40 protein-coding genes, 1 tRNA gene and 2 pseudogenes (1 of these 43 running past the window's edge) are annotated in these 56,832 nt (G+C 72.5%); 18 read left to right on the forward strand and 25 right to left on the reverse strand.

Annotation, left to right across the window (positions count from 1 at the left end; genetic code table 11):
* The 4 genes from ACGFN2_RS24360 to ACGFN2_RS24375 form a co-directional block, all read right to left on the reverse strand.
* Positions 1-159 carry the beginning of an NAD(P)-binding domain-containing protein gene (locus ACGFN2_RS24360; RefSeq protein ID WP_362605179.1) on the reverse strand. It extends 1,095 nt beyond the left edge of the window, so the window shows 159 of its 1,254 coding nt (coding positions 1-159); the start codon lies at positions 157-159; the stop codon falls past the left edge of the window.
* 71 nt (positions 160-230) lie between these two features.
* Positions 231-1,490 (reverse strand): glycosyltransferase, encoded by a 1,260-nt coding sequence (locus ACGFN2_RS24365; RefSeq protein ID WP_393363774.1) that lies wholly within the window; start codon positions 1,488-1,490, stop codon positions 231-233.
* A 190-nt stretch (positions 1,491-1,680) separates the two neighbouring features.
* Positions 1,681-3,177, reverse strand: a complete 1,497-nt coding sequence (locus tag ACGFN2_RS24370) for an exopolysaccharide biosynthesis polyprenyl glycosylphosphotransferase (RefSeq protein WP_393363777.1) — start codon at positions 3,175-3,177, stop codon at positions 1,681-1,683.
* A gap of 52 nt (positions 3,178-3,229) precedes the next feature.
* Positions 3,230-4,276, reverse strand: coding sequence for a hypothetical protein (locus ACGFN2_RS24375; protein ID WP_393363780.1), 1,047 nt, complete (start codon positions 4,274-4,276; stop codon positions 3,230-3,232).
* Positions 4,277-4,575: 299 nt separating this feature from the next.
* On the opposite strand from ACGFN2_RS24375, the gene ACGFN2_RS24380 reads away from it, so the two are divergent.
* Entirely contained in the window at positions 4,576-4,887 is a 312-nt protein-coding gene (locus tag ACGFN2_RS24380) for a chaplin (RefSeq protein WP_362605187.1), read from the forward strand.
* Positions 4,888-5,070: 183 nt separating this feature from the next.
* Positions 5,071-5,931 carry a spermidine synthase gene (locus tag ACGFN2_RS24385; RefSeq protein ID WP_393363783.1) on the forward strand — a complete coding sequence of 287 codons (861 nt, stop codon included), beginning with the start codon at positions 5,071-5,073 and terminating at the stop codon, positions 5,929-5,931.
* Between the two features lie 45 nt (positions 5,932-5,976).
* Here the strand turns inward: ACGFN2_RS24385 and ACGFN2_RS24390 are convergent, their stop codons facing one another.
* Positions 5,977-6,546: a hypothetical protein gene (locus ACGFN2_RS24390; RefSeq protein WP_393363786.1), complete on the reverse strand. Its 570-nt coding sequence runs from the start codon at positions 6,544-6,546 to the stop codon at positions 5,977-5,979.
* A 120-nt stretch (positions 6,547-6,666) separates the two neighbouring features.
* Here ACGFN2_RS24390 and ACGFN2_RS24395 point away from each other — a divergent pair, with 120 nt between their 5' ends.
* From ACGFN2_RS24395 to ACGFN2_RS24405, 3 genes and pseudogenes are all read left to right on the forward strand, one after another.
* Complete coding sequence (locus ACGFN2_RS24395) at positions 6,667-7,359, forward strand: response regulator transcription factor (protein WP_362605193.1); 693 nt, start codon at positions 6,667-6,669, stop codon at positions 7,357-7,359.
* On the forward strand, positions 7,356-8,762 hold the full coding sequence (locus tag ACGFN2_RS24400) for an ATP-binding protein (protein WP_393363789.1): 1,407 nt from the start codon (positions 7,356-7,358) through the stop codon (positions 8,760-8,762). The genes ACGFN2_RS24395 and ACGFN2_RS24400 overlap by 4 nt, the downstream gene beginning before the upstream one ends.
* A gap of 326 nt (positions 8,763-9,088) precedes the next feature.
* Positions 9,089-9,982: pseudogene (locus tag ACGFN2_RS24405) on the forward strand (chitinase); the annotation flags it as partial.
* Between the two features lie 379 nt (positions 9,983-10,361).
* Here the strand turns inward: ACGFN2_RS24405 and ACGFN2_RS24410 are convergent.
* From ACGFN2_RS24410 to ACGFN2_RS24420, 3 genes and pseudogenes are all read right to left on the reverse strand, one after another.
* Positions 10,362-10,437 (reverse strand) — tRNA-His (locus ACGFN2_RS24410).
* Between the two features lie 159 nt (positions 10,438-10,596).
* Positions 10,597-11,217, reverse strand: a complete 621-nt coding sequence (gene orn, locus ACGFN2_RS24415) for an oligoribonuclease (protein ID WP_393363792.1) — start codon at positions 11,215-11,217, stop codon at positions 10,597-10,599.
* A 5-nt stretch (positions 11,218-11,222) separates the two neighbouring features.
* Positions 11,223-12,523, reverse strand: a pseudogene (locus tag ACGFN2_RS24420) (GlxA family transcriptional regulator).
* A gap of 1,021 nt (positions 12,524-13,544) precedes the next feature.
* On the opposite strand from ACGFN2_RS24420, the gene ACGFN2_RS24425 reads away from it, so the two are divergent.
* Entirely contained in the window at positions 13,545-14,066 is a 522-nt protein-coding gene (locus tag ACGFN2_RS24425) for a universal stress protein (protein WP_018093093.1), read from the forward strand.
* A 458-nt stretch (positions 14,067-14,524) separates the two neighbouring features.
* On the opposite strand, the gene glmS is transcribed toward ACGFN2_RS24425, so the two are convergent.
* Entirely contained in the window at positions 14,525-16,354 is a 1,830-nt protein-coding gene (glmS, locus tag ACGFN2_RS24430) for a glutamine--fructose-6-phosphate transaminase (isomerizing) (protein WP_362605199.1), read from the reverse strand.
* Between the two features lie 70 nt (positions 16,355-16,424).
* Positions 16,425-16,715, reverse strand: a complete 291-nt coding sequence (locus ACGFN2_RS24435) for a hypothetical protein (protein WP_362605201.1) — start codon at positions 16,713-16,715, stop codon at positions 16,425-16,427.
* A gap of 189 nt (positions 16,716-16,904) precedes the next feature.
* On the opposite strand from ACGFN2_RS24435, the gene ACGFN2_RS24440 reads away from it, so the two are divergent.
* Positions 16,905-18,509: a beta-N-acetylhexosaminidase gene (locus ACGFN2_RS24440; protein WP_393363797.1), complete on the forward strand. Its 1,605-nt coding sequence runs from the start codon at positions 16,905-16,907 to the stop codon at positions 18,507-18,509.
* A gap of 48 nt (positions 18,510-18,557) precedes the next feature.
* Here ACGFN2_RS24440 and ACGFN2_RS24445 read toward each other — a convergent pair whose 3' ends face one another.
* The 7 genes from ACGFN2_RS24445 to ACGFN2_RS24475 all read right to left on the reverse strand — a co-directional run bounded on the left by ACGFN2_RS24445 (position 18,558) and on the right by ACGFN2_RS24475 (position 28,071).
* A complete protein-coding gene (locus ACGFN2_RS24445; RefSeq protein ID WP_393363800.1) occupies positions 18,558-19,433 on the reverse strand; it encodes a geranyl diphosphate 2-C-methyltransferase in 876 nt (291 codons plus the stop codon).
* A gap of 32 nt (positions 19,434-19,465) precedes the next feature.
* Complete coding sequence (locus ACGFN2_RS24450; RefSeq protein ID WP_393363803.1) at positions 19,466-20,527, reverse strand: family 2 encapsulin nanocompartment cargo protein terpene cyclase; 1,062 nt, start codon at positions 20,525-20,527, stop codon at positions 19,466-19,468.
* Positions 20,528-20,546: 19 nt separating this feature from the next.
* On the reverse strand, positions 20,547-21,983 hold the full coding sequence (locus tag ACGFN2_RS24455; protein ID WP_362611524.1) for a family 2B encapsulin nanocompartment shell protein: 1,437 nt from the start codon (positions 21,981-21,983) through the stop codon (positions 20,547-20,549).
* 325 nt (positions 21,984-22,308) lie between these two features.
* Complete coding sequence (locus tag ACGFN2_RS24460) at positions 22,309-23,466, reverse strand: acyl-CoA dehydrogenase family protein (RefSeq protein WP_393363806.1); 1,158 nt, start codon at positions 23,464-23,466, stop codon at positions 22,309-22,311.
* Between the two features lie 5 nt (positions 23,467-23,471).
* The gene (locus ACGFN2_RS24465; protein WP_362611472.1) at positions 23,472-24,413 is read right to left on the reverse strand and encodes a hydroxymethylglutaryl-CoA lyase; all 942 of its coding nucleotides are present in this window, start codon (positions 24,411-24,413) and stop codon (positions 23,472-23,474) included.
* A complete protein-coding gene (locus ACGFN2_RS24470) occupies positions 24,410-26,422 on the reverse strand; it encodes an acetyl-CoA carboxylase biotin carboxylase subunit (protein ID WP_393363858.1) in 2,013 nt (670 codons plus the stop codon). The genes ACGFN2_RS24465 and ACGFN2_RS24470 overlap by 4 nt, the downstream gene beginning before the upstream one ends.
* Before the next feature lie 17 nt (positions 26,423-26,439).
* Entirely contained in the window at positions 26,440-28,071 is a 1,632-nt protein-coding gene (locus ACGFN2_RS24475; protein WP_362611478.1) for a carboxyl transferase domain-containing protein, read from the reverse strand.
* Positions 28,072-28,214: 143 nt separating this feature from the next.
* Here ACGFN2_RS24475 and ACGFN2_RS24480 point away from each other — a divergent pair, with 143 nt between their 5' ends.
* The 4 genes from ACGFN2_RS24480 to ACGFN2_RS24495 all read left to right on the forward strand — a co-directional run bounded on the left by ACGFN2_RS24480 (position 28,215) and on the right by ACGFN2_RS24495 (position 32,515).
* Entirely contained in the window at positions 28,215-29,429 is a 1,215-nt protein-coding gene (locus ACGFN2_RS24480) for an RNA-guided endonuclease InsQ/TnpB family protein (protein WP_393363810.1), read from the forward strand.
* Between the two features lie 180 nt (positions 29,430-29,609).
* The gene (locus ACGFN2_RS24485; RefSeq protein ID WP_362611481.1) at positions 29,610-30,266 is read left to right on the forward strand and encodes a TetR/AcrR family transcriptional regulator; all 657 of its coding nucleotides are present in this window, start codon (positions 29,610-29,612) and stop codon (positions 30,264-30,266) included.
* 180 nt (positions 30,267-30,446) lie between these two features.
* Positions 30,447-31,604, forward strand: a complete 1,158-nt coding sequence (locus tag ACGFN2_RS24490) for an acyl-CoA dehydrogenase family protein (protein ID WP_362611484.1) — start codon at positions 30,447-30,449, stop codon at positions 31,602-31,604.
* A gap of 20 nt (positions 31,605-31,624) precedes the next feature.
* Entirely contained in the window at positions 31,625-32,515 is an 891-nt protein-coding gene (locus tag ACGFN2_RS24495) for an acyl-CoA thioesterase II (RefSeq protein WP_362611486.1), read from the forward strand.
* A gap of 245 nt (positions 32,516-32,760) precedes the next feature.
* On the opposite strand, the gene ACGFN2_RS24500 is transcribed toward ACGFN2_RS24495, so the two are convergent.
* On the reverse strand, positions 32,761-33,540 hold the full coding sequence (locus tag ACGFN2_RS24500; RefSeq protein WP_362611489.1) for a GntR family transcriptional regulator: 780 nt from the start codon (positions 33,538-33,540) through the stop codon (positions 32,761-32,763).
* Entirely contained in the window at positions 33,537-34,076 is a 540-nt protein-coding gene (locus ACGFN2_RS24505; RefSeq protein WP_393363815.1) for a UTRA domain-containing protein, read from the reverse strand. Before ACGFN2_RS24505 ends, ACGFN2_RS24500 begins: the two co-directional genes overlap by 4 nt.
* A gap of 221 nt (positions 34,077-34,297) precedes the next feature.
* Here ACGFN2_RS24505 and ACGFN2_RS24510 point away from each other — a divergent pair, with 221 nt between their 5' ends.
* Positions 34,298-34,720, forward strand: a complete 423-nt coding sequence (locus tag ACGFN2_RS24510) for a hypothetical protein (RefSeq protein ID WP_393363818.1) — start codon at positions 34,298-34,300, stop codon at positions 34,718-34,720.
* A 210-nt stretch (positions 34,721-34,930) separates the two neighbouring features.
* On the opposite strand, the gene ACGFN2_RS24515 is transcribed toward ACGFN2_RS24510, so the two are convergent.
* Positions 34,931-35,722 carry a phosphatase gene (locus tag ACGFN2_RS24515; protein ID WP_393363821.1) on the reverse strand — a complete coding sequence of 264 codons (792 nt, stop codon included), beginning with the start codon at positions 35,720-35,722 and terminating at the stop codon, positions 34,931-34,933.
* 237 nt (positions 35,723-35,959) lie between these two features.
* Between ACGFN2_RS24515 and speB the strand changes: the two genes are divergently transcribed.
* Positions 35,960-36,946, forward strand: coding sequence for an agmatinase (speB, locus tag ACGFN2_RS24520; RefSeq protein WP_362611499.1), 987 nt, complete (start codon positions 35,960-35,962; stop codon positions 36,944-36,946).
* Between the two features lie 143 nt (positions 36,947-37,089).
* Here the strand turns inward: speB and ACGFN2_RS24525 are convergent, their stop codons facing one another.
* Positions 37,090-38,688: a PucR family transcriptional regulator ligand-binding domain-containing protein gene (locus ACGFN2_RS24525; RefSeq protein WP_393363824.1), complete on the reverse strand. Its 1,599-nt coding sequence runs from the start codon at positions 38,686-38,688 to the stop codon at positions 37,090-37,092.
* A gap of 222 nt (positions 38,689-38,910) precedes the next feature.
* Here ACGFN2_RS24525 and ACGFN2_RS24530 point away from each other — a divergent pair, with 222 nt between their 5' ends.
* Positions 38,911-40,509 carry a sodium:solute symporter gene (locus ACGFN2_RS24530; protein ID WP_393363827.1) on the forward strand — a complete coding sequence of 533 codons (1,599 nt, stop codon included), beginning with the start codon at positions 38,911-38,913 and terminating at the stop codon, positions 40,507-40,509.
* Between the two features lie 87 nt (positions 40,510-40,596).
* The gene (locus ACGFN2_RS24535) at positions 40,597-42,321 is read left to right on the forward strand and encodes a thiamine pyrophosphate-binding protein (RefSeq protein WP_393363830.1); all 1,725 of its coding nucleotides are present in this window, start codon (positions 40,597-40,599) and stop codon (positions 42,319-42,321) included.
* Between the two features lie 15 nt (positions 42,322-42,336).
* On the opposite strand, the gene ACGFN2_RS24540 is transcribed toward ACGFN2_RS24535, so the two are convergent.
* The 3 genes from ACGFN2_RS24540 to ACGFN2_RS24550 are packed head-to-tail and all read right to left on the reverse strand — an operon-like array spanning position 42,337 to position 45,849.
* Positions 42,337-43,014 (reverse strand): TetR/AcrR family transcriptional regulator, encoded by a 678-nt coding sequence (locus ACGFN2_RS24540; protein WP_362611509.1) that lies wholly within the window; start codon positions 43,012-43,014, stop codon positions 42,337-42,339.
* Entirely contained in the window at positions 43,011-45,089 is a 2,079-nt protein-coding gene (locus ACGFN2_RS24545) for a YhgE/Pip family protein (RefSeq protein ID WP_393363834.1), read from the reverse strand. The genes ACGFN2_RS24540 and ACGFN2_RS24545 overlap by 4 nt, the downstream gene beginning before the upstream one ends.
* Positions 45,061-45,849, reverse strand: a complete 789-nt coding sequence (locus ACGFN2_RS24550) for an ATP-binding cassette domain-containing protein (protein ID WP_393363837.1) — start codon at positions 45,847-45,849, stop codon at positions 45,061-45,063. The genes ACGFN2_RS24545 and ACGFN2_RS24550 overlap by 29 nt, the downstream gene beginning before the upstream one ends.
* A 237-nt stretch (positions 45,850-46,086) precedes the next feature.
* Here ACGFN2_RS24550 and ACGFN2_RS24555 point away from each other — a divergent pair, with 237 nt between their 5' ends.
* The 3 genes from ACGFN2_RS24555 (at position 46,087) to ACGFN2_RS24565 (ending at position 54,572) form a co-directional block, all read left to right on the forward strand.
* A complete protein-coding gene (locus tag ACGFN2_RS24555; protein WP_393363840.1) occupies positions 46,087-48,987 on the forward strand; it encodes a discoidin domain-containing protein in 2,901 nt (966 codons plus the stop codon).
* A 189-nt stretch (positions 48,988-49,176) separates the two neighbouring features.
* On the forward strand, positions 49,177-53,049 hold the full coding sequence (locus ACGFN2_RS24560; protein WP_393363843.1) for an ABC transporter ATP-binding protein: 3,873 nt from the start codon (positions 49,177-49,179) through the stop codon (positions 53,047-53,049).
* A gap of 104 nt (positions 53,050-53,153) precedes the next feature.
* Positions 53,154-54,572, forward strand: coding sequence for a S28 family serine protease (locus tag ACGFN2_RS24565; protein ID WP_393363846.1), 1,419 nt, complete (start codon positions 53,154-53,156; stop codon positions 54,570-54,572).
* A 102-nt stretch (positions 54,573-54,674) separates the two neighbouring features.
* On the opposite strand, the gene ACGFN2_RS24570 is transcribed toward ACGFN2_RS24565, so the two are convergent.
* Positions 54,675-56,525, reverse strand: coding sequence for a glycoside hydrolase family 3 protein (locus ACGFN2_RS24570; protein WP_393363849.1), 1,851 nt, complete (start codon positions 56,523-56,525; stop codon positions 54,675-54,677).
* Positions 56,526-56,832 lie beyond the last annotated feature (307 nt).

Consider the following 56,832-nt stretch of genomic DNA (forward strand, 5'->3'; position numbering starts at 1 on the left):
GGCCCAGGGCTCGGACGTGAGGAGCATGCCGTCGGGCATGTGGTCGCGCCACGAGGCCATCGGCCGGCCCAGGACCCGCAGCCGCAGGCCGGCCGCCGCCGCGTGCGCGGCGATCGAGAGTCCGTAGGGGCCGGCGCCCACCACGACGAGGTCGTACATGGAATTTCCCTGCGCTTTCTGTGGGTGCGGTGCGGGGCGTGGGGCCCGTCCCCGGTCGGCCGGACCGCCGGCTACCGGTTCGAGAGCGGGGACGGGTCCGGTGACCGGGCCGGGTCCGGCAGTGACACGCTCGCCGGGGGGAGCGCGGACGCCCGGCCCTGCGGGGGCGGGACCGCCGCCGGGCTCCCGTGCCGGGCCGGGGCGCCGGCCATGGCCTGCTCGTACACGGACAGCAGGGCCTCGGCGCTGCGGCTGATGTCGTAGCGCCGCACCACCGGCGGGACCGGCAGCCGGTCCGGCCCCCGGCGCCGCAGCTCCCGCAGGGCGGTGGCCAGTTCATGGACGTTCAGGCCGAAGTGGCGGGCGCCGGGGGCCTGGTCGGCGGGCAGCTCGTCGACGGCCGGGCAGCTGCCGTAGAGCACGTGCAGCCCGGACGCGAGTGCCTCCAGGACGGCCAGGCCGAACGCCTCGTCCGGGGAGGGCGAGACGAAGACGTCGATGGCCGAGAGCAGACCGGGGATGTCGGGCCCGGGGGCGCCCCGGCCGTCGGCGGCCCCGTCGACCGCGCCGTCGCGCTCGCCCAGCAGATGGATACGGTCGCCCGAGCCGAACTGCTGCGCCATCCGCCGCAGCATCTCCCGCTCCGGCCCCGCACCCGCCAACAGCAGGTGCACTCCGGGGAGTTGGGTCACGGCGCGGACCAGGACGTCGAACCGTTTGCCGGGTACCAGCCGCCCGGCGCCGCCGACCACGAAGGCGTCCAGCGGCAGCCCCAGCCGGGTCCGCACCAGCGCCCGCGCCGCCGGATCGAAGCCGAAGCGGTGCGCCTCGATGCCGTTGGGCACCACATGAATCCGCTCCTCCGGCACGCCCCAGCGGCGCAGCCGGGCGGCGACGGTGTCCGAGACGGCGACCGTGGACGTCCCCAGCCGTTCGGTGGCCCGGTAGAGCGTGCGGACGCCGCGGGTCAGCCGGCGGCCCTCGATGACCGCGTCGCCCAGGGAGTGCTCGGTGGCGACCACGGCCCGTACACCGGCCAGCCGGGCGGCGACCCGGCCGTAGACGCAGGCCCGGTAGAGGTGGGTGTGCACCAGGTCGTAGCCGCCGTCGCGGATCAGCCGGGTGAGGCGGGGGAGCGCGGTCAGGTCCCGGTTGCCGGTCATGCCGAGGTGGCCGACGGGGGTGCCGTCGGCCGCGATGCCCTCGGCGACCGGGCCCTGACCGGTCAGGCTGAGGACCTCGCAGGGCACGGGGAGCCGGCGCAGCAGCAGCCGCAGCTGCTGTTCGGCGCCGCCCACGTCGAGGTCTGTGATCACGTGCAGAACCTTCACCGGATGCCTCCAGAGGTAGCGGCCGGGGTCGTGGTCCGGTCGGGGGGCAGGGCACGGCGCCGCAGCGGGTGCCGGGCGCGGTCGGGCGGGCCCGGTGGCCTCCGGGCGTGGTCGCCGCCGGGACCGCCCGGCGGTACGGGCACCGCGGCGGTGCGGCCGTGGCGGCGGCCCGGCGGCGGCGCGCCGGTGCTCACCGGCCCTCCAGCCGCACCACGGAGACCACGGTGCGCAGCAGGATCAGCAGGTCCTGCCGCAGCGACCAGCTGTCGATGTAGAGGTTGTCGAAGCGGGCCCGGTCCTCGACGGAGGTGTCGCCGCGCAGCCGGTGCACCTGGGCCAGGCCGGTCATGCCGGGCCGCATGCGGTACCGGGCGCCGTACTCCGGGCAGGTCCGCAGGAACCGCTCGACGAAGAAGGGGCGTTCCGGCCGCGGCCCGACCAGGCTCATCTCCCCGCGCAGCACGTTCCACAGCTGCGGCAGCTCATCCAGCGAGCTGCGCCGCAGCAGCCGCCCGACCCGGCTCATCCGGGGCTCGTCCGCCAGGCTCCACCGCGTCGCCGCCTCGTGTGTGTCCCGCGGCTGCCAGGTGCGGAACTTCAGCAGGGTGAAGCCGCGGCCCCCCTGCCCGAGGCGTTCCTGACGGAAGAGCACGCCGGGCCCGACGGCGAGCCGCACCGCGAGGGCGCAGCCCAGCAGCACCGGGGCCAGGACCACCAGCGCCGAAGCGGCCAGCGTGAGGTCCAGCAGCCGCTTGCCGCCCCCGCCGTGCCGGGGCGGGGCGGTGTCCAGGCGCCGGAAGGCGAAGCCCCACAGATGGTCGGTGCCCGCCTGCGGTGACCGGCCCTCGCGGGCGGCCGCCGGGCCGGCCAGCCAGACGGCCGAGCCCTGGTCGACGAAGCGGCGCAGCAGCGCGGCGGTGTGCGGATCGCCGTACGGCGGCAGGGTGAACACCACGTCCCGCACGGTGTTGCGGATGACGGCCCGGGTGACGTCCTGCGCGGAGCGCAGCCGCGGCAGCGGCGGTCCGGCGGGGGCGGCGGTGGCACCGGGCCCGTCCGGGAGCGACGCCGGGACGACCACGCCGACCGGGCGCATCCCGAACCCGGGGCGGGCGTGCAGGACGGCGGCGAGCTGCCCGGCCACCGGGTCGCTGCCGACGATCAGCGTGGCGCGCGGGCGGCGCCGGGCGGCCAGCCGGCGGGCCCGGTGGACCGCGGCCCGGCCGCCGCAGAGCAGCGCGGTGTGCACCGCCACCGCACCCGCCGGCAGGCCCGGCGGCAGGGCCTGCCCCGGGTGGACGGCGGCGAGCACCCCGGCCGCCGCGCACCAGCAGACGGCGGACCGGGCCAGCAGCGTCGGCAGGACGGTCAGCACGCTGGGAGCGGGACCGGGACGGTAGAGACCGGCGTGCGCGTGCAGCAGCAGCGCTCCCGCGAGGAGCAGGCCGAGCACGGCCGGCGGCGTCGCGGTGCCGAGGACGAGCAGCGCGGTGGCCAGGGTGGCCAGCGCGTCGGCGGCCGGCAGCGGGGCGACGGCCCGCTGCCGTACGCCGCGGCCGGGCCGGGGCGGGGGAAGGGTGTCCCGCCCCGGCGCGCGGGGCGGCCGGACCGCGGCCGCCGGGCGGGGGACCGCCGGCGGGGAGGGGACCGGGGCGGGGCGGTGCGCGTCCGCGCTCTCCGTCGTCATCGGCTGATCCGCTCTCCGTCTCCGGGTACGGCGGGAATTCCGGGTGCGCCGCTCAGCGCCCGGTATCGGTCTGGACGAAGAGCGCGCCGAGCAGATATCCGGGTTTGCCGGTGGTGAAGCGGAAAGCGAGCCGGTCGCCGCCGGAGTGCAGCGCGGGCGTGATGTCGAATACGTCGGAATCGAATCCGAGGGTGTTCCGGTAAGCGGGCCACCGAAGCGTCGCCCGGCCGAAATCGGTGACCGTAGAGTTCATCACGTCGTTCGCCGGATTGGCCGCATCGCGCACCGTGTGCGCGCGGTGGAGACCGGCCCGGACGGAGAGCGTGTCCTTTCCGCTGCCCCGGTCCCCGTCGTATGCCACCACGCCCGCGCGGCCCCGGGAATTCACCGGAATGCCGTGCCCGGACAGCCGTACCGAAAGTTCTCTGCGGTCCGCGTCCAGCGACTGGAAGCCGTCCCAGAGCGCGATTCTGCGCAGCGGCTGTTTTGCGGTCTCGTACGCGGCCACCAATGTCCAGCCGCCCCAGAGACCGGCCGCCGAACGGCCCGTCGCCTGCTGTGTCCGCGCCACCGTGTAGGCGCCGCCGCCGCTGCTCCGCACCAGTTCGGTGACCTCGGCGGACGCCTGGAATCCGGCGGCGGCGGAGTGCGGGCGGTGCCCGGTCATGGTGTCGGCGCGCACCTCCCGATACCGGCCGCCCGGCCCGGCGATCAGCACCTTGCCGTGCTCCCCGGTGGTCCGCTGCCCGTTGCCCCGCAGACTGCCGCCCCAGTACAGCCGGGCGTAGCGCACCCGGGAACCGGCCGGGAGGTGCAGGGTGGCGCTGCTGGAGCTGTCGGTGCGGGCGTCGGAGTCGACGTCGATGGCGGCCATCCGGTACTGGCCGTTGCTGCCGGCGGCGCCCTGCTGGGCCGCCGCGCACGGAGTGGTGGTGCGGCCGGCCGCCGCTTTGCAGGTGACCGAGGAGTTGGCGGCGCGGGTGATACCGCCGTGCAGAGTGGCGTGATAGCGCTCGGCGAAGGGAATTCGTGCGGATTCGGCGGATTCAGTGGTCGCCGGTGCGGCCACCGCCGAAGACAGTGCGGCCGACAATGCCAAGGAGGCCAGTGTGCATACGACGCCGCGCCCGGTGCGGTCCAGCGACTTCCGCATGTCTTCCTCTCCGACTTCAATCAGTCAAACAGGAGAGCACTCTGACAGAAATCATCCCGGAAACCGCGACAGGCACGCCGGACCCCGGCCGGGGGCGGCCATTCGGTGGAATGCGGGAGTTTGTATTGCCCGGTGATTGCTGCCATAAGGGCTAAGGATTTCCCGGAAGAGGGAACGCCCGCATCCCTGCCTCATTTCGCTCGTTGTGACCGGTTGCCCCATTCGCGAACTGAAAGGAGAATGGGATGAAGCGGTTTGTTACGACCGCCGCGATGACTGCGGCCAGCTGTGCCATGGTTCTGGGTGGCGCAGGCATCGCATCTGCTGGGGACCACGGCCGTCACGATCGTGGCGACCACTACCGCCACGACCACCGCGGTTTGTACAACCACCGCAGTGGTGCCAACGCGGCGGGCTTTGCCGCGGGTTCCCCGGGCATCCTCAGCGGCAACAATGTCCAGGTTCCGATCAACATCCCGATCAACGTCTGCGGCAACAGCCTCAACGTCGCCGCGCTGCTGAACCCGGCGTTCGGGAACGTCTGCCTCAACCGGTGACCCGCCCGCCGGTCCGGAAGGCATCGGGCCGGCACGGGTCATGATGTGCAGTTGGCGGATCGCCCTGACCTCGGTCGGGTGGTCCGCCACTCTGCTCCGTACCCCCACCTCCCCGGCTCTCCGGGGCCCGCTATCGCGCTGACCAGCGGATACGGCATCCCGGGCACCGGCCATACTGGGGGCATGGCGAAGAGCAGACGCGGGCGCGGCGGTGCGGAGTCCGTCACCGGACCGGTGGACGGCGGGGTTGCCGAGCTACGGCCCGACCGGGACCGGCCGCGCGGCTGGACGCTGCTGATCGACGGTGCCCCGCAGTCCCATGTGGACCTCGACGACCCGGCGTTCCTGGACTTCCCCTATCAGCGGCGGCTCGGGCACGTCGCCGACCTGGCCGGACCGCCCGGCAAACCGCTGCGCGTCGTCCATCTCGGCGGCGGCGCCCTGACCCTGGCCCGCTATGTCGCGGCGACCCGCCCGCGGTCCACCCAGCAGGCCGTCGAGATCGACGCGGCCCTCGTCCAGCTCGTCCGCCGGCAGCTGCCGTGGGACAGCGGCTGGCGGATACGGGTGCGCGGCGGCGACGCCCGCGCCGGTCTGGCGAAGATCCCGGACGGCTGGGCGGACCTGGTCATCGCCGATGTCTTCGCCGGCGCCCGCACGCCCGCGCATCTGACCAGCACCGAGTTCGTGACGGAGATCCACCGGGCGCTGCGGCCCGGCGGGTTCTACGCGGCGAACCTCGCCGACGGGCCGCCGCTGCGGTTCCTGCGCGGCCAGATCGCCACCGTCGGCACGGTCTTCCCCGAGCTGTGTCTGACCGCCGACCCGGCGGTGCTGCGCGGCAGGCGCTTCGGCAACGCCGTGCTGCTGGCCGCCGACGGGGAGCTGCCGGTGGCCGAGCTGACCCGGCGGGCGGCGACCGATCCGCAGTCCGGCCGGGTCGAACACGGCCGCGCACTGCTGGACTTCACCGGCGGCGCGGCCCCGGTGACCGACGCCACGGCCACCGCCTCACCCGCCCCGCCGTCCGGCGCCTTCGACTGACGCCGTACGCCCGCCCGTTCGTGACCGGGCCCCGCGCGAGCGGCCTCAGGTCGCCTGGTTGCTGGTCTGCACGGTCGGCGGATGGCCGTTCCAGGTGCAGATCACGGACGTGTGGGCGCCGCCGCCGGTGAAGTCCACCCGCAGCCACCCGACCTGCTTCCACACCTGCATCTCCCAGCCGGGGTTCGGCGTCGCCGACACCAGCTGGGCGGACCGCTCGTCCATGTCGATGACCACCCGGCCGCCCGCCGTGGAGTAGCTCTTGACATGGCCGTCGGTGGGCGGGCCGGTGCCGTCCGGACGGTCGGTGGACGGGTTCCGGGGGTGGGCGGAGCCGGTGTGCGACGGCGTGGCCGGGGACGACGGTTCCCGGTCGGGGGGCGTGCCGCGGCCGGGGGAGGAGGACGGCTTGGGGCGGTGGGTGGAGGAGACGCGCGGGGTGGCGCGGTCGTCCGACTGCCGTTCCGAGGCGGCCACTTGCTCGGTCAGCGGCAGGGCGCGCGGCGCGTCGTACATCGTGCCGGACAGCACGGTGTGCACCCCGAACCACGACAGGGCGACCGCGGCGCCGGTCGCCAGCGTCCAGGCCGCCGCGTGAACCAGTCCTCGTTGCATTGGGCTCATACTGCACCACCGGGCCGCCCGCACGCAGCCCGGGCCGGAAGCCGCGGACCCCACCGCACCGCTGTCAACCCCGGGCCGGTCAGGTCGCTCGAATGGCGTACGGTGCCGCCCATGGCAAGTGTGCTCGTGGTCGAGGACGACCAGTTCGTACGCTCGGCCCTCATCCGGCATCTGACCGAGGCCTCCCATACGGTACGCAGCGTCGGTACCGCCCTGGAGGCGCTGCGCGAGGTGGCACACGTCGGCTTCGACGTCGTCATTCTCGACCTCGGGCTGCCCGATCTGGACGGGGGCGAGGCGCTCAAGATGCTTCGCGGAATCACCGATGTCCCAGTGATCATCGCCACAGCCCGGGACGACGAAGCGGACATCGTACGGCTGTTGAACGACGGCGCCGACGACTACCTCACCAAGCCGTTCTCCGTCGAGCACCTCTCGGCCCGGATGGCGGCCGTCCTGCGCCGCTCCCGGGCCGCCGCGGCCGGCGCGGAACCGCCCTCCCGGGTGATCCGGGTCGGCGGCCTGTCCATCGACCCGCTGCGCCGGCAGGCCGAACTCGACGGCGCCGCACTCGACTTGACCCGCCGCGAGTTCGACCTGCTGGCGTTCCTCGCCGGGCGGCCGGGCGTGGTCGTCCCCCGCAGGGAACTCCTCGCCGAGGTCTGGCAGCAGTCCTACGGCGACGACCAGACCATCGACGTCCATCTGTCCTGGCTGCGCCGCAAACTGGGCGAAACCGCGGCGAAGCCGCGTTATCTGCACACCCTGCGGGGCGTCGGGGTGAAGCTGGAGCCGCCACGGTGAGATGGGCACTGGTCAAGGTGGCGCTGGCGGTCACCACCATGGTCGTGGTCGCGTTCGCCGTCCCCCTCGGACTGGTCGTCAAGGAGCTGGCCCGCGACCGCGCCTACACCAACGCCGAGCGGCAGGCCGCCACCATCGGCCCGGTCCTCGCCATCACCACCGACCGCGGCCAGCTCGAACGCGCGGTGGCCAGCGCCGAGACCGGCTCCGGCGGCCGGATCGGCGTCCATGTCCCGGCGAACGGCAAGCACGACACCGCCGCCGAGATCGGCTCCCGGCGCGCCCCGCAGGCCGATGTCGCGGCCGCCGTCAAGCTGGGCCGGGCCTCCATCTCCCCGGTCCCGGGCGGCACCTCGCTGCTCCAGCCGACGGCGGTCGCCTCCGGTATCGCCGTCGTCGAGGTGTTCGTCCCCGACGAGGCGCTCACCCGCGGCGTCGACACCTCCTGGCTGGTGCTGGCCGGGGTCGGCCTGGCGCTGGTCATCGGCTCGGTCGCGGTCGCCGACCGGCTCGGCACCCGCATGGTGCGGCCCGCCGAACGGCTGGCGGGCGCCGCCCACGACCTCGGCAAGGGCAGGCTCGGCGTACGCGTCCCGGAGGACGGCCCCACGGAACTGCGCGACGCGGCCGCCGCGTTCAACTCCATGGCCGACCAGGTCGTCCAGCTGCTCGCCAACGAACGGGAGCTGGCCGCCGACCTCTCGCACCGGCTGCGCACCCCGCTGACCGTCCTCCGCCTCAACGCCGCCTCGCTCGGCGATACCCCGGCCGCCGAGCAGACCCGGTCCGCCGTCGAGCAGCTGGAGCGCGAGGTCGACCAGATCATCCGCACCGCCCGGGAGCAGAAGGCCCAGACCCAGCAGGCGGCCGCCGCGGCCGGCTGTGACGCCGCCGAGGTGATCCGCGAGCGGATGGAGTTCTGGTCGGCGCTCGCCGAGGACGAGGGCCGCACGGTACGCATCGCCGGCGCGGACCAGCCCGTCCGCATCCCCGTCGCCCGCCCCGACCTCGCCGCCGCCCTGGACGCGATGCTCGGCAACGTCTTCCGGCACACCCCCGAGGGCACCGCCTTCGCGGTCGACGTCCACAACGCCGAGGAGGCGGTGATCGTGCTGGTCTCGGACGCCGGGCCGGGCATCGCCGACCCGGACGCCGCGCTGCGCCGTGGCCACGGCGGGGGCGGGGCCGGCTCGACCGGACTCGGGCTGGACATCGTGCGCCGGCTGGCCGAGTCCACCGGCGGCGACGTACGCCTGGGCCGCTCGGTGCTCGGCGGCACCGAGGTACGCGTCTGGCTGGCGCTGGACGGCGGGGGCGCCCCGCGCGGCGGCCGGCGCGGCCACCGGCTGCGCCGCACCCTCCGTCCCCGGTGCGGGCGGCGCGCCACCCGCACCGGGGCCTGAACGGGGCACATGCCAGGGGCCCTTAACCGCTCCCTTTCGCCGCCTTAAGGCGGACATAATTCCGCCAACTGCCGCTCCGTTCCCGGCTTTTGTCCGTTTCGCTGTCGCTAGCGTGCGGGACGCACCACGGTGCAGCCCCCTCCCCCCTCATGACGACAGGCAGGCACGCGATGACTCCCTCGGTACACCGCCGGCGCAAGAGCCGCACCACCCAGCTGATCGTGACCGGCGCGGCCGCCGCGGTCGCGGCCGGCGGCGCCTTCGCCCTCGGCGGCTCCGCCCTGGCCGCCAAGGCGCCGCGGGCCGGGGGCACCCCCGCGAAGGCGGCGGCCGGCTTCGCCCCGTACGTCGACACCTCGCTCAGCCCGGCCTACGACCTGGCCGGCACCGCCAGGAAGACCGGGGTGAAGGAGTTCCACCTCGCCTTCGTCACCTCGGGCGGCGGCTGTGAGCCCAAGTGGGGCGGCGCGGGCGAACTGGGTGACAACCCGGTGGCCCGGCAGATCCCCGCGCTGCGCAAGGCCGGCGGCGACGTCCGGGTCTCCTTCGGCGGCGCCAACGGCTCCGAACTCGGTCTGGCCTGCGGTTCCGCGGACGAGCTGGCCGCCGCGTACGGCAAGGTCATCGACCGGTTCAAGCTCACCAAGGCCGACTTCGACATCGAGGGCGGCGCCCTGCCCGACACCGCCGCCAACACCCGCCGCGCCCAGGCCATCGCCCAGCTCCAGAAGAAGCACCCCAACCTGGACGTCTCCTTCACCCTGCCGGTCATGCCCGAGGGTCTGACCCAGGACGGGGTGAACCTGGTCGCCGACGCCAGGAAGAACGGCGTCAAGATCTCCGCCGTCAACATCATGGCGATGGACTACGGCACCTCCTACAGCGGCGACATGGGCACCTACGCCACCCAGGCCGCCACGGCCACCCAGGGCCAGCTGAAGAAGGCCCTCCGCCTGAGCGACGCGGCCGCCTGGAAGACCGTGGCCGTGACCCCGATGATCGGCGTCAACGACGTCCAGGGCGAGGTCTTCAAGGCCGCCGACGCGACCCAGCTGGTGAAGTTCGCCAAGGACAAGCACCTGGCCTGGCTGTCGATGTGGTCCTCGACCCGTGACCAGGCCTGCCCGGGCGGCGCCGCCACCTCCGCACAGCCGACCTGCAGCTCCGTCGAGCAGAAGCCGCTGGACTTCACCAAGGCCTTCGCCGCCTACAAGGGCTGACCCCCACCGGACGGTCCGGTCCCCCCTGCCCGGACCGTCCGCCCCCGGGCGGGGCACAGCGGGTTCCCCCCACCCGCCGTGCCCCGCCTTCCCGCGTGCACGGCTGGCCCGTGAGCGCGCTCACCCGAAGATCGCCGGCCCCCCCCGGGCCCGCCGGCCGCCGCTCACCACCGCACCCTCGCCTGACGGAAATGCCCCCTTGGTTCCCTTTGGTGTCCCCATTGGTTCCCCTGGCGTAAGGACATCTGCACATCGGCTGACGGGAAGCCGCGCTCCGCGAGCCGACGGCCGTCCCCGGCCCCTCGCGCCGACCTTCTCCGCGCCGGCCCTCACCCCGGCAAACGCCAAGGCCCCCGACCTGAGGTCGGGGGCCTTGAAGTGGGGTGAGTAACGGGACTTGAACCCGCGACATCCTGGACCACAACCAGGTGCTCTACCAGCTGAGCTATACCCACCATGACCGGTGCTGTGTGGTTCTTTTTCCCCACCGGCTGAGAAAAAGTGTACAGGGTCCGGAGGGGTGCTCGCGCCCAGGTTTTGTGTCCCGGGCCCGAGGGCGTGTCGTGCGGGTCACGGTCGGCCCGTGGGGGCCCGCACGACACACGCCCCGCGGGTCACTGCGGTGCGGACTGCGGTTCAGCAGGAAGGACGTGCTTGGCGGCGATGGCCTTCGCGGTGTCCGAGTCGGGGCCGGGCTGCGGCACGAAGACCGCCTCCCGGTAGTAGCGAAGCTCCGCGATGGACTCACGGATGTCCGCCAGCGCCCGGTGGTTGCCGTTCTTGTCCGGACTGTTGAAGTAGGCCCGCGGGAACCAGCGGCGGGCCAGTTCCTTCACGGACGAGACATCGACGATCCGGTAGTGGAGATAGCTCTCCAGGGTCGGCATGTCACGCAGCAGGAAGCCACGATCGGTGCCGACGGAGTTGCCGCACAGCGGCGCCTTCCCCGGCTCGGGCACATGCTCCTTGATGTAGGCGAGCACCTGCGCCTCGGCCGCCTCCAGCGTGGTGCCGCCGTCCAGCTCCGTCAGCAGCCCGGAGGCGGTGTGCATCTGCCGCACCACCTCCGGCATGGTGCCGAGTGCGTCGGCCGGGGGGCGGATCACCACATCCACCCCGTCGCCCAGCACATTCAGCTCCGAGTCGGTGACCAGGGCGGCCACCTCGATGAGCGCGTCATTCGCCAGCGAGAGACCGGTCATCTCGCAGTCGATCCACACCATGCGATCGTTCATACATCTCACCCTACGGGGCGCTCCCGCTGTCCGGGCAGCACGGGGCGGCCCGGACCCCGGCCGACCGGGGATTCCGGCATCCGGGAGGCGTACGCGTCCGACTGCGGTTTGCCCGCTTCGGCCGCTTCCGCGGTCGCGAGGCCGTGGCCGGCCAGCGCGGCGGCGTACCGCTCCCCGTTGCCGGCGCCCAGCATGGCCCGCTCGCGCTCCGGCCGCTCGGCACGCTCCGGTCTGAGCGCGGGCTCGGCCCCGTTCTGCGGCCGGCGCGCACGGTAGGCCGCCCGGTAGGCGGCGGGCGAGGCGCCCAGCTGCCGCCGGAAGTGGCCGCGCAGGGCGACCGGCGAACGGAACCCGCAGCGTCCGGCGACCTCGTCCACCGAATAGTCGGAGGTCTCCAGCAGCCGCTGGGCCTGCAGCACCCGCTGGGTGATCAGCCACTGCAGCGGAGCGCTCCCCGTCAGGGACCGGAAGCGCCGGTCGAAGGTGCGCCGGCTCATATAGGCGCGCGCGGCCAGCGTCTCCACTAGGCGCGCGCGGCCAGCGTCTCCACGTCGAACTGCTCGTGGAGGTGCTCCAGCGCCCAGGCGACGACCTCGGCGAGCGGGTCGGCGCCGATCTCTTCAGGTAATGACCTGTCCAGGTAGCGCTGGTGTCCCATGTCGGACGCGGTGCGGCGGGGCGGCACGACGAGCCGGCGGGCCAGCGCGTTCGCGGCGTCCGCGCCGTGGTCGGTGCGCACGATGTGCAGACACAGGTCGATACCGGCCGCCGTCCCCGCGGAGGTGAGCACGTCGCCGTCGTCGACGAAGAGCTCACGGGGGTCCACATGGACGGACGGGTAACGCTTGGCGAGCGTCGGTGCGTACATCCAATGGGTGGTGGCCGGGCGGCCGTCGAGCAGTCCGGCCGCGGCGAGGACGAACGCCCCCGTGCACAACCCGACGATTCTGGCGCCCTCTTCGTGCGCCCGGCGCAGCGCGTCGAGCGCGGCGGGCGGTGGGGCCTGGGTGATGGATCGCCAGGCCGGCACGACGACCGTCCCGGCACGGGAGATCGCCTCCAGCCCGTAGGGGGCCGACAGTTCGAGCCCCCCGGTCGTGCGCAAAGGTGCATCTTCGCCCGCGCACACAAGCAGCCGGTACCGCGGAACGCCGGCGTCCTGTCGGTCGATGCCGAAGACCGAGAGCGGAATGGAGCTCTCGAAAATGGGGCCGCCGCTGAAGAGGAGCACCGCGACTATTTCGCGGCGTCGTCGGGCGGCGAGCTTGCGTGCGGCATCTGGTACGGCAGCGGAGTCCTGGCTCATGGCACTTAAGCCCCCCTCGGTCGTCTCGCCCTCTCGGTCCTGCACAGTTCCCCCGCCATTGCTACCAAGATCGAATCTACTGTGTTCCGTGAGGATGGAGTGCCAAGTTCACCACCCGCTGGTATGTCGATATGGCAACTTGGCGCGAAGCATTCGATCACGAAGCGTTCCACTCGTCGGGCCTACATGGGAAGTACGCGTCTCGGCTCTGCCCGTTCGCAGTAGGGCACAACCATGCCCAGCGGTCCTTTCCTCCCTGCTCACACCAGGGTTGGGTGGTGCCGCGGGCAAGGTGGGGACCTCGGCCGGAAGTTGGCTGAAAACGGTCGCGCGCAGGGTTGCCGGTGCCTCAATCGACCGGCGTACGCCCTCCGGAATGCCTCCCGCCCCCATGCGCCGCCGCCCCTGAACGTCCGTTTCTGTCCCGGTGTCTCCCGACCTCACGCACCCGGACCCGCGCGGCGGTCCGTTCGGAGTGCCGCAACAGGGCGCGACAGGCGCAGGTCACCGTGGCCAGACCGGCGGCGGCCCCGGCGGCACCGGTCCAGGAGGCGCCGCTGAAGATCAGTACGAGCGGCACCAGGGCACAGCTGAACGTTCCCCAGCGCACCACATCGCTCACCGGGTCGGGTGATCTGTCGGACGGCAACGGCACCGCGCACTCCCCTCGGACGGGCTGCTACTACAACGGCGCCGGCGATCATGGGTCACCGGGAAGGGTACGTACGGGGGCAGGCCGGGGCATTGCCATCCGGGCCACGCTCCGGCATGCTCCGGGGAACGTTCGAGGCCCCACCCCACCTCGCGCGGGCGCCCCGCGTCCGTGGCGGGCTCTGGGCAGCGGGGGAGTGGCGCCGTACTCTTGGGGTATCGGGTTGGGAAGATGATTCCCAGTCGTATCGTTCCTCTTTGAACTATGGCTCCCGCACTTCGGACGAGCCAGCCCAGTCAACTGCCGGATCAAGTCAATCGCCGTCCCCCGTTCGCCCCTCCGCAAGAGGACGCCCTCGCCGAGACACCAATGGCCGGTCACGAAATCCCCGAACCCGCGGACCGCAAGCAGGTCGCCGATCCCATGGCGGACCTCGAAGCGGCGGAAAAGACACGCCATTCCTGCGACCCCGCCTTCCGGCACGGCGTCGTGGTCGGCTTCGACGGCTCCATGTCGAGCGAACGCGCATTGGCGTATGCAATCGGTATGGCCCGGCGCCTCGGCTCCGGTTTGATCATCGTCCATGTGGCCAACCGGCTGCCGACGACCGTCTGGGCCGGCTGTGAGCCCCCGGTCTTCGTGGACGTACCCGATCACCGCACCGAGGTGCTCGGCCTGGAGCTGGCCTGCGCCGACCACCTCACCGAGGTGCCCTGGATTCTCGTCGAGCGCGGCGGCGACATCTGCCACGAGCTGGAGGAGGTCGGCCGGGAGTACGAGGCCGACGCGATCGTGGTCGGCTCCACGCACGGCATCGTCGGCCGGATCTTCGGCTCGGTGGCCGGCCGGCTCGCCCGCCGGGCCCAGCGCCCGGTGATCGTGATTCCCTGACACGCCCACGGAAAGCGCGCGGGGCGCTCAACTGCCGTGCCGCGCCGCCTCCTTCACGCGATCTTTCTCCCCGTCACGTCCACAGTTGCGGGGGCGTCATGAGGATTGTGCGCAGGCGCACTTCCGCTCACCCGGCAAGGTGAAAGCGGCCCCCGCGGCGGGTAGAAAACAGGCACGTGGGCGCGCCGCGACACGGGCCCGGCGGCCGCGCACACGGCAACTGCGTGCTGCCGGCCGGGAAGTGACGGTTTCCGGGGCGGCGGCATCCCGCCGGCGTATGGGCGACGCCGGTACAGGGGAGGCGGCGGCTCCGCGTGCGTATGGTGGCACGCCGCGGAGTCGCCGCCTCCCCTTTGCGCCTAAACCGGCGCCGCTTTCGCGGAGGTGGCTGGGCGCCGTGGGGGGTGCTCAATTGTCGCTTCGGTGAGGGGGACCGGTTTGTATTTCCCCCGGAGGTGCTACTCGACCGTGACGGACTTGGCCAGGTTGCGGGGCTTGTCGATGTCGCGGCCGAGGGCCAGGGCCGTGTGGTAGGCGAGCAGTTGGAGCGGGATGCCCATGAGGATCGGGTCCAGCTCCGGCTCGTTCTTCGGGACGAGGATGGTGTGGTCGGCCTTCTCCTGCTCCTGGTGGGCGACGGCCAGGATGCGGCCGCTGCGGGCCTTGATCTCCTCCAGGGCGGCGCGGTTCTTCTCCAGCAGGTCGTCGTCGGGGACGATCGCGACGGTCGGCATGGCGGGCTCGATGAGGGCCAGCGGGCCGTGCTTCAGCTCCGAGGCGGGGTAGGCCTCGGCGTGGATGTAGGAGACCTCCTTGAGCTTCAGGGAGGCCTCGCGCGCCACCGGGTAGCCGCGCACCCGGCCGATGAACATCATCGACTTGGCGTCCGCGTACTGCGCCGACAGCGTCTTGATCTGCTCCTCGCCCTTGAGGATCTCGTCGATCTGGCCGGGCAGCTTGCGCAGGCCCTCGATGATCCGCTTGCCGTCCGCGACCGACAGGTCACGGATGCGGCCCAGGTGCAGGGCGAGCAGCGCGAAGGAGACCACCATGTTGGTGAAGCACTTGGTGGAGACCACACAGACCTCGGGTCCTGCGTGCACGTAGATGCCGCCGTCGGTCTCCCGGGCGATCGCCGAACCGACCACGTTCACCAGGCCCAGGACCCGGGCGCCCTTGCGCTTGAGCTCCTGGACGGCCGCCAGCACGTCGTAGGTCTCACCGGACTGGGAGACCGCCACGTACAGCGTGTCGGGGTCCACGACCGGGTTGCGGTAGCGGAACTCGGAGGCCGGCTCGGCGTCCGAGGGAATACGGGCCAGCTCCTCGATCATCTGCGCGCCGATCTGGCCCGCGTGGTACGAGGTGCCGCAGCCCAGGATCTTCACCCGGCGCACCCCGCGCGCCTCGCGGGCGTCGAGGTTCAGGCCGCCGAGGTGCACGGTGGAGAAGCGGTCGTCGATCCGGCCGCGCAGGGCGCGGTCCACCGCGTCCGCCTGCTCGGAGATCTCCTTGTGCATGTATGTGTCGTGGCCGCCCAGGTCGTAGGACTCGGCCGCGTACTCGACGGTCTCCGGGGCGGACGTGGTGCGCGAGCCCTCGGTGGTGTACGTGCGGTAGTCGTCGGCCTTGAGGGTGGCCATCTCGCCGTCGTCGAGGGTGACGACCTGGCGGGTGTGCGAGACCAGCGCGGCGACGTCGGAGGAGACGAACATCTCGTGCTCGCCGATGCCCAGGACGACCGGGGAGCCGTTGCGGGCCACCACGATGCGGTCGGGGAAGTCGGCGTGCAGCACGGCGATGCCGTAGGTGCCCTCGATGTGCCGCAGCGCCTCGCGGACCCGCTCCTCCAGCTTCTCGGCGCCGGAGCGCGCGATCAGGTGGGCCAGCACCTCGGTGTCGGTCTCCGAGGCGAAGGTGATGCCGTCGGCGGTGAGCCTGGCGCGCAGCTCGGCGGCGTTGTCGATGATGCCGTTGTGGACGACCGCGACCTTGCCCTCGGTGTCCAGGTGCGGGTGGGCGTTCTCGTCGGTCGGCGCGCCGTGGGTGGCCCAGCGGGTGTGCGCGATGCCCGTGGTGCCCGCGAAGCGCTTCGGCACGCGCGACTCCAGCTCACGGACCCGGCCCTTGGCCTTGGCCGTCTTCAGGCCGCCCGCGGCCTTGCCGGTGCCCTTGGCGTGGATGGCGATGCCCGCCGAGTCGTAGCCGCGGTACTCCAGGCGCTGCAGGCCCTCGAGGAGCAGCGGGGCGACATCACGTTTGCCGATGTACCCAACGATCCCGCACATACAGTGACCCTCCCAGAAAGCGTGGTGACGATGGTTCGTGCCCGGCCGCCCGGTGTGCCGGGTGTGGCCGTCAGCCGTAGATGAGGCGGCGCAGCTGGCGGGCCGAGAGATCGGGCGGGGCCACGGCGCGGTGCGGCAGCTCGTGGCGGAGCCGTTCGAAGATCTCCTCGTTGCGCAGTCCCTGGGACTGCAGCTCCCGATGGCGCCGGCGGACGAATTCCTCGATGGTCTCGTCGAAGTACGCCAGCACGTCGAGCACCACCCGGGCGGCCTCACCGCGCTGAAGCGGTGTGCTGCGCACCAGGTGGTCCACCAGGTCTTCGTGCGGCGCCTCAGCGCTGCGGTGACGGCGATCGAGCACCCGTCGATATTGCGGGGCGGCGCGCGGAATGGCAAGAAATCTGCCCGCTATCGGGCACGTCCCCGGTTTGGCGGCCTGAAACTGGTCCGAACCTTGACCGGAATCGAGGCTCGCGGTACGCATGGTCACCGTTCGGTCGCTCCATGCCATGTACCACGCCCTGCACGAGGTTCGCCGAAGGGACCGTCCATGAGACGACGCAGACTGCTGTTCTCGCTGCTGCTGGTCGCGGCCGCGGGGCTGGGGACCGCCGCCCTGCCACCGCAGGGCGCCGCCGGAGCCGCTCCCCGGGCCGCCACCCCGCTGGACCGGGTGATCCCCGCTCCGGCGTCCGTACGCGGCGGCGGGGAGGCGTACACGCTCGGGGCCGGCACTCGCATCCGGGTGCCCGGCGGCTCCGGTGAGGCCAAGCGGATCGCCGGCTATCTGGCGGGGCTGCTGCGGCCCGCCACCGGGCTCGCCCTCCCCGTGACGACCAAGGACGGCCGGGACGGCATCGTGCTGCGGCTCGGCGGCAGCGGCACCGGCGGCATGGGCGCCGAGGGCTACCGGCTGACCTCCGACGGCCGTGCCGTCACCCTCAGCGCCGCCCGTCCCGCCGGTCTCTTCCACGCCGTGCAGACCCTGCGCCAGCTGCTGCCCGCCGGCGCGGAGCGGGACCGGGCCGGACGCGGGCCCTGGCGGATCGCCGGGGGCACCATCGCCGACTCCCCGCGCTACGGCCACCGCGGCGCGATGCTCGACGTCTCCCGGCACTTCTTCACCGTCGCGCAGGTCAAGCGCTATATCGACCAGCTCGCGATGTACAAGATCAACCGGCTGCATCTGCATCTGTCCGACGACCAGGGCTGGCGGATCGCCCTCACGTCCTGGCCGCGGCTGGCGACCTACGGCGGCTCCACCCAGGTCGGCGGCGGCCCCGGCGGCTACTACACCAAGGACGACTACCGCGAGATCGTCCGCTACGCCGCGGCCCGCTATCTGACCGTCGTGCCCGAGATCGACATGCCGGGCCACACCAACGCCGCGCTGGCCTCCTACGCCGAGCTCAACTGCAACGGCCAGGCGCCGCCCCTCTACACCGGCACGAACGTCGGCTTCAGCTCCCTGTGCGTGCCGAAGAAGGTGACGTACGACTTCGTCGACGACGTGATCCGGGAGATCGCCGCGCTCACCCCGGGCCGCTACCTCCACATCGGCGGTGACGAGGCGCACTCCACCAGCCACGCGGACTATGTGGCCTTCATGGACAAGGTGCAGCCGGTGGTCGCCAAATACGGCAAGACCGTGGTCGGCTGGCACCAGCTGACCGGGGCGCACCCGGCCAGGGGCGCCGTCGCGCAGTACTGGGGCTACGACAAGACGGGCGCGGCGGAGCGCCGGCAGGTCGCCGACGCCGCCCGCAACGGCACCCGGCTGATCCTCTCGCCCGCCGACCGCGCCTACCTCGACATGAAGTACGACAAGGACACGCCGCTGGGCCTGTCCTGGGCGGGCTATGTCGACACCCGGCGCTCCTACGACTGGGACCCGGGCAGCTATCTGAAGGACGCGCCCGCGGACTCCGTCCTCGGCGTCGAGGCGCCCCTGTGGACCGAGACGCTGTCGACCTCGGCGCACCTCGAATACATGGCCTTCCCGCGGCTGCCCGGCATCGCGGAGCTGGGCTGGTCCCCGGCGAGCACCCACGACTGGGACGACTACAAGGTGCGGCTGGCCGCCCAGGCGCCCCGCTGGGACGCGCTGGGCATCAACTACCACCGCGCGCCGGAAGTGCCCTGGCCGGCGAAGTGAGCCCGCCGTGCCGGGCGTCGTCGGACGCCCGGCACGGCCACGTGGTCCTCAGACCCGCTCGGCGGCGATCAGCAGGTACTGGAAGCTGCCGTTGCGGTACGCGGTCAGGAAGGTGTCCTCGATCCCCGTCACCAGGTGGTCGGCCTCCCGGCGCAGCTCCCAGTACGGCAGCGCGGCCTCCGTCAGGTCCTCGACGTGCACGGGGACGAGCCGGTTGCGGGCCATCGCGCGGAAGTACTCCGACCGCGGGTGGATGTCGCAGATGTAGTGGGCGTTGATGAGGGACACCTCGCGGGAGGCGCGCCCGTAGGCGTCGTTGTAGCAGCCGGTGATCGTGACGTACCGTCCCCCGCGCCGCAGCAGCCTGGCGTGCTCCGCGAAGAGCAGGTCCAGCTCGACGTACATGGTCGACTCGTTGTTCCAGGACGCCGCGTAGGCGCCGGAGGTGAAGCCGGTGTCGAGCATGTTGCGGTGGTGGTAGCGCACCCGGTCGTCGATACCGCGCTGAAGGGCCTGGCCGTTGGCGAAGTCGGCCTGCTTGGCGGAGATCGTGGCCCCGTCGGCGTGGCAGCCGTAGCGCAGATGCGCGACCACGCTGCCGCCGCCGCGGCCGCACCCGGCGTCGAAGACGCGGTCGGCGGGAGAGAGGTCACCGAGGTGGGAGGCGAGGAGTTCGGCCTGGGCGTGCTCCAGCCGGTGCAGTTCGCCGGTGACCCGTTCGCGGCGCCGGGCGGGGTCCGGCTCCTTCAGCACCGACCGGTCGGCGTCCCCGATGCCGTAGTGGTGGTGGTAGAGGTCGTCGATCTTCCCCAGTTCGAGGTTGACCGGGTTCTCCTCGGCGTTCCAGTAGTCCGCGACCCGGGACTGGTACGTGGACTGGGTCGGCACCGGTGTGCGGTCGGTGTCGGCGTGAGCGGTGGTCAACGGTGACTCCTTGCTGTGGTGCGCGGATCGGTCTACCAGTAGTTGGGCAGCTGGTAGCGGTCGGTGTTGGTGGCGTGCCACTCGTGGTTGCCGGACACCCAGTCGGCCAGGCCGCGGACGTACCGTTCGAGGAGGGGCGAGGTGGCGGACAGCGGAGCCGACTCCGTCTCGAACGCCTCCATGATCTGGTTGTGGATCTCGACGCTCTTCAAGTAGGCCGCTTTCAGACCGCGTCGGTCGTTGGCGGCCACCACCTGGGGCAGGTTCAGATGGTCCGGGTCGCTCGCCAGCTCCCTGGTGAAGGAGTACAGGTCGTTGACGATGGTGGTGGCGTTGCAGGCCAGCGCGGTGACCCGCTGGACCTCGGGGCGGGCGTAGAGCGCCTCGGGGAGTTCGTAGCCGTCCACGGCGTCGACGATGGACAGACAGGGGCGGAAGTTGTTGAACTGCCGCATGACCAGGTACTCCCAGACCCGCGGCGCGTGCCGGGTCTCCGCCCAGGCGGCCTCCGCGAGATAGCCGAGGTGCAGCCGGGCGATGTCCTGGACGAACCGGTCGGTCTGGCTGGGGGTGGCGAGGGCCGCGTAGTCCTTCAGGGCCCAGTGGTAGGAGCGCAGCGGCCCGTCGGCCTGCACACCGTGGCGCCACTCCGCCTCCAGCTCGGGGGTGCCGTGCAGCGGGTCGAGGGCCGACTGGGCCAGGATCAGCCGGCCGCCGAGGCCGCGGTGGGCGCCGCCCTTGCCCTCGTCCTCCTCGCAGTAGCAGTTGTCGACGATGTTCTCGGCCAGCAGCAGCTTGCCCGCGACGGTGAGGCGTTCGAGGTCGGCCGCACCGGGATGCTGGAGGACGACGGCTCGGCCGAACTGGAACTCGGTGAAGTCCCCGGTCCACTGGGCGGGGAACAGGTCCAGTTCGCGGGCCCAGGCCTCCAGCCTGCGGTCGATCTCCCCGGCCTTCTCCGGGTCGGCGGGCGCGGCGGGCCGGTACCTCAGCCCGGGGACGGCTCCGCCGGGGCGCCGGTTGCGCAGGGTGCGGACGAGGTTCGGCGGGCCCGGCAGCGCGAACGCGGCGGCGGTGTTCGGGGGCGTGCTCATGGTTCGGGACTCCACCTGCTCAGTCGGCGCTCCGGCCGATCTGGACGTTCTCCAGGACTCCGACGGCGTCGGGCACGAGGATGGCCACCGAGTAGTAGGCGGTGACGAGGTAGTTGATGACGGCGGCCGCGTCGATGCCCATGAACCGGACGTTCAGGCCGGGCTCGTACTCCTCGGGGATGCCGGTCTGGTGCAGGCCGACGACTCCCTGGTCCGCCTCACCGGTACGCAGCGCGAGGATGCTGCTGGTGTGGGTGTCGCTGACCGGGATCTTGCCGCAGGGGAAGATCGGGACGCCGCGCCAGGCGGGCACCTCGTGCCCGTCGACGTTCGCCGTGCCCGGCACCAGACCGCGCTTGTTGCACTGCCGGAAGAAGGCGGCGATCGCCTTCGGGTGGGCCAGGAACAGCCGGGTCTTGCGGCGCATGGACAACAGCTCGTCCATGTCGTCCGGGGTGGGCGGGCCGGTGTAGGAGCTGATGCGCTGGCCGTGGTCGGCGTTGTGCAGCAGTCCGAACTCCCGGTTGTTGAGCAGCTCCCACTCCTGGCGCTCGCGGATCTCCTCGACGGTGAGCCGGAGCTGCTGCCGGGTCTGGTCCATGGGGTCGTTGTAGAGGTCGGCGACCCGGCTGTGGACCCGCAGCACGGTCTGGGTCAGGGAGAGTTCGTACTCGCGTGGGGCGAGGTCGTAGTCGACGAAGCCGCTGGACAGCGTGGGCTCGCCGGTGTGCCCCGCGCGCACCGGTACCTCCGCCTCGCCCTTGCGGTTCATGGGGCGCTGCTGCTGCTCCGCGTACGCCGTCAGATGGGCGGCCAGGGACGGCACCCGGTCGGTGAACTCCCGGACCACGTCCCAGGGCAGCACCATCACGACGCCCGGCGTCTCGGCCCGGACCGAGGTCAGCCACCGGGGGTCGGGCCGGCCGATCGCCTCGTCCCCCATCTGGTCGCCGTCCGTGACGACGCCGAGGACCTCCTCCTCGCCGTACTTGCCGGGCGCGGAGCGGGTGAACCGGCCGTGGACGACGAGGTAGGCCTCGGTGGTGGGCTGGCCGGCCTCGAAGAGGACCTGGCCGGCCCGGACCTCCCGCACCCGGAAGCGGCCGGCCAGCTCCTTGAGGACCTCGGTGTCGGAGTAGCCGCGCAGGGCGGGCAGTTCGGTGAGGGTCCGCGGGATCACCCGGATGTCGTCCGCGCCGTTCTGCTCGAACTGGACCCGGCCCCGGCCGACGCGGAGCTGGAGACGGCGGTTGACCCGGTAGGAGCCGCCCTTGACGTCCACCCAGGGCAGCGTCTTGAGCAGCCATCGCGAGGTGATGGCCTGCATCTGGGGCTCGGACTTGGTGGTGGTCGCCAGCCGGCGCGCGGCCTGTGTGCTGAGGCTGGTGAGCGCGCTGTCTGCGGGTGCAGCGGGCTCTTCGGCGGCGGCACCGGTGACGCTGTCCGGTACGGACACATTCCCCTCCCGGGACATGAACAGAAGTGAGCAAAACGGCCTGCTGTGAACGGAGTGGCCGTGTTCAGGAGCAAGCCAAACAGGAGGGAGAGCGCGCCGGTACGGCGTGAAAGGGGGCGAACTCGCATCCAGGAGTCATAAACCCCGAAGCGAGGCAGGCGGATCATGGTGGTGCGCCCGCGCGCCCTCGGGCCGCCGCATGCTCCCGGCACACCGGGGTACAGGAGCGGACGCGCACAGGGGCGCACACAAAGGCGGCGGCCCGGTCACCGAAGCGACCGGACCGCCTTCCTTCACCGCACCGGGGCCTGCCCCGGGAGACGCCCTACGAGACGCCCAACTCCCGGGCGATCAGCATCCGCTGGACCTCGCTGGTGCCCTCACCGATCTCCAGGATCTTGGAGTCCCGCCACATCCGGGCGACCGGGTACTCGTTCATGAAGCCGTAGCCACCGTGGATCTGGGTGGCCTCGCGGGCGTTGTCCACCGCGATCTCGGACGAGTAGAGCTTGGCGAGCGCGGCCTCCTTCTTGAAGGACTCGCCGTGCACCAGCCGGGACGCGGCGTCGCGCCAGGCCAGCCGGGAGGTGTGGGCGCGCAGTTCCATGTCGGCCAGCTTGAACTGGATGGCCTGGTTGCTGCCGATCGCCCGGCCGAAGGCCCGCCGCTCCTTGGCGTAGCGCACCGACTCGTCCACACAGCCCTGCGCCAGGCCGGTGGCCAGCGCCGCGATGGCGATCCGGCCCTCGTCGAGGATGCGCAGGAACTGGGCGTAGCCGCGGCCCTCCTCGCCGAGCAGGTTGGCGGCCGGGACCCGGACGTCGGAGAACGACAGCTCGCGGGTGTCCGAGGCGTTCCAGCCGACCTTGGAGTACGGGGCGCCGACCGTGAAGCCGGGCGTGCCGGAGGGCACGATGATCGAGGAGATCAGCGGGGAGCCGTCGTCCTTGCGGCCGGTGACGGCGGTGACCGTGACCAGTCCGGTGATGTCCGTACCGGAGTTGGTGATGAAGCACTTGCTGCCGTTGATCACCCAGTCCCCGCCGTCGCGCACCGCAGTCGTCCGCGTGGCGCCCGCGTCCGAGCCGCCGTCCGGCTCGGTCAGGCCGAAGGCGCCGAGCATCTCACCGCTGCACAGCTTGGGCAGCCATGCGCGCTTCTGCTCCTCCGTGCCGAAGTGGTAGACGGGCATGGCGCCGAGGGAGACGCCCGCTTCCAGGGTGATGGCCACCGAGGAGTCGACCCGGGCCAGCTCCTCCAGGGCGATGCCGAGGGCGAGGTAGTCGCCGCCCATCCCGCCGTACTCCTCGGGGAAGGGCAGCCCGAACAGGCCCATCCGGCCCATCTCCTGCACGATCTCGTACGGGAACGCGTGCTGCTCGTAGTACTCGCCGATCTTCGGTGCGACGACGTCGTGCGCGAACGCCTCGACCGTGCGCCGGAGTTCTTCCAGCTCGGCGGGCAGACGGTGGTCCAGGGACATGGGGGTCACTCCTTGTGGGAGAGGGCACGGAGGGTACGGGAGGGGCTCGGCCGGCCAAGGGCCCCGGCCATCCACACGCTGGTGGCGGTCAGGCGGTCCAGGTCGACCCCGGTCTCGATGCCGAGGCCGTGCAGCATCCACACGAGGTCTTCGGTGGCGAGGTTTCCGGTGGCGCTCTTGGCGTACGGGCAGCCGCCGAGGCCGCCCGCCGACGCGTCGAGGGTGGTGACGCCGTGCTGGAGCGCGGCGAAGGTGTTGGCGAGGGCCTGCCCGTAGGTGTCGTGGAAGTGCACACCGATACGGGAGGTGGGCACCCCGGCCTCGTTGAGGGAGGCCAGCAGGGTCTGCACATGGCCGGGGGTGGCGACGCCGATGGTGTCGCCCAGGCTCAGTTCGTCGCAGCCCAGGTCGAGCAGCGCCCGGCAGACCCGGACGGTCTGCGCGACCGGCACCGGGCCCTCCCAGGGGTCGCCGAAGCACATCGAGAGGTAGCCGCGGACCTCCGCCCCGGCGTCCTTGGCGCGCGCCACGACCGGTGCGAACATCGCCAGCGCCTCGTCGACCGTGCGGTTGAGGTTGGCCTTGGCGAAGGACTCGGTGGCGCTGCCGAACACCGCGATCCGGCGGGCGCCCAGGGCGAGCGCCCGGTCCAGCCCGCGCTCGTTGGGGACCAGCACCGGGAGCCGGTGCGGGTCGAGATCGCCCAGCAGCGGGAACAACTGCTCGGCGTCGGCGAGCTGGGGCACCCACTTGGGGTGCACGAAGCTGGTGGCCTCGACGGTCGGCAGGCCCGCGGCGGCGAGGCGGTGGATGAACTCCGCCTTGATCTCCGTGGGCACCACGGTCTTCTCGTTCTGCAGGCCGTCGCGCGCGCCGACCTCATGGATGCGCACGCGGGTGGGCAGCCCCTCCGCGCGGATCTCCATCGGCAGTCCGGCCGCGGTCATGAGGCGCTCTCCTGCCCGCCCCCGGGGCCGCCCGCGGACGCGGCGGCCTCGTCGGGGCTCTCGTGCGGGGCGACCACGGCCAGGATCTGGTCCATGGCGACGGTCGAGCCCGCGGTGACGTCGAGTTCGGTGACGGTCCCGGCGTGCGGTGCGGAGATGACGTGCTCCATCTTCATCGCCTCCACCACCAGCAGGCCCTGGCCGGCGGCCACCTCGTCGCCGACGGCGACCTTGACGACGGTGACCGTGCCGGGCATCGGGGCGGCCAGGGTGTCCGCACCGTGTGCCCCGCCGGCCCCGCGCAGCGCGGCCGCCACCGGGTCGTGGCTCGTCACCTGCCAGGAGTCGCCGTCCCGGCCGAGCCAGTCGCCGCTGCGGTGGAAGCTGTGCAGCACGCCGTCGACGGTGATCCGCACGCGGTCCGGCGTGACCTGGGCGGCGGCCGCGTCCGGCCGTACGTCGCGGGCGACCGGGTCGTGTCCGGGAACCCGCAGCCAGTGGCGTACCGGTGCGGGCTCGCCGCCGAGGCGGAAGCCGTCCGGCGCGGCGAACGGGTCGCGCCAGCCGCCGTCGGCCACCGCCGGTTCCAGGGCGGCCTGGCGCACCGCGGCGGCCGCCGCGTACACCTCGTCCGGCACCGTGCCGTCGACCAGCCCGGCCGCCTCCCGCTCCACCAGACCGGTGTCCAGCTCACCGGAGACCACGTCCGGGTGGGCCAGCAGCCGCCGCAGGAAACCCGCGTTGGTGGTGACGCCGAGGGTGACCGTCCCGGCCAGCGCGGCGCGGAGCCGGCGCAGTGCGCTCGCCCGGTCCGGGCCGTAGGCGATCACCTTGGACAGCATCGGGTCGTAGCGGCTGCCGACCTCCCCGCCCTCGGAGAGCCCGGAGTCCGTGCGCACCCCGTCGCCCTGCGGTTCGTGGAGCGCGAGCACCGTGCCGCCGGTCGGCAGGAAGTCCCGTGCCGGGTCCTCGGCGCAGATCCGCGCCTCGATGGCGTGGCCGGTGAGGGTGAGGTCCTCCTGGGCGAACGGGAGCGGCTCACCGGCCGCGACCCGCAACTGCCACTCCACCAGGTCGAGGCCGGTGACCAGCTCGGTGACCGGGTGCTCGACCTGGAGGCGGGTGTTCATCTCCATGAAGTAGTAGGAGGACGGGTCCTTGCCGGGCACGATGAACTCGACGGTGCCGGCGCCGCGGTAGCCGCAGGAGCGGGCCGCCTGCACGGCCGCCTCGCCCATCGCGGCGCGGGTGGCCTCGTCCAGCAGGACCGAGGGGGCCTCCTCGATGACCTTCTGGTGGCGGCGCTGGAGGGAGCACTCGCGCTCGCCGAGGTGGATCACGTTGCCGTGGCCGTCCGCCAGCACCTGGATCTCGATGTGCCGGGGCCGGTCGATCCAGCGCTCGACGAGCAGGGTGTCGTCGCCGAAGGAGGAGCGGGCCTCCCGGCGGGCGGAAGCGATCTCGTCGGCCAGCAGCGCCTCGTCGCGCACCAGCCGCATTCCCTTGCCGCCGCCGCCCGCGGACGGCTTGAGCAGGACCGGTACGCCGATCTCCCGGGCGGCGGCGGCCAGTTGCCCGTCGCTCAGCCCGCTGCCCGAGGAGCCGGGCACGACCGGGACCCCGGCCTCCCGCACCGTCTCCTTGGCCCGGATCTTGTCGCCCATCAGCTCGATGGCGTCGGCGGAGGGGCCGATGAAGACCAGCCCGGCGTCCGTGACGGCGCGGGCGAAGGCGGCGTTCTCGGCGAGGAAGCCGTAGCCCGGGTGGACCGCCTGGGCGCCCGTACGGGCCGCCGCGTCCAGCAGCCGCTCCACGGACAGATAGCTCTCGGCGGCCGGGGCCGGGCCGATGCGTACGGCGGTGTCGGCCTCGCGGACATGGCGGGCGTCGGCGTCCGCGTCGCTGAAGACGGCGACCGAGCGGATGCCGAGGGCGCGCAGCGTACGGATGACGCGGACCGCGATCTCGCCGCGGTTGGCGATGAGGACGGTATCGATGGTGGTGGCCATTCCTGTGGACATCCCTCTCACATCCGGAAGACGCCGTAGCCGGGCGCGGTGCGGTCCTTCTCGGGCAGCGGGGCGTTGGCACAGGCCGTCAGCGCCAGCCCCAGCACCTGCCGGGTCTCCAGCGGGTCGATCACACCGTCGTCCCACAGCCGCGCGCTCGCGTAGTAGGCGTTGCCCTGGGTCTCGTACTGCTCGCGGACCGGCGCCTTGAAGGCGGCCTCGTCCTCGGCGCTCCACTCCTCGCCGTGCGCCTCCAGCTGGTCGCGCTTGACGGTCGCGAGGACGGAGGCGGCCTGTTCGCCGCCCATCACCGAGATCTTGGCGTTCGGCCACATCCACAGGAAGCGCGGCGAATAGGCCCGCCCGCACATGGAGTAGTTGCCCGCCCCGTAGGAGCCGCCGATGACGACCGTCAGCTTGGGCACGCGGGTGCAGGCCACCGCCGTCACCATCTTCGCGCCGTGCTTGGCGATCCCGCCGGCCTCGTACGAACGGCCCACCATGAAGCCGGAGATGTTCTGCAGGAACAGCAGCGGGATGCCGCGCTGGTCGCACAGCTCGATGAAGTGGGCGCCCTTCTGGGCGGATTCGGAGAACAGGATGCCGTTGTTGGCGACGATCCCGACCGGGTGGCCGTGGAGATGGGCGAAGCCGGTGACCAGCGTCGTGCCGTACTCCGCCTTGAACTCCGCGAACCGCGAGCCGTCCACGAGGCGCGCGATCACCTCGCGGACGTCATAGGGCGTGCGGGAGTCCGCGGGCACCGCCCCGTACAGCCCGGCCGGGTCCACCTTGGGCTCCTCGACGGTCCGCACGGTCCACGGAAGCGGCTCGCGCTCCCCGAGGGTGGAGACGATGGTGCGCACCAGGCGCAGCGCATGGGCGTCGTCCTCGGCGAGATGGTCGGTGACGCCGGAGGTCTTGGCGTGCACCTCGCCGCCGCCCAGCTCCTCGGCGGTGACGACCTCGCCGGTGGCGGCCTTCACCAGCGGCGGCCCGCCCAGGAAGATCGTGCCCTGGTTGCGGACGATCACGGCCTCGTCGCTCATCGCCGGGACGTACGCGCCGCCCGCCGTGCACGACCCCAGCACCGCCGCGATCTGCGGAATCCCCGCCCCCGACATCCGCGCCTGGTTGTAGAAGATCCGCCCGAAGTGCTCCCGGTCGGGGAAGACCTCGTCCTGCATCGGCAGGAAGGCACCGCCGGAGTCCACGAGGTAGAGACAGGGGAGACGGTTCTCCAGCGCGATCTCCTGAGCCCGCAGATGCTTCTTGACCGTCATCGGGTAGTACGTGCCGCCCTTGACCGTGGCGTCGTTGGCGACGATCACCGTCTCGCGGCCGGAGACCCGGCCGATGCCGGCGATCACGCCGGCGGCCGGCGCCGCCCCGCCGTACATCCCGTCCGCGGCCAGCGGCGCCAGCTCCAGGAACGGCGAGCCGGGGTCCAGCAGCGCGTCCACCCGGTCGCGCGGCAGCAGCTTGCCGCGCGCGGTGTGCCGCGCCCTGGCCTTCTCGCCGCCGCCCAGCCGGGCCGCCGCGAGCTTCTCGCGCAGCTCCGCGGCCAGCTCGCGGTGCGCGGCCTCGTTGGCACGCCAGGAGTCGGACGCCGGATCGGCGGTACTCCCCAGCACCGGTGCCTGCTCCATCACATTTCCCGGCAGGGGCCCCTTGGCTTCAGGTGAGGAGGGAATGCCGTTTCTCAAGTGCTTCGACCTCGGCTTTCGGCAGGGAGCTGCACTGTTGTCAGTGGTGGCCCGTAGGTTGGTTGCGGGAAGGGAGGTGGTGGACCGTGCGCCGTAGTTACAAGTTCCTGCTCCGGCCTACGGGGCGGCAGGCGGGTGCGCTGGCGGCGATGCTGACGGATCACCGTTCCCTCTACAACGGGGCTTTGCAAGAACGCCGGGACGCGTACGCTCACCCGTCGAAGACGAAGATCCGTTACGGTGCCCAGTCCGCCCAGCTGAGCGGCATCCGCAGCTTTGATCCGGAGCGTCAGGGCCGGTGGTCGTTCTCCTCCCAGCAGGCGACCCTGCGCAGGCTGAACAAGTCGTTCGAGGCGTTCTTCCGGCGCGTCAAGGCCGGCGAAAAAGCCGGCTATCCGCGCTTCAAGGGTGCCGGTCACTTCGACACTGTGGAGTTCCCGAAGGACGGAGACGGCTGCCGCTGGGACAGTGCGCCGCACGACCCGCAGACTCGGGTCCGATTCCAGGGCGTCGGTCATGTGCGTGTCCATCGGCACCGGCCGGTACAGGGCCGGGTCAAGACGGTAAGTGTCAAGCGTGAGGGAAAGCGCTGGTTCGTCGTTCTCTCCTGTGACGATGTGCCTGCTGAGCTCCTGCCGCCAACCGGTGCGGTCGCAGGAATCGACATGGGCATCGCCCACTTCGCCACTACCAGTGACGGCGAACATGTACCCAACCCACGCTGTGGGCGGAAGAACGCCGAGGCCCTCGCCCACGCACAGCGCGAACTTGACCGGTTCCCCAAGCGCCTGAAGGCCTGCACACGGACGAAGAAGCACCGCAGGGCGGCCGACAAGGTGGCGAAGCTGCACGCGAAGATCTCGCGGCAGCGTGTGGACCACGCGCACAAGACCGCCCTCGCGCTTGTGCGGTCCTTCGATGCCATTGCTTACGAGAAGCTCCGGATCACGAACATGGTTCGAGCCCCGAAGGCCAGACCTGCCCCAGGGCGGGAAGGCAGGTTTCTTACGAGCGGCGCCGCAGCGAAAGCCGCCTTGAACCGGAGTATCCACGATGCGGGTTGGGGGTGTTTTCTGGGCATCCTCGCGCACAAGGCTGAAAGAGCCGGTCGTGTCGTGATCCCGGTGAACCCCCGCAACACCTCCCGCACATGCCCCGAGTGCGGGCATGTGTCCGGGGAGAACCGCGTGACCCAAGCGACCTTCGAGTGTGTCTCCTGTGGTTTCGCCGCGAACGCGGACCACGTCGGCGCACTGAACATCCTTCACAGGGCCGGGCTGGCCCTCTGCGTCGCTACGTGACTGACGCCGCAGGAAGCCCGTGACTTCAGTCATGGGTGGAGTCACCAGTACGAGCCCCCTTGCTCGGTCTGCTGTCCCGGTGCCGCGGTCGGCGGCCGCCGGGCCATCCGGGTTAATGGGCGTTAACCACATGTGCCTTCAGGTTAACGAGCACTAACCCGGCTGTCTACAATCGACGGCATGAGCAATGCGCAGTCCTCCGCCCCGACCAGCCGCCGCGAGCAGATCCTCAAGGAGGCCGCCCGGCTCTTCGCGGAGCGCGGCTTCCACGGCGTCGGTGTGGACGAGATAGGGGCGGCCGTGGGCATCTCCGGCCCCGGCCTCTACCGGCACTTCGCCGGCAAGGACGCGATGCTCGCCGAGCTGCTGGTCGGGATCAGCGAGCGGCTGCTCGCGGGCGGCCGGATGCGGGTCGCGGAGGGCGGCGGGAGCCCCGAGGCGGTGCTGGACGCGCTGATCGACGGGCACATCGACTTCGCGCTGGACGACCGGCCGCTGATCACCCTGCACGACCGGGAGCTGGACCGGCTGCGGGAGGCCGACCGCAAGCGGGTCCGCCAGCTCCAGCGGCAGTACGTGGAGCTGTGGGTGGACGTCGTCCGCCGGGTCCACCCGGGGCCCTCCGAGTCCCGGGCCCGCGCCGCGGTGCACGCCGTCTTCGGCCTGCTCAACTCCACCCCGCACCTCGGCCGCCCGGGTTCCCTGCCGGGCCGTACGGACATGGCGGAGCTGCTGCACCGGCTCGCGCTGGGCGCGTTCGGCGCGGTGGCCGCGGAGGCGTCGGACGGGGAGCAGGCGGCGGGGGAGTCGGTCGCGGCGGGCGTGCCGGGGGCGTAGTGCGCACCGGGCGGGACGCGGCCTTCACGGGACGGGGCTGTGGTGCGCGGGGTGGGTGTGGCGTCGCCCACCGGGAGCCGTTCTCCTCTGGACAGCTTTAGTGACTGGCGGGTAGCTTTCGCTTCGTAGAGAAGCTGAGCAAGCGCTTAGCCAGACGCGGCGGTCTAAGGAGGCCATGGCATGCGCCGTACGGTGTTCAACGAGGATCACGAGGCGTTCCGGGAGACCCTGCGGGCCTTCATCGAGGCCGAGGTCGTGCCGGTGTACGACGAGTGGTTCGCCGCGGGCCAGGCGCCGCGCGACTTCTACTACAAGCTCGCCGAGCTGGGCATATTCGGTATCCGCGTGGACGAGGAGTTCGGCGGCGCGGGCATCGACTCGTACAAGTTCGAGGCCGTGATGTACGAGGAGACCGCCCGCGCGGGCGTCACCTTCGGCGGCTCCGGCGTGCATGTGCTGCTCGGCCTGCCGTACATCAAGATGCTCGCCACCGACGAGCAGAAGAAGCGCTTCCTGCCGAAGTTCGTCTCCGGTGAGGAGATGTGGGCCCTCGCGATGACCGAGCCGGGCACCGGCTCCGACCTCGCGGGCATGAAGACCACCGCGAAGCTCTCCGAGGACGGCACGCACTACGTCCTCAACGGCGCCAAGACCTTCATCACCGGTGGCGTGCACGCCGACCGCGTCATCGTCTGCGCCCGGACCGCCGCGCCGCGCGAGGACGACCGCCGCTTCGGCATCTCGCTCTTCGCCGTCGACACCAAGAGCGAGGGCTACTCCGTCGGCCGCAAGCTGGACAAGCTCGGCCTGAAGACCTCCGACACCGCCGAGCTCGCCTTCGTCGACGTCAAGGTCCCCGTCGAGGACCTGCTCGGCGAGGAGAACAAGGGCTTCTCCTACCTGGGCCTGAACCTCGCCTCGGAGCGCTGGGGCATCGCCTTCGGCGCCTACGCCCAGGCCGCGGCCGCCGTCCGGTTCGCCAAGGAGTACGTGCAGGAGCGCACGATCTTCGGCAAGACCGTCGCCTCCTTCCAGAACACCAAGTTCGAGCTGGCCGCCTGCCAGGCCGAGGTGGACGCCGCGCAGGCCGTCGCCGACCGCACCCTGGAGGCCCTGGACGCGGGCGAGCTGTCCCCGGCCGAGGCCGCGAGCGCCAAGCTGTTCTGCACCGAGGTCGCGCACCGTGTGATCGACAAGTGCCTCCAGCTGCACGGCGGCTACGGCTACATGAACGAGTACCCGATCGCCCGCCTCTACGCCGACAACCGCGTCAACCGCATCTACGGCGGCACCAGCGAGGTCATGAAGTCCATCATCGCCAAGTCCATGGGCCTCTAGGCCGTAAGGGCCCCGCGCACGTGAACGACGCACTGAGGTCGCTGCTCGGTCTGCTCTCCCTGGAGCGGATCGAGCAGGACATCTTCCGGGGCGAGAGCCGCGCCTCGGTCGTGCCCCGGGTCTTCGGCGGCCAGGTCGCCGCCCAGGCCCTGGTCGCGGCCGGGCGCACGGTCCCCGCCGACCGGCCGCCGCACTCCCTGCACGCGTACTTCCTGCGGCCCGGGGACCCGGGCGCGCCCATCGTCTACACCGTCGACCGCATCCGCGACGGCCGGTCCTTCACCACCCGCCGGGTCGTCGCCGTCCAGCACGGCCAGCCGATCTTCCACCTCTCGGCCTCCTTCCAGGAGGCCGAGGAGGGCCTGGAGCACCAGGAGCCGATGCCGCCGGCGCCGGACCCGCTGACCCTGCCCAGCCCCGCCGAGATCCTGCCGCGACACGCCGGCCGGTACCTCACCCCGGCCGTCGCCGACCGGCTGCTGGAGGCCCGGGCCGCGATCGACCTGCGCTACGTCGACGAGCCGCCCTACGCGACCGTCGGCGAGGTGCGCGAGCCCAGGTCCCAGGTCTGGTTCCGCACCCAGGGCAAGCTCGACGACGACGGCGAGATCCCCCGCCCCCTGCTGGACATCTGCCTGGTCACCTACGTCTCCGACATGACGCTGCTGGACTCCATCCTGCTCGCCCACGGCCGCGGCGGCTGGGCGGTCGGCGACGTGGTCGGCGCCAGCCTCGACCACGCGATGTGGTTCCACCGCCCCCTGCGCGCCGACGAATGGCTCCTCTACGACCAGGAGTCCCCCACCGCCCAGAGCGGCCGCGGCCTGGGCAAGGGCCGCATCTTCACCGCGGAGGGGCAGTTGGCGGCGTCGGTGATCCAGGAGGGGGTCATCCGGGTGCCGCGGGATTAGCCGCCGCGCACCCCAAGATCGGCCGGTGGGCCGGGCTCCCTGAATTCCGTGGCTCGGGGGGACCGGCCCATCGGCGTGTGCTCGCCGTGGTTCGTGCGGCGGCGTGGTGGCCCTCGCCGGGCCCGCCCGTCCAGGCCGGGCCCCTCAGTCCGGCCTGCCGCAACCAGCAGACAAGCGGTCAGCGGCTCGTCATGGGGCAGGCTGAGGACATGGGTCGTTCAAGGGGTTGCCGCCGGTAGCGTGCCTCACTCCGGTGCGAACTCGTATTGGATTTCATGGAGATGGCCCGCCTTGACCATGATCGTGACCTCGATGGGCCGTTCGCCGTCGCTGTAGACCGCTCGCAGGGTCCTGAGGACGGGCAGGTTGCTCGGAAGGCGGAGGGCCTCGTACTGCTCCTGAGTGGGGACGCGGGCGGAGACCCGGTCGACGCTGAGGCGGGGCGGGTAACCCAGTTCGGCCAGGAGAGTGGGCGTACCGCCCCTGATCCTGCGGCGTTCCGTCATCGCGGTACCGCGGGCGATGTCCAACGGGTAGTAGGACTTGACCAGTTCGACCGGTTCGTCGTCGATCAGGAGAATCTGGCGGCGAAGCAGCGCCATTCCGCCGTCCGGGAGATCCAGGGCCGCTGCGGCATCACTGGGCGGCGTGGTCTCGGTGACCTCCAGCAGCTCGCTGTGCGCCCGGCCTCCGCGCTTCGTCGTCTCGGTGAGCCAGCGGTACTGCTCGCCGGGGCCTGCGGGCGCCATGAAGGAGGCGGGCCGCATGGTCTGCTGCCGGTGTTCCCGTACCGTCACTGCCGCTCCGGCGCGTCCCACGACAAGGCGTTCGTCCTTGAGCAGTTGGAGCGCTTTCTGCACGGTGGCGCCGGAAGCATCGAACCGCGCCTTGAGGTGCGTCGTGGACGGCAGTTTCGCGCCCGGTTCCAGGTCACCGCTCATGACCTCGTCGCGCAGGTCGGCGGCGATCCGTTCGTGCAGGGAACGGCGGTCGTACGCGTCGTCTTCGGTTCTCGGCACAGTCATCCGATCTTGATCTCGTAGCGCAGCCGCTGAAGGCGTCCGGGCATCGCCATCCTGTCGGCCTGGATCGGCCGGTCGTGCGCGTCGAGTGTGAGCCGTGTCAGCTGGAGGACCGGTTCGTCGTCACCGGTCCGCAGTGCCTCGCGTTCCTCGCGGCCGGGCATCCGCGCGACGACGTCCTCCTGGACCCGGGCGCCGACGTATCCGAGGCCGGCGAGGAGCGAGATGGCGCCGCCGGGAATCTTGGCCGCCCCGGCCAGACGGGTCCCTCGCGCGATGTGGAGGGGGTAGTAGGTATCGGTCAGCTCGCAGGGCACGTCGTCGACGTACATCACGCGACGGCGTACGACGACGTTCTCGTCCGCGATTCCCAGGAGTTCCGCGATCTCGGGCGGTGCCACGATCTCCCCTGCGTGGACGATGCGTTGGCTGCCACGGCGGCCACGGGCGGCGGTCTCCGCGCCCCAGGCATCGGGCTGCCCCTTCTCGCGGGGCGTCAGATACGGCATCGAGGTGCTGACCCACTCGCTGGTACCCACACGTCCTCCTGGCGACAGGTGATCTCAACCCTTCGCCTACACGGTAAGCGACTCCTGCGGGGCGCCACCCCGAGGTCGCCTTGCTGCCTTTCGTGAATAGCGATACGGTCTGTGTGTTGGTGCAACCCAGGAGCAAGGCGGTGGTTCCCCGTGTCCGTAGGTCTTTCGCGGCAACGTCGATGTCCTCGTGTTCGCGTCCTGTGGGTGGAGGTGGCGTCGCGATGAGCGAGTCACGGACCACGCGCCTGCTGCCGTGGGTGAGTCCTGACGGGAAGACCTGCTTCCTCGTGAGCGACGGCGGAGGCGAGAGCGGCCTCTCCCGTGTCGCGGACCGTATCGAGGACATGCAACTCGACATGGCGGACGGGCTGCTCGATCACGCGGCCGACCTGCTCGGGGACGGTAGGGCGACGGATCGGCAACTCCGATTCCTCGGGGAGCAGTTGAGTGCTGCTTTGCGGGACGTGCGTCGCGTCGCGGAGGGCAGAGGTGGAATGCGCACGCGGAACATCGCCACTGCCGAGGGCGGGCAGCAAGGTGGAGAAGACGGCGGGGACGGGCACCCCGGTCAGCCCTGGACGCCCCCGCCTCCGCCGCCCCCGGACGGTGACATGCCGCCCGGCGACGGGACGCACCGCAAGTGAGCCTCAACTCTCAGCAGGGGCCTGGCGTCGAGGGCGGCTCCGGGCGGAACACATCGACCAGAAGCTGAACTATCTGTGCGATGTCCTGGACCACTGGCCGGCGCAGGTGCAACACCGCGCCTGAGCGGCCGCGTTCATGGGTCCCCCCCGCGATTCTCGTCGCGAGGGGCTCACCCATGAGCGCCGAGGTGCCCCTCATGGGGCAGCCGTTCAGCGCAACCCCGCCGCGTCCAGCAGATAAGCCGTCAGCGGGTCGTAGTGGCGCGGGCTGAGGACGTGGTCGTCCAGGGGGATCGTCACCTGGAGGGTGCCTTCGGACTCGGCGAGGAAGAGGGCCGGGTCGTTGCAGTCGGCGAAGCCCACCGCGTCGATGCCGCGTTGGCCCGCGCAGCCGGCCCAGCCGTGGTCGGCCATCACGAGGTCCGGCAGCGGGCGGCCCTCCCGTTCCAGGCCGTCCAGGACGGCGGCCATCGGCTCGGGGGAGTGGGTGTGCCAGAGCGTCGCACCGCGCTCCAGCATCGCCACGTCGCCGAACTGGAAGACCATGCCGTCATCCGCCCGCAGCCCGTCGGGGATGACGACGATCTCGCAGCCCGCCGCGCGCAGCGCCTCGGCGGTCGCCCGGTGGACGTCGAGCAGGCCGCCCGGGTGGCCCGTCGCGAACAGCACCCGGTGCTGCCCGGCGGCCGCCTTGCGCAGCACCGCGGCCGTCCGGTCCAGCGCGTCGACCGTCAGCTCCGGGTCGATGGTGTCCTGCCCCTGCCGGTGGTGCGGATCGTCGATGACGCCGCAGCGCTCCGCCATCACGGCCAGTACGTCCTGCTCGTCCGTCCAGCGGTCGCCGAACTCCAGGCCGAACCAGTAGTGGCGGTCGCCGTTGGCGAGCCTGCGGTAGTGGGCGAGGTTGTTCTCGCGGGGGGTGGCGACATCACCGGCGATCCGGGTGCGGACGAGATGGTCGACGAGTTCGGCGCGCGTGGGGGCTGCGGAGGCTATCGGCATAGCGCCCATTGTGCCCGCACACCTGTTCCGGGGCGGGGGAGTTCCGCAGCGCGGACACCCCGTGCGGGTGCCGGAGTGGCTGCCGGAGTGGCGGCACCCGCCCTGCGGACCCCGTCGTGCCTGCGTCGTGCCTGGTCATCGCCGTGCGGGGCCGCTGGACAAAATGTCGAACGGCCTCGGCCCCGGGTACGCACATGTCCATGGGCCCGGCGCCCGGCGCTCCCTAATCTCACCCTCATGACCACCGCAGCCAGCGCATCCAACGGGCCCGTGGGCCCCGTCGACTCCTCCCGCGTCCCCCGCTACGCCGGGCCCGCGACCTTCGCCCGCCTGCCCCGCCTCGACGAGGTCGGCGGCCGGGCCGACGTGGCCGTCGTCGGTGTCCCCTTCGACACCGGTGTCTCCTACCGCCCCGGCGCGCGCTTCGGCGGCAACGCCATCCGTGAGGCGTCCCGGCTGCTGCGTCCCTACAACCCGGCCCAGGACGCGTCCCCGTTCGCGCTCGCGCAGGTCGCCGACGCCGGTGACATCGCCGCGAACCCGTTCAACATCAACGAGGCCGTGGAGACGGTCGAGGCCGCGGCCGACGACCTGCTCGCCGGCGGCGCCCGGATGATGACCCTCGGCGGCGACCACACCATCGCGCTGCCGCTGCTCCGCTCCGTCGCCAAGAAGCACGGCCCGGTCGCGCTGCTGCACTTCGACGCCCACCTGGACACCTGGGACACCTACTTCGGCGCCGAGTACACCCACGGCACCCCGTTCCGCCGCGCCGTCGAGGAGGGCATCCTCGACACCTCCGCGCTCTCCCACGTCGGCACCCGCGGCCCGCTCTACGGCAAGAAGGACCTCGACGAGGACGAGAAGATGGGCTTCGGCATCGTCACCTCGGCGGATGTCATGCGCCGCGGCGTCGACGAGGTCGCCGACCAGCTGCGCCAGCGCATCGGCGACCGCCCGCTGTACATCTCCATCGACATCGACGTCCTCGACCCGGCGCACGCCCCCGGCACCGGCACGCCGGAGGCGGGCGGCATGACCTCCCGCGAGCTCCTGGAGATCCTGCGCGGGCTCGCGTCCTGCAACCTGGTCTCGGCGGACGTCGTCGAGGTCGCGCCCGCGTACGACCACGCGGAGATCACCGCCGTCGCGGCCTCGCACACGGCGTACGAGCTGACGACGATCATGTCCCGGCAGATCGCGGCGGGGCGGCAGGGGGAGTAGTCCCACCGGCGCGTGCCCGCGGGCCGCGCCCCGGTACCGGACCACCCCGGCCCGTCACGGAAGCGACCGTGGCGGGCCGGTGGCATGTCCGGGGCCGGGGCCACAACGGCCCGTCACCCTTCATATCCCCGCCGCGGCGCCCGTCAGGACGGTCCTGCGTCCCGGTCCAGTGAGCGGAGGGCGAACCACAGCTCCATCCGGGCGTCGGGGTCGTCCAGGTCGGTGTCGAGGAGGGCGGCGATGCGGGTGATGCGCTGGCGCACGGTGTTGCGGTGGATGCCGAGGGCGGTTGCGGTGCGGTCCCAACTGCCGTGCAGGGCGAGCCAGTTGTGGAGGGTGGCGAGGAGTGGTGGGGAGTCGGTCAGCGGGGCGAGGAGGGCCTGGGCGTGCCGTCGGGCGTCCCCGGGGGCGACGAGGGTGGTGACGCTGTGCGGGCCGGGGGTGCGGTGGCGTACCAGGGCGGCGCGGCCGGCGAGGGCGCGGCGCAGGGCGGAGGCGGCGTGCCGGTCGGCGGCCGGCAGGTCGGCGATGGCGGCGGGTTCGCTGACGCCGAGCGTCCAGCCGGGGTGCGCGGTGATCTCGTGGTCGGCGGGGATCAGGGCGCGCAGGGCCGGGGTGGCGCCGGGGGCGGTGGCCGCCTCGGTGCCGACCTCGGAGCGGGCCGCCGCCCCGCGGGCGTCACCGGGGTGCGCCCCTGAAGGGGCGGGGGATTCGGTGGCCGCACCCGGGGCGACGAGGGAGGTGCCCAGGGCGGCGGCCAGGGAGGCCGCCGACTCCGTGGTGTCGCGGCGGCGTTCGGCGTGGACGACGGTCCACAGGGGCGCGCCGAGGAGCGGGGCGACATCGGCCGGGCGGGCGCCGAGCAGCAGCCGGACCAGTGCCGCGGAGTGCGCGGCGGTGGCCGGGCCGTGGGCGGTGGCCGGGCCTGCGATCAGGGAGAGGAGGACGGCGGCGACGCCGGCGATGGCGTGCGCGGGCGGGTCGTGCGGGTCGGCGGCGACGACCAGCGCGGGCGCCCGGCGGTCGCCGCCGCGGCCCGTCAGGGCGTAGGCGGACAGGGAGGTGCCGGGGAGCGTGTCGGTGGCCGAGGACGGGCCGCCGGCGCCGATGACCTGGGCGAGCCGGCCGGCCGCGGCCCGGACGGCGGGGGCGGGACGGGGGCCGGCGGAGGCGTGTTCCGCGCCGTCCGCGGCGAGCAGCGCGGTCCAGCCGTGCACATGGCGGGCGAGGGCGCGCAGCACGGCGGTCGCCGGGTCGGGGCGGGCGGCGGCCGCGGCGAGGGCGCGCTGCGCCTCGCTGAGCCGGGTCAGCTCGCGGTGCCGGGCCTCCGTCACGGCCTGCCACACGGCGCTCTCCACGGCGGTGAACGGGGTGCCCGCCGGGACCTCGACGAGCGGCAGGCCGTGCCGGTCGCAGGCCGCCACCAGGGCGGGCGGCACGGTGTCGTGCACCGGCGCGATCCCGAAGCCGAGGGCGGCGGCACCGGCGGCGACGGTACGGGCGGCGTAGCCGTCGAGGTAGGCGTCAGGGCGGGTCACCTCCGCAAGATGCATCCCCGCCGTCAGCAGCATCTCGCCGCCCAGGAGGTACGGCACCGGGTCGGCCATCTCGGAGGTGTGCACCCAGTGGATCGCGACGCCCTCGCGCGGCCCGGCGACCTGGCGCAGGCCCAGATCCGTACGGGCGAGGAGGCCGGCCAGCGGCACGGGCGGGGTGGACGGCGGGGGCATCGGCTGCGGCATGTGCGGACCATCCACATCGGAGGGTGGTGAGTGGAGGAAACGTACACTTCAGCGTCGTCTTTCGGCCTCCTAGGGTCAACCTCCGGGACGCGGCGCCCGGACGGGACCCCCGCCCGCCGGGCGCCCGTCGTCCCCCCGCACCACCTCACCCCCTCACCCCCCCTCGCATTCGTTTCTCCCCCGTCTCCCCTCTCCCCTCGGCGCAGCTGGAAGGGATGGCTCATGGCTGTCGACTACGCGGTGATCGTGCTCTATCTGGCCGGAATGCTCGCCATGGGCTGGTGGGGGATGCGGCGCGCCAAATCGAAGAGCGAGTTCCTGGTCGCGGGCCGCCGCCTCGGCCCCGCGATGTACTCCGGAACGATGGCGGCGATCGTGCTCGGCGGCGCCTCCACCATCGGCGGTGTCGGGCTCGGCTACCAGTACGGCCTCTCCGGCGCCTGGATGGTCTTCACCATCGGCCTCGGGCTGCTCGCGCTGAGCGTCTTCTTCTCGGCCCGGATCGCCCGGCTGAAGGTCTACACGGTCTCCGAGATGCTGGACCTGCGCTACGGCGGCTCCGCCGGGATCATCTCCGGCGTCGTCATGTGGGCGTACACCCTGATGCTCGCGGTGACCTCGACCATCGCCTACGCGACCATCTTCGATGTGCTCTTCGGCCTGGACCGGTCGCTCTCGATCATCCTCGGCGGGGCCATCGTCGTCGCGTACTCGACGCTCGGCGGGATGTGGTCGATCACCCTCACCGACATGGTCCAGTTCGTCGTCAAGACGATCGGTGTGCTGCTGCTCCTGCTGCCCATCGCCGTCGTCAAGGCGGGCGGCTTCGCCGAGATGAAGGCCCAGCTGCCGGACGACTACTTCGCGCCCCTGGGCATCGGCGGGCAGACGGTCTTCACCTATGTGCTGATCTACTCGTTCGGCATGCTGATCGGGCAGGACATCTGGCAGCGGGTGTTCACCGCGCGCAGCGACCGGGTGGCGCGCCTGGGCGGCACCGCGGCCGGTACGTACTGTCTGGCCTACGCCCTGGCCGGGGCGGTCATCGGGACCGCGGCCAAGGTGCTCTACCCGCATCTGGGCAGCCCGGACGACGCGTTCGCCACGATCGTCAGGGACGCGCTGCCGGTGGGCGTGCGCGGGCTGGTGCTGGCGGCGGCGCTCTCCGCGGTGATGTCCACGTCCTCGGGCGCGCTGATCGCCTGTGCCACGGTCGCCCACAACGACATCTGGGCGCGGGTGAAGGGCATCGTTCCGGGGCGGCGGCGGGCGGCCGCGGGAGGCTCCGGTGACGCCGGTGACTCCGCTGATTCCGGCGCCACCCAGTCCGGGGCGCATGACGCGGCGCGTGACGAGGTGCGTGGCAACCGGGCCTTCATCCTCCTCATGGGCCTCGCGGTGATCGTCATCGCGCTGGCGCTCAACAACGTCGTCGAGGCGCTCACCCTCGCCTACAACGTCCTCGTCGGCGGGCTGCTGGTGCCCATCCTCGGCGGGCTGCTGTGGAAGCGGGGCACCGCCGCCGGGGCGCTGGCCTCGGTCGCGGTGGGCGGTCTGACCGTCATCGGCCTGATGGTCTCGCTCGGCGTCCTCGCCAACGAGCCGATCTACTACGGGCTGATCGCCTCCTTCGTGGCCTATGTGGCGGTCAGCCTGGCCACCCCGCCCACGGACCCGGCGGTCCTGGCCGCCTGGCGCGCACGGCTGGCCGGCCGTGCGGACGACGCCGACGAGGCCCCGGGCGACGGCCCGGAGGGCACCCCGGAAGGGGACACGGCCGGGGCGGTGGCCCTGGCGCTGCGGCCCCCCTCCACCGCCTGAGGGGCCTGCACCCGGCGCCTCGCCCTGCCCGTCCCCCTGTTCACGGTCCGCTGTCCACCCGCCCCGCACGGAAGGCTCCCCGCACCCATGAGCACCACCCACCCCACCGCCACGCGGCACCGGCGCACCGGCGGTGACCTGGTCGTCGAGTCGCTGGCCGCGCTCGGCGCGAGCACCGTCTTCGGGCTGCCGGGGCAGCACGCACTGGGGGTGTTCGACGCGCTGCGCCGTTCCAGCCTGCGCTATGTGGGGCTGCGGGTGGAGAACAACGCGGGCTTCGCCGCCGACGCGTACGCCCGTGCCACGCACGGGGTCGCGCCGCTGCTGGTCTCCACCGGGCCCGGTGCGCTGATGACGCTGGCCGCGCTCCAGGAGGCGGCGGCCGGATCGGCCGCCGTACTGGCCATCGGCAGTCAGGTGCCGCTGGCCGGGATGGGCGGCGGGCGCCACGGCTATCTGCATGAACTCACCGACCAGAGCGCCTCGTTCCGCGGGGTGGTCAAGTCCGTCCACACGGCCCGTACCGCGTCACAGATCCCCTCGGCGGTGGCCGCCGCCTGGGAATCGGCGCTGAGCGTCCCGCACGGGCCGGTGTGGCTGGAGATCCCGCAGGACGTGCTGCTGGGTGAGGTCGACGTCCCGCCGGTGGGTGAACTGCGCGCCGCCCCACGGGAGTTGCTGCCGCGTCCGGAGCTGATCGCGGCGGCGGCGGGCCGGCTGACGACGGCGCGACGGCCGGTGATCCTGGCCGGCGGCGGAGTGGTGCGGGCCGGGGCCGAGGCGGAGCTGCTGGCGCTCGCCGAGCAGTTGCGGGCGCCGGTGGCCACCACCTTCGGCGGCAAGGGCGCCTTCCCGTGGGAGCATCCGCTCTCCCTCCGCTCCTGGATGGAGGACCGCTACACCACCACCTTCCTGGAGGACGCGGACACCCTGCTGGTCGTCGGCTCGGGGCTGGGCGAACTCTCCTCGAACTACCACACGTTCCGGCCGCTGGGGCAGGTCGTGCAGATCGAGGCGGACCTCGGCAAGCTGGAGTCGAACCATGCCGCGCTGGGCATCCACGCGGACGCACGGGCGGCGCTGGCCGCCCTGGTCAAGGAGACCGGGGAGACGGATGAGGCCGGCGGGACCGGAGAGGCCGGGGAGCGCAGCCCCCGTGACACCGCCGCGGAACCGGCCGGAGCAGCCGGACCGCCCAACCCCGAGGCCGCCGTCGCCGACCTCCTGGCGCGCGTCCGTGACCGGATCGCCGGGCAGCAACTCGACCTGGAGCAGCGGATTCTGGGCTCGGTGCGGGACGCGCTGCCCGACGGCGCGGTCAGCTGCTGGGACATGACGATCCTCGCCTACTGGGCCTGGTCCGCCTTCGACCCGCGGCGGACCAACGCGCTGCACTCGGCGCAGGGCGCCGGCGGGCTGGGCTACGGCTTCCCGGCGGCGCTGGGCGTGGCCGCCGCCGATCCGGCGCGGCCGGTGCTGGCGGTCTCCGGTGACGGCGGCGCGATGTACTCGATCGCCGAGCTGGCCACCGCCCGGCAGCACGGCCTGCCGGTGACCTGGCTCATCGTGGACGACGGCGGCTACGGCATCCTGCGCGAGTACATGACCGACGCGTTCGGCGAGGCCACCGGCACCGAACTCGCCCGGCCGGACTTCGTGGCGCTGGCCGAGTCGTTCGGGGTGCCCGCGGTCCGTACGGACCCGGAGCGGCTCCGTACGGACCTGGCTGCGGCGCTGGCCGCGCCCGGGCCCTCGGTGGTGGTCCTCCCGGCCCGGCTGCGGATGTTCGCGCCCACCCACCTGAGTTCCTGAGGGCGGGCCGCCGGACTACGCCTGCGACGGGCCGCCGCCCGCCCCCACCCGTCCCTGCAGCAGCCGCGACAGGGCGGCGTGCACCTCCTCGACCGAGCGGTCCGGCTGGAAGGACTGCCAGTCCAGGGCGGCCACCAGGACCATGCCGAGGAGGGCGGAGGCGGTCAGCGGGATGTCCAGCTCGCCGGAGAGTTCCCCGTCCCGTACGGCGTCCCGCAGGACGTCCTCGACGACCGCCTGGGCGCGGCCGCGGACCGAGGTCAGGGTGGCGCGCCAGGTGCGGTTGGTGCGCCAGAGTTCGGCGACGTAGAGCTGGATGAGGGCGGGGGAGCAGGCGATGAAGTCCAGGCCGGCCCGGATCATCGCGTCCAGGGCGTCGACCCGGCTGCCGCCGCGGGCGGCCGTGGCGTCGGCGGCCCGGCGCAGGGAGTCGGCGAGCAGGTCGATGCCGTCCCGCAGCAGCTCCTCGTAGAGGACGTTCTTGCTCGCGAAGTTGTAGTAGACGGTGCCCTTGGCGACGCCGGCGCGGTCGGCGATCTCGTCGACGGTGGTGGCGGAGAAGCCCTGTTCGGCGATGAGGGTGACGGCGGCGTCGAAGAGCCGGCGGCGCGTCGACGTGCGGCGGGTGACGGGGGACGCCCCCGGGGCGGTGCCGTCGCCGGCACCGCCCCGGGACCCCTGGGGAACGCTCACAGGCTGAGTTCCGGGTGCAGGTCCTTCATCCGGACGACCTGCCGGCTGCGCGCCGCGAGGGCGGTCAGCGCCAGCGCGCCCAGGGTGAAGGCCGCCAGGACCACACAGCCCTGCTGGACGACGGCCAGGTCACCGCCGGTGATCAGCCGGCGCAGGCCGTCGACCACGTAACTCATCGGCAGGAACGGGTGGATGGCGGCGAAGAACCCGGGGCTGGTCTGCACCGGGTAGGTGCCGCCCGCCGAGGTCAGCTGGAGCATCAGGACGACCAGGGTCAGCACCCGGCCGGCCGGTCCGAAGAACGCGCCCAGCAGCTGGATGATGGCCGTGAAGCAGGCCGTGGACAGCAGCAGGAAGCCGACGGTGCCGGCCGTGCGGGCCATCTCCAGGCCGAGGCCCCAGTGGAGCACGGCCATCAGCGCCAGCACCTGGACGACGCCGATGGCGTAGGCCGGCAGCCAGGAGCCGAGGGCGATCCGCCAGCCCGGGGCGCCCGCGGCCAGGGCGCGCTTGCCCAGCGGCTGGAGCAGCATGAAGGCGACCATCGCGCCGACCCACAGGGACAGCGGGATGAAGTACGGCGCCAGGCCGGTGCCGTAGTTGGGCGCCTTGTGCATCGACTTGGCGGCCAGCTCGACGGGGTCGGCCATCACCTCGGTGCGGGTGTCCCGGTCCTTCTTGTCGTAGTCGGGGATCTTGGAGACGCCGCTGTGCAGCCCGTCGGCCAGCTGGTTGCTGCCGTCCTTGAGCTTGAACAGGCCGCCGGTGAGCTTGTGGGCGCCGTCCTTGGCGACGGTCAGGCCGCTGTGGAGCTTGCCCGCGCCGTCGGCGAGCGTGCCGATGCCGTCGGCGAACAGCCCGGCGCCCTCGGAGACCTTGTGGGCACCGGCGTTGAGCTGGTTGATCTGGCCGATCGCCTTGTCCGCGCGGCTCGCGATGCCCGGCGCCTGCTCGGCGACCTTCGTCGCACCCTGGTGCAGCCGGCGCACCTTCTCGCGCAGCTGCCCGAAGTCGGTGTGGGCGACGGTGTCGTTGACCTTCTCCGCGGCGTCGGCGGCGAGCGCGGTGCCGTCCGCGAGCGCCTTCAGCTTGGGGCAGTCGGGGTCGGCGTCGACGAGAGCGGAGCAGCGCTCCTTGTAGAGGTCAGCGGCGTTGTCGGCGTTCTCCCGCGCCTTCTCGGCGGCCTCGGCGGACTCGCCCGGCAGCCTGCCGAGGTCCTCGTCGAGCTGCCCGCTGAGGTCGGCGACGACCTGGGCCCACTGCCCGATCTCCTTGCCGTGCTCGCGGAGGTAGGGGAGGTCCTTGCGGGCGATGCCGTGGACCTTGTCGGCGAGCTGCTGGGTGCCGTCCGAGACCTGACGGGCGCCCAGGCTGAGCTTCCTGGCCTTCGTGGCGGCCTCCGCCGCGCCCTTGCTGATCTTGTCCGCGCCCTTGTCCAGCTTGCCGAGCCCGTTGGCCAGTTCGCCGGTCTTGTCCTTGGCGGTGCCCAGGCCGTCGTCCAGCTTCCCGGCCCCGTCGGCGGCCTCGGCCGTCTTGTCGTGCAGGTCGGAGAACGAGACGAAGATCTTGTCGAGCATGGCCCGCGACGAGGTGGCCGAGGTCTTGGCGCGGATCTCGGAGAACACCGTCTTGGAGATCGAGCCGACGACGTAGTTGTTGGCGTCGTTCGTCCGGACCTGGAGCGCGCCGGTCTGCGGGGTGTCCCCGGAGCTGGAGGCGATCCGCTTGCTGAAGTCCTCCGGGACGGTCAGCGAGAGGTAGTACGTGCCGTTCTCGACGCCCTTGGCGGCGTCCGCGGAGCTGACCTCCTCCCAGTCGAAGGTCTTGCTGTCCTTGACGCTCTCGGCCAGGTCGTCACCCGCGTGCAGGGTCTTGCCGTCGGCCTTGGTGCCCCGGTCGTCGTTGACCAGCGCCACCGGGATCTTGTCCAGGCGGCTGTAGGGGTCCCAGAACGAGCAGAGGTACAGGGCCCCGTAGAGCAGCGGGATCAGCGTCAGGGCCACCAGGCCCAGCCGGGGCAGCTTGCCCCTGCTGAACCGCTTGAGCTCAAGAGCGGCCAGCTTCGGCGAGCGCATGCGCTTCCTCCTCCTCGGGGGTGTCGGTGTCGTCCTGGACGGCGGCCGGAGCGGGGGCGGCGGCTTCGGCGTCCGTCCGTGCGGTGCTGACGGTCAGCGCTCCGGCCGGTGCGCCGTCGCCGGCGGCCACGACGGTGAGCCCCTCCCGGGTGAGGCCGTGCAGCAGTTCCCAGGCCTGGGCGCGTTCGGCGTCGGCGAGCTTGAGGTCCACGTCGTCGACGGCCAGCAGCTGCGGTCCGTGCATCAGCCCGAGCGCGACGGAGAGCCGCAGCGCCTCGATCCGCTCCAGGTCGCGCACGGTCGTCCGCAGGCCCTTGACGAGGGCGGCGGGGTCGAGTCCGGCGGCCGTGAGGGCGGCGTCGACCCGGGCGCGGGTGGCCTCCTTGTGGCGCTTGCCCCAGGGGAGCGACCCGGTGACGCGGTGGCCCAGCAGGGCCTGCTCCTTGAGGTGTTCGCCGACCGTGAGGGCCGGTTCGAGGTCGGCGACGCCCGGTACGTGCGCCAGGGCGGTACGGCTGCGGACCGTCCCCATCCGCTTGGGCAGCGGGAGTCCGGCGACCGTCGCCTCGCCCTCGGTGATCCGCATCCGGCCGGTGAGGGCCAGCAGCAGACACGTGCGGCCGGAGCCGGAAGGGCCCTGGACGGCGAGCAGCGTGCCCGGTTCCGCGGTGATGTCGACGCCGCGGAAGGCCCATCCCCGTGGGCCCTCCACTCCGATTCCCCTGGCGTTGACCGCCGCCCCCTGGCGGGTGGTGTTCACCGACACCCCTCCCCTTTTGATCTGACTGGTCAGTCTAAAAGTGTGCCCTACAACGGCCCCGTTGACCAATCGGGGTGCACCGGCGGGAACGGGACGGGATGTCACCCGGCGCCGCAGATCCCGTGACCTGAACGGGGGACTCGTCCTAGGGTGCAGGGCAGGCGGGGGCCTGATGATGTTCATGGTGAGTCCGTGCTGCGTGACGTGGCACGGACCGCGCACAAATGACGGAGAACCATGCACCCTTCGCCAGAGCACCCCGTGGACCGGCCGCCGCAGCGGTCCCCCCGTCCCGTGGCGCGGCGCTCCCGCAGGCTGGTCGCCCCCCTGCTCGCCACCGCACTGATCGCGGTCCTCGCCCCCGTCTCGGCCTCCGCCTCGGCGCCCGTCCGGGCGCCGCGACCGGCCGGCCCGGCACCGGAACCCTGCCTGAACGGCGACGACGGCTGGACCGCCACCGCCACCGGGATCGACCCCAAGGACAGCCACCACGCCTACGTCGGCAACGGCTACCTCGGACAGCGGGTACCGCCCAACGGCACGGGCTACGCGGCCCCCGGCGGCGAGACCGGCTGGCCGCTGAAGACCCCTGAGTACGACGGCTCGTTCGTCTCCGGGCTGTACGCCGAGGGGCCGAAGGACCTCAAGGGCCGGCAGGCCATCGCCGCGATCCCCACCTGGACCACCCTCGACGTCGCCACCGGCGGCGCGCACCCCGACACCTTCTCGTCCGCCACCGCGCCCGGCCGGATCTCGCACTACCGCCAGACGCTCTCGCTGCGCTGCGGATTCGTCCGTACGTCGCTGACCTGGACCGCCGCCGACGGCCGGGCCACCGACCTGGTCTACGACGTGCTCGCCGACCGCACCAGCGCCCACACCGGCGCCGTCCGCCTGCGGATGACGCCGCACTGGAACGGTGCGGCCACCGTCACCGACCGCCTCGACGGCCGCGGCGCCCGCCGGATGGCCCCGTCCCCGGACGGGGCCGCCACCGGGGGCAAGGAGAGCGGCGGCAAGGAATCCGGCGGCAAGGAGACCGGCGGGAAGGAACCCCGCGGCAAGGAAGCCGGCGGCGACACCGGCCGCACCATGGACGTCGGGTTCCGCACGGACGGGACGGACACCGAGGGCGCGGTGGCCTCCACCCTGCGCACCGGGCCCGGCGTACGCGCCGAACCCCCCGGCCCGGCCGCCCGGCAGGACAGGCTGAGCAACCACCAGCAGGTGTCCTTCCCGGTCCGCAGCGGCCGTTCGTACGAGCTGACCAAGTACGTCGGCGTGGACACCGCGCTCACCTCCCGCACCCCGCGCGCCGCCGCCGACGCGGCCTCCCGCCGGGCCGCCGACCGCGGCTGGGACGCCCTGTTCGCCGGGCACACCGCCGCCTGGCAGCGGCTGTGGCGCAGCGACATCGAGGTCAAGGGCCGGCGCGACCTCCAGTCCTGGGTCCGCTCGGCGCAGTACGGACTGCTGGCCAACACCCGCGCCGGCAGCCGCAACAGCATCGGCCCCACCGGCCTGACCAGCGACAACTACGCCGGTGAGATCTTCTGGGACGCCGAGACCTGGATGTACCCGGGCCTGCTCGCCGCCCACCCCGCACTCGCCAGGTCCATCGTCGACTACCGCTACAAGACGCGGGCCGGGGCCGCCGCCAACGCCCGCAAGCTCGGCTACGACGGGCTGTTCTACTCCTGGACCAGCGGCAGCAAGGGCGACCTGTGGAAGGAGTGCCACAGCTGGGACCCGCCGCACTGCAAGACCCAGAACCACCTGATGGGCGACATCTCCCTGGCCACCTGGCAGTACTACCTCGCCACCAAGGACACCGCCTGGCTCCGCTCCCGCGGCTGGCCCGTCCTCAAGGGCATCGCCGACTTCTGGGCCTCCCGGGCCACCCGTAACGCCGACGGCAGCTACTCCGTCAAGAACGTCGCCGGACCCGACGAGTACAGCAACGGCGTCGACGACGCGGTGTTCACCAACGCCGGGGCCGCCACCGCGCTGCGGCACGCCGCACGGGTCGCCGAGATCCTCGGCGAGAAGGCCCCCGCCTCCTGGAAGACCGTCGCCGACAAACTGCGCATCCCCTACGACAGCAAGAAGAAGATCTTCGAGCAGTACGCCGGGTACAAGGGCACGACCATCAAGCAGGCCGACACCGTGCTGCTGATGTACCCGCTGGAATGGCCGATGTCGCAGACGCAGGCGGCCCGCACGCTGGACTTCTACGCCGGGCACACCGACCCGGACGGCCCGGCCATGACGGACTCGGTGCACGCCATCGACGCCGCCGGCATCGGCGAGGCCGGCTGCTCCACGTACACCTACCTGGAGCGGTCCATCAAGCCGTTCGTCCGCGGGCCGTTCCACCAGTTCTCCGAGGCGCGCGGAGAGAAGGCCGGGGCCGAGGACCCGCACGCCGGCCAGCCCGCCCAGGACTTCCTCACCGGCAAGGGCGGCTTCCTGCAGACCTTCACCCACGGGCTGACGGGGCTGCGGCTGCGCGAGGACCGGGTCCGCCTCGACCCGATGCTGCCGCCGCAGCTCAAGGAGGGCGTCACCCTGCGCGGTCTGCACTGGCAGGGGCGGACCTACGACATCGAGATCGGCGCGCACCAGACCACTGTGCGGCTGACCGCCGGGGCGCCGATGCGGATCGAGTCGCCGGAGGGCGAGAAGATCGTCAGCCGGGGTGTGCCCGCCGTCCTCAAGACCCGCCGCCCGGACCTGGCGGCCACCTCGAACGCGGCCCGCTGCACCACGGCCACCGCGACCTCCGAGGAGCCCGGTCTCTACGCGGGCGCCGCGGTGGACGGCAACGCCACCACGGCCTGGGTGCCCGACGCCGCCACCGGCACCCTCACCGTCGACCTCGGCCGGACCACCCAGGTCGGCCAGATCACCCCGCACTGGAACGGCACCCCGCCCCAGTCCTCCAACGTCCAGGTCTCCCTGGACGGCAAGCACTGGACGGGCACCGGCTACGCGGGCCGCACCCCGGCCCGGTACGTCCGGGTCACGGTGACCGGCGACCGGACCCCGGGCGCCGACGGCAAGCCCAAGCCGCACCCCGGCATCGCGGAGCTGACGGTGGAGCGGGCGAAGGACCGTACGCCGACGCAGGGGAAGTGACCTGCCACCGCCCCTGAGGACGGCACAGCGACGGCCCCGTACCGGACGATCCGGAACGGGGCCGTCCGCCGTGCCGTTGCCTCCGCCGCCCCCGGCCCGGACGCCGTGCCGGGGCGGCACTCGCACGGAAGTTTGTGACGGCGGGATGAAATCCGCCCCGCGCGGTGTTGCCGCCCTCGAACAGTGTCGATGGGTGGGAGGCACCGGGTGGCGGGGACGGACAGGGCACGAGCGGGCTGGGCGCGGCGGCTGACCCGCGACTGCTGGCAGTACCGCAAGGACGTACTGCTGGCCCTCGGCTCCTCGCTCGCCGGGATGGCCGTACTGGCCCTGGTCCCGCTGGTACCGAAGCTGATCATCGACGATGTCATCATCGGGCACGAGCGCCCCCTCGCGCCCTGGGCCGCCCTGCTGGTCGTCGCCGCGGTCGCCGTCTACGTCCTCACCTACATCCGCCGCTTCTACGGCGGACGGCTCGCCCTCGACATCCAGCACGACCTGCGGACCCGGATGTTCGGCTCGATCGCCCGGCTCGACGGCCGGCGGCAGGACGAGCTGAGCACCGGCCAGGTCGTCGGCCGCGCCACCAGCGACCTCCAGCTGATCCAGAGCCTGCTGTTCATGCTCCCGATGATGATCGGGAACGTCCTGCTGTTCGCGATCTCACTGGCCGTGATGGCCGTGCTGTCGCCGCTGCTCACCGTCATCGCGCTGGCCGTCGCGCCCGCCCTGTGGTTCATCGCCAAGCACAGCCGCGCCCGCCTCTTCCCCGCCACCTGGTACGCCCAGGGGCAGGCGGCCGCGGTGGCCGGGGTCGTGGACGGCGCGGTCTCCGGCGTACGGGTCGTCAAGGGCTTCGGGCAGGAGGACCAGGAGACCGGGAAGCTCCGCGAGGTCAGCCGCCGGCTGTTCGCCGGGCGGCTGCGCACGGTCCGGCTCAACGCCCGCTACACCCCCGCCCTCCAGGCCGTACCCGCCCTCGGTCAGGTCGCGATGCTGGCCCTCGGCGGCTGGATGGCCACCCAGGGACAGGTCACCCTCGGCACCTTCGTCGCCTTCTCCACCTACCTGGCGCAGCTGGTCGGACCGGTCCGGATGCTGGCGATGATGCTGACCGTCGGCCAGCAGGCACGGGCCGGTGTCGAGCGGGTCTACGAGCTGATCGACACCGAGCCCTCGATCGCCGAGCGGCCGGACGCCCACGAGCTGCCCGCCGACGCCCCCGCCACCGTCGAGTTCGACCGGGTCACCTTCGGGTACGCCCCGCCGCACGAGGACCCGGACGGCACCCCGGCCGCCGTCCGCCCCGTACTGGAGGACTTCTCCCTGCGCATCGAGGCCGGGGAGACCGTCGCCGTGGTCGGCACGTCCGGCAGCGGCAAGTCCACGGTCTCGCTGCTGCTGCCGCGCTTCTACGACGTCACCGCGGGCCGCGTCCTGGTCGGCGGCCACGACGTGCGCGAGCTGACCCTCGACTCGCTGCGCGCCGCCATCGGCCTGGTCCCGGAGAGCAGCTTCCTGTTCTCCGACTCCGTCCGCGACAACATCGCCTACGGCCACCCGGACGCCACCGACGCACAGATACGCGCCGCGGCCCGCGCCGCCCAGGCCGACGGCTTCCTCTCCGAACTGCCCGAGGGCTACGACACCAAGGTCGGCGAGCAGGGCCTGACCCTGTCCGGTGGCCAGCGCCAGCGCGTCGCCCTGGCCCGCGCCATCCTCACCGACCCCCGGCTGCTGGTCCTCGACGACGCGACCTCGGCGGTCGACGCCCGGGTCGAGCACGAGATCCACGAGGCGCTGCGCGGCGTCATGGCGGGCCGTACCACCCTGCTCATCGCGCACCGCGCCTCCACCCTGGCGCTCGCCGACCGGGTCGCCGTCCTCGACGGCGGACGGCTGGTCGACCTCGGCACCCAGGAGGAGCTGGCGGACCGCTGTCCGCTCTACCGCAAGCTGCTGACCGACCCGGAGGAACTGGGCGGCGTCGAACGGGACCCGGCCGGCGAACTGGCCGGCGCCTTCGACGGCGAGTCCGCCGCCGGGCGGGTGGCACCGGACGCGGCGGCGGACACCGACGGGCCCGCCGGGCCGGGCCGGTCCGGGGCGGACGGCACGATCACCCCCGAACTCTGGGTCCGCCGCGAGCAGGAGGCCGAGGCGGGCGGAGCCGGGATGGCGGCCCGCGCGGCCGCCGCGGCCGGGCCCGGCATCGGCGCCGCGATGGCCGGACTCCCCGCCACCCCCGAACTCCTCGCCCAGGTCGCCGCGCTGCCGCCCGCCACGGACACCCCGGACGTCGACGAGGAGCGGGCGGTGCGCCCCGAGCGCTCCTACGGTCTGCGCCGGCTGCTGCACGGCTTCGGCGGGCCGCTGGCCTTCGCGCTGGCGCTGGTCGCGGTGGACGCGCTGGCCGGGCTGCTGCTGCCGGTGATGATCCGGCAGGGCATCGACGAGGGCGTCCGCCGCGGCGCGCTGATCGGCGTCTGGACGGCCGCCGCCATCGCCCTGGCCGTGGTCCTCGCCCAGTGGGCCGCCCAGATCGGCGGCAACCGCATGACCGGGCGCATCGGCGAACGGATTCTCTACTCCCTCCGCCTCAAGATCTTCGCGCAGCTCCAGCGCCTCGGGCTCGACTACTACGAGCGGGAACTGACCGGCAAGATCATGACCCGGATGACCACGGACGTGGACGCCCTGTCCACGTTCCTGCAGACCGGTCTGGTCACCGCCCTCGTCTCCATGCTGACCTTCCTCGGCATCTTCGTCGCGCTGCTGGCCCTCGACGTCCAGCTGGCCCTGGTCGTCTTCCTCACCCTCCCGCCGCTGATCATCGGCACGTACTTCTTCCGCAAGCAGAGCGTGCAGGCCTACGAGCTGGCCCGCGAGCGGATCAGCGTGGTCAACGGCGACCTCCAGGAGAGCGTCGCCGGGCTGCGGATCGTCCAGGCGTTCCGCCGCGAGCGGCAGGGCGCGGAGCGGTTCGCCGCCCGCAGCGACGACTACCGCCGGGCCCGGGTCCGCGGCCAGTTCCTGATATCCGTCTACTTCCCCTTCGTCCAGCTGCTGTCGTCCGTGGCGTCGGCGCTGGTGCTGATCGTCGGCGCCGGCCGGGTCGGCTCCGAGACCCTCACCGCCGGCGCGCTGGTCGCCTATCTGCTCTACATCGACCTGTTCTTCGCGCCCGTCCAGCAGCTCTCCCAGGTCTTCGACGGCTACCAGCAGGCGTCCGTCTCGCTCGGCCGGATACAGGAGCTGCTGCGCGAGCCGACCACGACCCCGGCCGTGGAGAAGCCCCGCGCGGTGCCCGCGCTGCGCGGCGCCATCACCTTCGACGAGGTGGACTTCCACTACGGCGGCGACGAGCCGGCGCTCGCCGGAATCGCGCTGACCATCCCGGCCGGCCAGACCGTGGCCTTCGTCGGCGAGACCGGCGCCGGGAAGTCCACCCTGGTCAAGCTGGTCGCGCGGTACTACGACCCGTCCTCGGGCGCCGTCCGGGTCGACGGCACCGACCTGCGCGAGCTGGACCTGACCGGCTACCGCCGCCGCCTCGGCGTGGTCCCCCAGGAGTCCTACCTCTTCGCCGGCACGGTCCGCGACGCCATCGCCTACGGCCGCCCGGACGCCACCGACGCCGAGGTGGAGGCCGCCGCGCGGGCCGTCGGCGCCCACGCGATGATCGCCACCCTCGACGGCGGCTACCTCCACGAGGTCGCCGAGCGCGGCCGCAACCTCTCGGCGGGCCAGCGCCAGCTGCTGGCCCTGGCCCGCGCCGAACTCGTCGACCCGGACGTGCTGTTGCTCGACGAGGCCACCGCGTCCCTGGACCTGGCCACCGAGGCCGTCGTCAACCAGGCCACCGACCGGCTCGTCGGACGCCGTACCACCCTGGTCGTCGCGCACCGGCTGACCACCGCGGCCCGCGCCGACCGGGTGGTGGTGCTCGACCAGGGCCGGATCGTCGAGGACGGCAGCCACGCCCAGCTCCTGGCCCGCGACGGCCGCTACGCGGAACTGTGGCGGACCTTCACGGGCGAGGAGGAGGAACTCGCGGCCTGAGGCGGCCGGGGCGGGCCCGTCCACCGAACGGCGCCAAGGGCTGGTGGCACCCCCGCCGCGCCGATAGGTTCAGCCCGACCTTTGCTATCCCAAGGGGAGGGTGCATGCGCAAGGCCACCAGATGGCTGCTGTCGCTCGCGGTGCTCATAGGCACGGCGGGAGCCGGCAGTGCTTCGGCAGGAGCGGCGACCGCCGCCGAGCCGAAGACCGAGGACATCAAGGACCGGATTCTCGCGATTCCGGGAATGAGCCTCACCGAGGAGAAGCCGGTCGACGGCTACCGCTACTTCGTACTGAACTACACCCAGCCGGTTGACCACCGGCACCCCTCCAAGGGGACCTTCCAGCAGCGGCTGACGCTGCTGCACAAGTCGGTGGACCGGCCGACGGTGTTCTTCACCTCCGGGTACAACGTGAACACCACACCGTCCCGCAGTGAACCGACCAAGATCATCGACGGTAACCAAGTGTCGATGGAGTACCGGTACTTCACCCCGTCGCGGCCCACGCCCACCGACTGGAAGAAGCTGGACATCCGGCAGGCCGCCAACGACCAGCACCGCATCTTCCGGGCGCTGCACCGCATCTACGGCAAGAACTGGATCGACACCGGCGGCAGCAAGGGCGGCATGACCGCCACCTACTACCGCCGCTTCTTCCCGCACGACATGGACGGCACCATCGCCTATGTCGCGCCCAACGACGTACGCAACGACGAGGACTCCGCGTACGACCGGTTCTTCCGCACCGTCGGCACCGCGAAGTGCCGCACCGCCCTCACCGCCATCGAGCGCGAGGCCCTGCTGCGCCGCGGAGAGATGGTCAAGCGCTTCCAGAAGTGGGCCGACAAGGAGAAGCAGACCTTCACCAAGGTCGGCAACGCCGACCGGGCCTACGAAGTCATGGTCACGGACCTGGTGTTCGGGTTCTGGCAGTACCAGCCCGCAGAGACCGCCTGCGCCGAGGTCCCCGACCCGACCGTCTCCACCGACGAGCTGTGGAAGTGGATGGACAACGTCGGAGGCTTCTCCAGCTACACCGACCAGGGCATGGAGACCTACACGCCGTACTACTACCAGGCGGGCACCCAGCTCGGTGAGCCCGGCTACGGCTACCCGCAGCTGGCCGGGCTGCTGAAGTACCCCGGCATCAACAACTCCCGCTCGTTCGTGCCGAAGGACATCCCGATGCGCTTCGACCGGCGCGCGATGCCCGACATCGACCGCTGGGTGCGCCACCACGCAGAGCGGATGATGTTCGTCAACGGCGAGTACGACCCGTGGAGTTCGGAACACTTCACGGTCGGCAAGGGCGCCCGGGACTCCTACGTCTTCACCGTCCCCGGCGGCAACCACGGCTCCAACATCGCGAAGCTGAAGGACGCCGACCGCGCCAAGGCCACCGCCGAGCTGCTCGACTGGGCCGGAGTCCGGGCCCCGGGCGGCAAGGCCACCCCGCTCGCCCCGGACAACAAGAAGCTGGACAAGCAGGAGATCCGGCGGATGCCGCTGCTGCGGCCCTGACCGCACGCGGCCGCCGGGCCGGAGCGCCCGGCGGCCGCGGTGCGAGGACCGCCACGGCGCGCTCCCCGGGGACAGGGGGGAGCGCGCCGGGTCGTCCGGCGCTCAGTACGTCAGCCCGTGGCCGATCTGGTAGAGCGCCCTGGTCGGGGCGTCGGCGCGCATTATCGGGACGGGCAGCCGGCCCGCCGGGTCCCGTCGGCCGGTGATCACCCGGGCCGCCGCCCGCAGCTCCACATCCGTCCACGAGTAGCTCGCCAGCGCCGCCCGGACACCGCCCAACTGGGCGATGTCGTACGGGTTGCGGACCGCCAGCTGCACCACCGGCTTGCCCGTGGCGAGCAGCGCGTCGACCAGCTTCCGCTGGGCCGAGCCCGCCGTCACGTTGTAGGTGGCCACCACCACCGCGTCCCGCTCGCCGAGCGCCGCCACCGCCTCGTCGATCCGCTGCTGTGCCGGCGTCATGCCCGTGGACAGGGCGGTGGCCGTGAAGCCCAGCTCGGTGAGGGCACGCGCCAGCACCGTGGTGGGCGGACCGCCGGTCCCGGACGGCGCCGCCGCGTCCACCCCCGCCACCAGCACCCTGCGCTCCCGGCGCCGGGACAGCGGCAGCAGGCCGGTGTCGTTGCGCAGCAGCGTGGTGGTGCGGTCCGCGATCCGGTCGGCCGCGGCGAGATGCGCGCGGGTGCCGACCGCCCGGTCCACGGCCTGACGGGTGGTGTACGGGTCCCTGAAGAGCCCGCGCCGCTCCTTGAGCAGCAGGATGCGCAGCAGCTTCGCGTCGAGGTCCCGCTCGGTCAGCTCGCCCTCCCTGAGCGCGGTGAGCACGGCACCGTGCGCGAGCGCGAGGTCCGGCGGGTTCAGCAGCTGGTCGACCCCGGCCTTCAGGGCGAGCACCGGCACCCGGGCGTCGCCGTACTTCGCGCGCACGCCCTCCATCCCGAGGGAGTCCGTCACCACCACCCCGTCGTAGCCGAGGCGTTCGCGCAGGATGCCGGTGAGGATCGGGCGGGAGAGGGTGGCCGGGTCCTCGCTCGGGTCGAAGGCGGGCACCACGATGTGCGCCGTCATGATCGAATCGATGCCGGCGGCGATCGCGGCCCGGAAGGGCGGCGCGTCCAGCCGCTCCCACTCCTCGGCGCTGTGACGGATGTACGGCAGTCCCACATGGCTGTCGGTGTCGGTGTCACCGTGCCCGGGGAAGTGCTTGGCGCAGGCGGCGATCCCGGCGCCCTGATAGCCCTTCACCTCGGCGGCGACCATACGGGCCACGGCCTGCGGGTCCGCCCCGAAGGAGCGCACGCCGATGACCGGGTTGGCCGGGTTGACATTGACATCGGCGTCCGGCGCGTAGTCCTGCCGGATGCCCATCGCGAACAGCTCCTCGCCCGCGATCCGGGCCGCCGTACGGGCGTCGTCGCGGGAGCCGCCCGCGCCGAGCGCCATCGCCCCGGGGAACAGCGTCGCGGGGGCGCCGACGCGGGCCACTATGCCGTGTTCCTGGTCCGTGGAGATCAGCACCGGGACGGGGACGCGCTGGGCTGCGGCGGCCTTCTGGATGCCGTTGGAGAGATCGGCGATCTGGTGCGGGTCCCGGGTGTTGTGCGCCCAGCCGAAGTAGATGATGCCGCCGACGTGGTACTTGGCGATCAGCTCGGCGGCGTTGGCGACCCCGATCTCCTTCTGGTTCGCGGCGGCGTCGGCCGGGTCGGGGTCGGTGGCGGAGTGGCCGTAGACCCGCATGACGAAGAGCTGGCCGGCCTTCTCCTCCGGAGTCATACGGGAGATGAGACGGCGCAGCCGGTCCCGGGTGGCGGCGGACGGGGCGGGGTCGGCGGGCTGATGTCCGGTGCCGGGCACGGTGCCGTGCGCGAGGCCGGCCCCCGCACCTGCGGCAGCGGCGGCCGCGGCGGCCGCGGCGGCCGCGGTGGTCAGGACGGTACGTCTGGAGTGCATCTGCGCTCCTTCCGGAGGGCTTCCTCGACTCATTGAAGGAAACTTCCAAGGAAACACGGATAGCCGGAAAACTATTGTCGGTCAATGACTCGGTCCACGGTGGCGCCCAGCTATTGCGCGACGGACGGGGGTGTGTGATGGGGCGTCGGGCGGGGGGGGGGGGGGGGCCCCCCCCCCCCCCCCCCCAACCCCCCCCCCCCCCCACCCCCCCCCCCCCCCCCCCCACAACCCCCCCCCCCCCCCACCAACCCCCCCACCCCCCCCCCCCAAAAACCCCCCCCCCCCCCCCCCCCCCCCCCCCCCCCCC

The organism is Streptomyces sp. NPDC048612, assembly GCF_043199295.1.
In the GTDB taxonomy this organism is placed as follows: Bacteria; Actinomycetota; Actinomycetes; order Streptomycetales; family Streptomycetaceae; genus Streptomyces.

Coding starts and splice junctions, on each gene's coding strand:
- ACGFN2_RS24370 (WP_393363777.1), bottom strand. CDS start 3,177: ATGACGACGGAGAGCGCGGACGCGCACCGCCCCGCCCCGGTCCCCTCC.
- ACGFN2_RS24380 (WP_362605187.1), top strand. CDS start 4,576: ATGAAGCGGTTTGTTACGACCGCCGCGATGACTGCGGCCAGCTGTGCC.
- ACGFN2_RS24385 (WP_393363783.1), top strand. CDS start 5,071: ATGGCGAAGAGCAGACGCGGGCGCGGCGGTGCGGAGTCCGTCACCGGA.
- ACGFN2_RS24390 (WP_393363786.1), bottom strand. CDS start 6,546: ATGCAACGAGGACTGGTTCACGCGGCGGCCTGGACGCTGGCGACCGGC.
- ACGFN2_RS24395 (WP_362605193.1), top strand. CDS start 6,667: ATGGCAAGTGTGCTCGTGGTCGAGGACGACCAGTTCGTACGCTCGGCC.
- orn (WP_393363792.1), bottom strand. CDS start 11,217: ATGAACGATCGCATGGTGTGGATCGACTGCGAGATGACCGGTCTCTCG.
- ACGFN2_RS24425 (WP_018093093.1), top strand. CDS start 13,545: ATGGCCGGTCACGAAATCCCCGAACCCGCGGACCGCAAGCAGGTCGCC.
- glmS (WP_362605199.1), bottom strand. CDS start 16,354: ATGTGCGGGATCGTTGGGTACATCGGCAAACGTGATGTCGCCCCGCTG.
- ACGFN2_RS24440 (WP_393363797.1), top strand. CDS start 16,905: ATGAGACGACGCAGACTGCTGTTCTCGCTGCTGCTGGTCGCGGCCGCG.
- ACGFN2_RS24450 (WP_393363803.1), bottom strand. CDS start 20,527: ATGAGCACGCCCCCGAACACCGCCGCCGCGTTCGCGCTGCCGGGCCCG.
- ACGFN2_RS24460 (WP_393363806.1), bottom strand. CDS start 23,466: ATGTCCCTGGACCACCGTCTGCCCGCCGAGCTGGAAGAACTCCGGCGC.
- ACGFN2_RS24465 (WP_362611472.1), bottom strand. CDS start 24,413: ATGACCGCGGCCGGACTGCCGATGGAGATCCGCGCGGAGGGGCTGCCC.
- ACGFN2_RS24470 (WP_393363858.1), bottom strand. CDS start 26,422: ATGGCCACCACCATCGATACCGTCCTCATCGCCAACCGCGGCGAGATC.
- ACGFN2_RS24475 (WP_362611478.1), bottom strand. CDS start 28,071: ATGGAGCAGGCACCGGTGCTGGGGAGTACCGCCGATCCGGCGTCCGAC.
- ACGFN2_RS24485 (WP_362611481.1), top strand. CDS start 29,610: ATGAGCAATGCGCAGTCCTCCGCCCCGACCAGCCGCCGCGAGCAGATC.
- ACGFN2_RS24490 (WP_362611484.1), top strand. CDS start 30,447: ATGCGCCGTACGGTGTTCAACGAGGATCACGAGGCGTTCCGGGAGACC.
- ACGFN2_RS24500 (WP_362611489.1), bottom strand. CDS start 33,540: ATGACTGTGCCGAGAACCGAAGACGACGCGTACGACCGCCGTTCCCTG.
- ACGFN2_RS24510 (WP_393363818.1), top strand. CDS start 34,298: ATGAGCGAGTCACGGACCACGCGCCTGCTGCCGTGGGTGAGTCCTGAC.
- ACGFN2_RS24515 (WP_393363821.1), bottom strand. CDS start 35,722: ATGCCGATAGCCTCCGCAGCCCCCACGCGCGCCGAACTCGTCGACCAT.
- speB (WP_362611499.1), top strand. CDS start 35,960: ATGACCACCGCAGCCAGCGCATCCAACGGGCCCGTGGGCCCCGTCGAC.
- ACGFN2_RS24525 (WP_393363824.1), bottom strand. CDS start 38,688: ATGCCGCAGCCGATGCCCCCGCCGTCCACCCCGCCCGTGCCGCTGGCC.
- ACGFN2_RS24530 (WP_393363827.1), top strand. CDS start 38,911: ATGGCTGTCGACTACGCGGTGATCGTGCTCTATCTGGCCGGAATGCTC.
- ACGFN2_RS24535 (WP_393363830.1), top strand. CDS start 40,597: ATGAGCACCACCCACCCCACCGCCACGCGGCACCGGCGCACCGGCGGT.
- ACGFN2_RS24545 (WP_393363834.1), bottom strand. CDS start 45,089: ATGCGCTCGCCGAAGCTGGCCGCTCTTGAGCTCAAGCGGTTCAGCAGG.
- ACGFN2_RS24555 (WP_393363840.1), top strand. CDS start 46,087: ATGCACCCTTCGCCAGAGCACCCCGTGGACCGGCCGCCGCAGCGGTCC.
- ACGFN2_RS24560 (WP_393363843.1), top strand. CDS start 49,177: ATGGGTGGGAGGCACCGGGTGGCGGGGACGGACAGGGCACGAGCGGGC.
- ACGFN2_RS24565 (WP_393363846.1), top strand. CDS start 53,154: ATGCGCAAGGCCACCAGATGGCTGCTGTCGCTCGCGGTGCTCATAGGC.
- ACGFN2_RS24570 (WP_393363849.1), bottom strand. CDS start 56,525: ATGCACTCCAGACGTACCGTCCTGACCACCGCGGCCGCCGCGGCCGCC.